This window comes from Providencia sp. PROV141 (genome assembly GCF_028481645.1).
GTDB classification, from domain to species: Bacteria; Pseudomonadota; Gammaproteobacteria; order Enterobacterales; family Enterobacteriaceae; genus Providencia; species Providencia rettgeri.
Genome location: NZ_JAMPPR010000003.1, coordinates 1 through 47,502 on the forward strand (window position 1 = coordinate 1; position 47,502 = coordinate 47,502).

Consider the following 47,502-nt stretch of genomic DNA (forward strand, 5'->3'; position numbering starts at 1 on the left):
CCGGATGTGCAAATATTGATTAACGATTTATATATAGCAAAGCCGCACTACAAGCCAGCCAGCATTTTTGCGATTTGCTTATTTTTGCCTATTTTTATCGATTCCCCTCATTTTTGTGTCACAATTTCGGCACAGCATCTTAAGCTATATCAACTGTAGTCGATGTCACTGACATTTCCCGCCATCTATGTTTTCCATCTTCCATTACTTGCTTATATTGCCACCATTTCGTTGCGTTGCCGCTCGTTGTATCGAAAGCCATTCCGTATATCTCAAAATCCCTAGCAACTGGTGCATAACTTGGCATGACTGGAGCTAAAATATCGACATTCAATGAGCGCTTAAAGTCACCATGGTTTCTAGCAATACTTTGATATTTACCAGTGCCATTAAGCAACTGAACGGCAAATGTTGCGCCCATGATATTGTTATCTTTAATGCTATTCCCTTCCGAACCACTATCAATAACAACGCCCGTTGAGCTAGCCGTCCCACGGCAAATAATGTTATTCCGCTCAATGCGATTATAGTGCGAAGTATTTCCGCTGATTAATACTGCATTATCAGTGCCAATGGCCTGTAGTTTTGGATTATCACTAATATCATTATACTTTGAATTAGCAAGTAGCCAGACAGCCCTATTCGCCTGCGTTACTGTGTTCCCCTTGAACTGACTGTGCGACATACTTCCAGAGAGTGCAGCACAAAAGTTACCAAAGACTGGGTTAACCCATGTGAATGTATTATTGTTTATTTGCGTGTCATGCACCCCATTAACATACACTCCCCCTTGGCTTTGAGATAAGTACGGGTTTGTATTAGTCGATAGGCCGCAATCTAAGAATGTATTACCAGTAACTGTATTGCTCCTAGTGTCAACAAGTCGGACGCCAGAAACTTCACAAAGCTGAAATGTATTACCCGTCACGCTATTACTAAACGAGCCCATTTCTAACCTAACACCACAGGGATATCCATTGACTTGATTTGATGTGAATGAGCAATTATTCACTTTCGCATCAACTTGAATTGCTGAAATTAACGGCCTTGCATAATCCCAATGTGCTGTTTCAAAGCTATTGCCGTGAACAGTAATATTGTAATTATGTGCTTCTATGAATATTGATGAATCATTGCCACGCTGATTAAAAAACTTACCACCAATTAGTTTTGAGTTTGGGCAGTCTTGGCGAAGGAATAGACATAAAGAAATACTGTCATGAAACTCTGTATCAGCAATGCTATCAACGCGTCCTACTGTGACATAAATCCCTGAGCTTTCATTATTTAAGTAGAATTTAGACCCTGAAATATCAAGACCGTACATCGCGTGCAATGACATAAACGGGTCATTGAGTGACACTTTCACCCCAATTGCGTTTCTGAAGTTAGCTTTAATCTTAGCGTTCTTAACTAAGTTATCTAATCGGGATATCTTTGCTGTCGTATCAAAATCGTATGTTAGCTTAGCGGATTGACTCACGGTGATAACATTGCCTCCGTCCTTAGATAAGACAATTGGCGTTTGAACTTGATAAATCCAATCGTTTAAGTCATTCGGTTTTTCAACAAAATCTAAAATAAAGTCTACATTTTTAGGCTCTTTATTTTTAATATAAAGCGTATCACCAACACCGATTTTCTCATAACTCGCTGGCGCAAGAGTAATCGTTCTCTTACCGATTGACCACTGACCCATTGCTGCCAAGCTAGTGACATCACCATTATTTCCCGCCCTGAATTTTGCGACTGATTTCCGTACAAACTCGGCGCCTTGTTCAAATTCAATATTCAGACCGTTTGATAGTGTAAAGTCACTATCAATCAGAAACGAACCGCCAGATTGGACAATTTTCACGCCCAGTTTTTTTGCGGAATTTAAAATAGGCGTTACATCACTCTCGCCGCGCTTATCGGCACCAAGTTGGTCTAAGCTAACTTGACCTTTGGTTATGATTGTTGCTGATAATCCATTTTGAAGCAGAATGATTGAGTGACCATCCGGCTCATCATTTGTGATTAAGTACTCCGCACCCCCTATTGGTCTAGGGTCTAGTTCTACATATGAATAGGGGAAAAATGATAACGTACTGACAATATCACCAAGCTTTGGCGCGGCATCAAGCTTCATTTCGCTAACACTTCTGTATGTTTTTACTATCCTCCCTAACTCACTCCGCAAGCTCGCATCACCAACACTAACCCATGCGCCTTTGCCGATACCTCCAGTTGATTCAGGAGTTGAGCCCGCTGGAACTTGTTTTGGTAATTCTCCATCCCATCGGTAGTATTCTCCTGTGGTTTCATCACGCAGTATATGATTGCGTTGAGTTAGTTCATTATTCGGTAAATTTGCTCCCTGTTGGAAGCTATCGATAGTAATATACCCAGCAGCGACAATAGCGGTATTCATGTCGACTTTAAATTTCTCGACTAACTCTTTGAATAACCACTCCATTCCCGCCGCTGTTAAATGACAATTGCCAAAGCGGTCAATGTATTTATGTTCTAGTGATGTTGCCCATATATCTAATAATCCTGAGTTAAAGAAAAGGTCTTTGATATCACTGCTTGGAACTGGCTTTTGTGTTGGTTTAACTTCTCTCATGCTTATTTTTTCCAATAAAAAAGCCAGCTCTGATGGCTGGCTTGTTGGTTAATGATTGCTGTTATGCGTTATAGTCTGGTTTTGCGTCGAAATATTCGGTTGCAGTTATTGTGTAACGCTCACCACCGAGTGGGCGTTTATCTGTAATTACCCACTTGATGTTTTCTAATTCAACCGATGTTGCTATCACATATCTAGAGGGTGATTGTTTCTGATATCCGTCGTATAGATTGAGTTCTATATCTTCTGGCACACTTGCGATAAAGCCGAACTCAGTATCTTGCCTAGGCGTCGCTTTAAATTTCTGCGTTGTATAGCCCATCGAGTCAGTGAGATACACCCACATTTCATCATCAAATTTGATTTTCTCGCTTGTTGTGAATATCTCTCCTTTTCGTTCAGTGATATATCCTGCTTGCTGATTTGAATCGTAGGTATCAGCAATCAGCACCATATCGCTAGGGTACACATTTCCACCATCCGCAAGCGTTGTCAGGCTGATACTTGTTCGCTGGTGAATAAGTCGATTGGCTTCTAACAGCGCTCTGTCCATGGCTTGATATCGGTTACGGCAACCCTGTAAAACAATCTTATTCGGCGTACGCGACAGCCCTTCCGTAATGCCGTTTTTATCAACTCGAAAGCGGATATAGTCTTTCTTATTGCGAACTGGCTCGACATACTCCAACTCAATCCCGTCATACCCGCTTGGCATAGACATGTCATACGATATCTTCATGTCGTTACCTGTGATGTTTGAGCGATTGAAGGTGGTCATTGGGAATTCGCTGGACTGTTCGCGGGAAAAAGTAAGGACTGCATTATCGAAATAAGCGGTTACTCTCGCAGCATTACAGATAGTTTCGATGCGCTGGCCAAGGGAAATATCTTCGTCGTCGAATGTGTAATCGAAATATCCCAATCTCTCATCAGGTAAGCTATCGTAAATTCGATACAATCCGTCAATGTCGATATTCTTCTCGCTTTCTCCTGCGGTAATTAGCCAAGTGTGCAACACGGCATCAGCAAAACTTCGTGAGGGCCTGAGCGTATAATCCACCTGCTTTGATACTCGGTCATACGAAATGTGCATGCGTGTGGCCAACAAGTTATACTTCCTCTCTCTTGCCCCCGTTGGTGCTTCTGTTGCCCTCACAGACACATTAACAATCGTGTCATTCTCAAAAACGACATTCTCACGAACTCGGACAATGTGAGCGTTTTCGACTTTCATTATACTTCTGTCGCTACTGTTATTTACGCGAGTTAACTGAACCGCATAGCGACTATATCCATCAACTAAGTCAATTTTGTCTGTTCTGTAGTAGTTTCTCGCTCCATTGTTTGCATGTATTGATATGTTTTTACTCTTCCTAGTTCCAACCGCCTCTTCATTATTAACATCAACTTTCCAGTAATCTATCCGCGCATTGGCAGTGCTTCCACCGTCCAGTTGCCCTTGAGTATGCACCCATAACTGATCGCCATCGACAGGAGAAAAGAATGGTCCAACTGTTAGAAACTGGTTGTCATACATAACAAACTTAGTTGTGTTTATTCTTGTGTTTGAAGGTAATTGAGAAAACTCACTACCAGATAATTCATCAAAAAAGAACGTGTAGTACTCAACAGGGAGAATGACTGATTCATCATCAGTTTCCGCATAGGATGTCAGCCTCGCATCAACCGTGATGTTTTTTGTTATCGTTATTTGCTCCATCTGGCCTGTTTCATTGTTGTAGGCCATAATTTCATAGCTAACGCTTATTAGCATTGATATGTAGCGAGGGAATACAACCTGAGTGAAGTAATCGAAGTCATCCTGCTTAACTATCTTCGCGTATGCATTTCCGCCAAGTAATTTAATTTCAACAACTTCGCTTGCCTCTGCTGTGTATCTAGGGATGTCCTTACTTTCGTTAGGTCCCGGTAATTCTTGCCCGTCAATATCAGGGAACTCAAAACCTTCGTTAATCAGCGGGATAACTTCTTTTGGCCTATATATCTTGTAGCTAGCGCCAGCCATTGCCGTGAAATCAGATTCGGCAAACCGGATGCTTTCCGTTTTATATTCGCCAATGCCGATGTTCAGCCACTCAGTTACAGTCTTAAGGTTGTTGTTATACTCAAACATCGATTGCTGAATGAGGTCAGGAAACGCCCTTACTTGCCCGTGAATCTCTGGCCTTGCCTGATATGCTCGAGCAACGTTCGTTTGTCCTGTGAGTCGGTTATTTGGGCTATCTTTAACATTCGACTCCGCAGCAGAAAATGACGGTGTTTTTGGTGCGAGGAACGAGAATACCTTTGTAACCAAGTTAAACACTGGATTCAGGATATCGCCGATAACGCCCTTCGGCTGGTCAAACACTTGAATAAAGTGAGTTGGTGTTATCTCGAAATCTAACTCGTCATCTAGGTCAAGCTCCACGCCGTTCACTGTCACCAGAACATCCCTTGATATATCCTTTCGATGTACTAGGAAATCGCTATAAAAAAAAGAGCCAACTGTTAAATCGACTCTTTCCTTTTTGGTGCCAGCTACTTTTTGAATTTCAACTATCGGCATATTTCATAAACTCCAATTTCGTGAATTTCTTCTCAAGCACAATGAGCCTGTCCATGCGCACAGCACCATTTTCGCCTCGGCTATGAAATGCATTACCATCGATGATTAAGCCAATGTGGGCAGGCTGAGAGCCGCGATATCCAATGAATATCCCGTCATCAAATGGATGCTCTGTGCGCTGCCAGAATTCGACTTCATTCTCATAGCAAGTTACAAAATCATGCTCCGATTCGTAGCCAGCGTCATGATGAATTTCCGTACCTAGTACGTACCTAAAATATAAGACCACTAAGCCCCAGCAGTCACACGCCTCAAACGTACACGCACGATTCTTCCATGGCTTGCCTATCATCAGATTAATAAACTCTAATTTCGTCATTAAACCGTCTCCAGTCCTGTGAATTCTTCCATCGTGTAAATGCGCCCAACGTTCTTATTTAACGGGTTATTCATCGACAGCGTAACAGTGACAGACTCCGCATCGAGTGAGCAGTCTTTCACGTACAGCGACCATTCACTTATCGGGCTATCTTTGTCAGCTGAATCAAATAGCCTGAATGTTGCGATAATTGGCTTCATTCGAGTATTTGACCGCCATAGCTTGAGCTGCTGCTTAAAGTCCTGCGCGACTCGGCTAAACTTAACCGAAGCATCGATAATCGGAGTTTTGCTTTGCTGGCTTTCAGCAAGTTCAAAGTTACACGGCTGATACTCAACACCGCCCAATACCTTAGGATCTATCTGTAAGCTGACTAAATGAATATTTCCGAATGATGGGTGATAGAACTGGATGGTTTCGTAGAATGTGCGCATTGGTCGTTGCGCTCTGTACTCTCTTAACTTCATTCGCCCCCCTTGCACCTAGGCAATCGCTCAGTGACGACAATATCTAGTAGACCCCAATCTCTCGGCGGTATCTCAACGATTAAATCGCCAAACTCGTCGTCTTCATTAAATAGCTTGCGGCAGATAACCGAGCCCGTCCAAGTTACTACGCTGCCATTAATCGACGTTTGCACCGGATAACTAACAAAGTGAAGCTCCTGTGGTTGCAGTCCAGAACCACCAAGATTAATCGGCATCCTGAACCACTTGGTGCAGTTGTCCAAATAATTAGGGCTTCTCAACCATTGCTGAAAAGCCCTCTCTTCACCTAGCTGGAATATCCACTTAACATTCCAAACCGTTTTAATGTCATCCGTTAGCTTCTGGAATATCGGCGCTCCAACTTGAGGCTGATCCGTTCGAAACCCAGTATCAAACGTCATGTTCTTATCCGCTTTTTGTGGTAACGGGAACCATTCAGGGTAGTCGATTATTTCCATGTGATATCCATTAAAAAACCCGCCGTAGCGGGTTATTCAAATATTTGCCTTTGCATTTGCCTATAATCTTCAAACTCAGCCAATTTATAGTATGTGGCTTTCCCATCCGTCAAATGGATAGCAAATACCTCCCCACCAATATAAATTCTCTTTGATTCTGGCATAGACATTTGGATGCTTCGTTGCTGCTGCATCATTGTTGGTATTAGGTCAAATAGATTCCCTTCCAATATATCGCATTCAGGCTTTGCAGCTGTTCCATACGGCAATCTTTCGCACTGAAATTTATTTGTTGATCTAAATGCATATGCAGCATACCCACCTTCTTTTTGCGAGTATCCAATATGATAAATGGTCGCACTTTCACTATCATCAAGCCCATATTTATCTTGCTGCTCTTTATACATGTCCAGCAAGTGCTTTGATGCGTATTCATTTAAGTGATCCATATCCATATATATAAGGCCGTGAGATACCATATTTTGCCAATCTGAACTTAGTGTTCCCATCCCAAGCCCTGAGACAACCATGTTTAGTGTGGGAACATATGTTGCTTTGTTGACAAAAAAATATGGCTTACCTTCCATTGTTACAGCTAAGGTGTCTGTGGCTATAATAGCTTGCTCATTATCCGTATAAAATATTAATGAAGACATTTGTTGTCCTTAAAGTCTAGGGGTTGCAGTTGTATTAGCTATTATAGACTGAAGTGCTGGCCCTTTCTCATTTGCATCCCTCATTATTATCCTTAGTACGTCATCTTCATTTAAGCCCTTCTCCATTCTCTGATCCACGACTGTTGTCGGTGAACCATGGTTTTCTATGATGACCGTGAGATTGTTAATACTATCTTTGCCGCCACTGCTTACTAGATTGTTTCCTTTCGCCTTTGATGGAGTTGGGCCAGTAGAAGCTTTTGGAATAACTGCTGACCCTGTCACATCATCATAGCTAAATACTCTTCCGTTGTTGCCGGGGATTGCGATTAACTTATTCCCTATTTGCATTAACTCAGGCAGATTCTCCTCACCAACCTCGTAGGCAGCTCCACCTTTCACATTACCGCCATTCTTCCGTTTTCCTGCAATAGCCCCAATACCAAGAACCGCCACTGCTGCCATACCAATTTTAGCTGCAGTACCCATTGATGCAATAGAGGCCATGATAGCCGCTGGAGTCCATGCTGCCGTAGTTGTTGCCGCGGCAGCCGTGCTAACTGCGGTTTGAGTTCCAACGGCTGCTGTCTGAGCCGCCGTGGTTGCCGCCAGTGCTGCTTGCTCTTGTCCTGCCCCAAACCATGCCGCTTTTGCTTGCTCTATACCAGCTTGCACGTAAGAGTTGATTAAACTATTCAGGACGGTTCGACCTAATGACCTTGCCGCATCCGCTGCTGTCATTGATTGAGTTATGATACCTGTAAGGGCGTTAGATGCATTACCAGCCAACGAATCAAAGGCCGCTGCTGCTGCCTCATTTCCTAATGATTGATTGCGCCATAAGTCATACATCGCGTTAACTCTATTTTGCTCATATTCCTTGTTGGCTAAATCCATCATCGCTAGGCCTTCTTGTTCAGTGAGTATTTTCTGGTTCATATACTCTTTGATTAAGGCTAGCTTTTGAGTATTCTCATTTTGAAGAGCTTGAATTGGATCAACCTTGGCTCTAGCCTCATCTAAAGCGCTTACAGATGCATTAACCTTAATGTCAGCCATGCCGCTTTCAAAAGCTTCTGTAGCTTCTTTACCCAGTCGAACAAAAGTTTCTTTATCGATGAATCCTTCATCAAACATACGTCGAATAGTTTTAGCTTCTTCTCCGAATTCGCGGGCCAGCTTTAACTCTGGAGTAGCTTCTTGCGCTCGATTGAAATCGCTGATTTTTTGAGTGAGATTATAAATTTCTTCGGCTTCTTTAGCGGCAGCTTCTTTTTGCTTGTCTGTTGCTTTAGAACCTAGTTTCTGCGCCGCTTCAAACGCTGCCATTTCTTTATTAACATCCTCAACGCCACTACTTAGCAATTCGTATCGTTTTTTTAGTGCTTCGACCTCGTTTTGTTGGCGCTTTAACCCTTCCTCTGCTTTATCCTTTTTAGTTCCTGTCCTCCCGTTCTTTTTACCGTCGGATATTTGTTTAGTTAACTTAGCTGCCATTTCGCTTAGTCTGATATACTCCTTTGCGTCCTCGCTATTTTCATCCCAACCAGAGTTTTTAATCATCATCTGAGCATTAAATCTAATGGCAGCCTCTTCCCCTTTGTTCAGTCGAATAGTTAGTTCTTCGACTTTTTCTTTCATTTTATCAACGGCAACCCCTAGCGTTAGGTCTTTGTTGAATTGTAGAGCTGAAGAAAAAGCATCTATAGCATCAGTAGCTGTATCTCCAGTTATGCCAAGTTTTTCTAATTTCTCCCTAAACTCATTGATTGCCATGGTATCTCTAGCCGCTGCTTCACCATCAAGCAATGACCTTGCCAATAATTCATTCTGCTTGGTTAGTGATTGAGTTTCATTATTTAATGCAACCTGAGCTGTCCATTGTTCTACTGTTTGTCCTGCAGTCCTTTTCGCTTGCTCTCCAGAGCGACTAACAGCGCCAGTTAATTTAATTATTTGCTGTGTTGTGTCATCAGCTAATGCTTTGTATTTATTAAGTTCCTCGGTTAGTTCTTTATTGAACATTCCCGTTTTTTCTGAGGTTTTTAACGCAGCATTAAGGTGGTTTATTTCTTTTTCATACTCTTTTAGTTTATCAATCTTACTTTCTAAATCTTTGCCAAATTTATCTGCTGCATAATTAGCTTGAGCATTATTTAACTCCTCTAATTTATCTATTGAATCATCTATTTTTTTATTGAATTCATCGATTTTATCTGTATCGCTCATCGCTTGGTAAAGCGCATACACTCCAGCAGCTACTAGCAAGATAATTCCAGTTGGGCCACCAAGTAAGGCCATAACACTTCTTAAGCCGTTCATTGCTACCACTTGGGCTTTTGCTGCTAAAGTGGCTTTTTCCTTTGCAATTGTAGATGCTTCATCAGCAGCAATAACTGTCGCAGTTGCTTGAGCTTCCAGCCCTTTAGCTTTATTTAGTTCAATGGTTGTATTGTGAAGATTTTCTTTTGCTGACTTTACTTTGTCCTCGGCCTTCCAAACCTCTTGCGCTATTTCTGTTGATTGTTTTTCTATTTGATTTTGCGTTCTTTGAACTGTTGATCGTGCTTTTGTTACTTCTGCTAATGTTTTTTCATTGCCGACTGTTTGATGCGCTAGTTCAGCTTGCTTTAATTGGTATTCTTGTTCTTTTTTCAACACTTCAAGATTTTGAATGCTAGCAGTTTTGCGATCAGCTAAAGCCTCTGCGACTTGCAACTCTGATTCCGCTAGCTTTACAGCCTCTTCCGCTGACTTTCTTTTTTCTTGGGTAGATAAAACTAGTTGAGATGCCTCCGCTTGATACGCTTCGGCTTGTTTTTTCATCACCTCCGCATTTTTAATCTCTTCTGCTGTGGCGTTAATGGCTGCTTGCGTGTGCTTAATTAGCGATTCTGTAGCACTTCCAATATTGCCAACATAACCAGCCCCCAATGAACCGGAAACTGTACTTAACACACCAGTAAACCTACTATGTGTCTGGGCTGCTTTTTCTGTCGCTGCTGAATTGGCTCCAATTTTCCCAGACAATTGAGCCATGTCACGAGATAGCTTATTTATTTCTGGCATCTTCATAGCTGCAGCCACTTGAGATGCAGTTTTATCTAGTCTATTTAAAGAGTCAGTGGCTTTGTCTGTACTTTTCTCAACGTTATCCATTACCTTGTTGACTTGCTTCTCACCGACAAGCAACTCTTTAATGTCCATGCTTACATCGTAGTGGATACCACCGGCTGATTGGCTTTCTGACATAATTATTTTCCTCTAGAAAAAAGAAAGCCCCGTCAACTTGACAGGGCCTATGCATAAAATCTTAGGTTAATTTATAATGAGCTTTTCTTTGCGGCTTCAGCTTCACTTAAGCATTCTTTTCCGTTGCTAAAAGTGTACTGTAGAAATAAAAAACCATTTGAGCGGCTATCAGCTCTAACTTCAACGCCAATATCACTAATATCATTATCTTTCATTGGTTCACTTTGGTTCTTCCAGTTAGCAGTTAAAAATCTTTCTTCCTTATAAACTGCAGTCATCCAATCTTGAGGCTCCTTCCATATAGAGCCTGATATTAATATGTCTGTTTGTTTAGGTTTTCCGTAAATAGATTCTAATGATTTTACTAAGCTATTAAATTCATCCCGTATTGGATATCCGTGAGAATTATTTTTAATATCCTTTCCAATCGCTCTTATTTGGCATAAACCAACTGTAGGGGAAATAACCAATCCAAAAGAATCGAAGCTTGAATTGCTTTTTGGCGACTTGGTGACTATATATAAATTTTCTTCTTCACGAACAAGCTTTACATCAGCGCCTGTCATATCTTCGATATTTTGCTTCGTCAGACCCATTTTGAACCCAAATGGACCACTTTCAGGTGGTAACATGGCGGTGTTTTTCTCGCCATTATTACTTTTCGCGCCAATTTCCTTACTCTCTTGTTCGGACTCTTTGCTTAAATCAGCTTCTCCAGTATTGCTTTGGATCATTAATCCATACTTCGCAGATAGATATTTTTGCTGCAGCATAGCTAAAGTTTGCTCTTGCGTAGCAATTGTAGCTAACTTCATTGATAAAATTAGCCCTCCAGAATATTGCTCAGCCTCTTTTTTTTCAGCTTTTATCTCTTCTTCCGCTTTAGCTATCTCTAATTCTAACTGTTTAGCTAATTCTGGATTTTCTTGGGAGCCTTGAATGACAATATCTATTTTTGCCCCTGACTCTATGGCATTAATACGCTGCTGAAGTAAAGCTTTATTTGTTTCTAAAACTTCAGCTCTGGCATGGATTAAAGATTTAATCAGCCCGCCTGTATATTTTTCTTGGTCTACTTTTGCACTTGATAAACTTTGTTCTGTTGCTGCTAATTCAGTTTTTAAGCTGCTAACCTGTTCAATTTCCAATGGGCTTAATTCTTTTTGCCCGCAACCAACAACAATAAATGCACCAATGACAACTGCTAGTACAGTCCTTTTCATCCCATCACCTATTTGTATTATTAATTTCCCTTATGATATCCCGAGGTTGGCGCAAAACAAAGCAAAAGACCTCAGTTAAGAGGCATAATGTGTGATCTGGATTACAAGCCCATCCTTGGGCTATGTGGGGGTTAGGCTGCGGCCTTTAATTCTTTATCGTGAGTAAATAATCCATCCCAATTCTTTTTCATCGGTAACTCACCTGCGAGATAAAGGTCATAAATGCGTTTAGCGCCTTTCTTCAATAACACGGGCTGATATTTAATGAATGGCTCGTAACCGTGAGGGTTAATTTCACTCTGATTTTCAGTCATATACTTATCACGAGCATATGAAGCAACACGCCAGCGAACATTTTTTCCTGACTTACTTTCGTTATATAGCCAATTGCGTTCTGCTAACCACATTTGAACCTGTTGAGTATTTACGCCATTAAGCATTTTGCAAAACTGTGTTGGAGTCATACCTTCTTTGAATAGGTTTGACATGCATTCAACTTTGTTGCTCAATTCTTTATTGCTGTGTTCGAGTGCAATAACTTTTTCTGAATAAGTCAGTAATGTTGAGCGCAAGAATTCAGGATCATTCAGCGCTGCCATAGGAGTTACCTTACCAGTTTCAAGCTCTCTCCAGCGTCTTGATACTTTATGGCGCAACGGTACACTGTACCCAGTCATTAACGTCATAGTAAGGTCTTGGTCTAAACCTATTTCATCAATAACAGAACGACCTTTATATTTTTTACGTTTAATAAAAAACTCTTTAGAAACATAATTATCCGTGTTTGGATAATTAAAATCTAGCTCACTTAACATTTTCTCGATGTCACGAACCACATGATGATGAGCCTTTCCTGTCAACTCCGCAATCTCGCGGCTCGACATAGTGACATTTGTTTCATTTGATGCTAATGTTAATTCGTTCATTTAAATCTTCCTTTATGGATTGATTTGGGAAATAGCCAACAGTTCGCACCTGCTGGCTTTTCTGTTTTAATGACACCCGATATTTCTTTTTTTGTTACCACTAATCATCACTCCTTTGTCTTTACCTTCAAATACTACGTTTGCACCTCCCAGTCTTGAGCCAATATCAAAGTTATCTTTCAATCGGTGTAGCATTTTCTTTGTGTCCACAAGCAGTTCTTCAATCTGTACTGCTTGTTTAGCACTGTTATGTAATGCATGAATACGAACCTTTGCGCCAGTTACATCAAAGCCATCACGCTCTAATTGCTCTATCAAATCAAGCTCTGGTGCAGGGTTTCTGTTATCAATCAGACTGCTAGGTGTTAGCCATGCATTATCAAACTTACGGTTATGAACATCAGCAGATTCAATTGGGTAGTGATAATTAAATACTGGCGAATGATTACCTAACTCAACCTCGCGATCTAAAATATCCAATACCCATTTACGAAATTGCTTTGCTACTGGTGTATTAGAAAACATTGCGATCAGGTGAGCGCCGCGAAGAGAATAAACTCTGACCGATTTGTTACGTAAGCTATTGTTTATCCCGTTGAACGTCATATTGACGGTCATTGTCATGGAGTCTGTAAACTCATCTGCATTACGTGCATAAAGCTTACTTACGTTATCTGTACGGCTATACCCTAATACCTGTGCAATTTCAGTTGATGTTAACCACACTTGACCATCTTCAACGATTGGGTTGAATGTGAAGTTCTGGAAAGTTAAATCAGTTTTCGCTACAATGTTCATGTCATTTATTCCTGTCTAAGGGTTTATCTGGCAACTGGCCTCAATTGTTCGCGCAATTGGGGCTTCTATTTTTATAGGCATTCTTTTATTACCTTCTCTACTCTCTCATCAAATGACATTTCCAGACGTAATAACATTTCTTGGTTTTCAGTCCGCTTACTACGCGCTGCTGCTTCTTTGATCTTCCAGAACAGGCTTTCTGGTGTCCTCAGTAGCTTCTGTTTTGTTATTTCCTTTTGCACTCATGACCTCCTGCTATTATTTGCTATCAATTGCTAACATTGATAGCATGTCAACAGTTTAAACTTTTGGTGCTAAAAATTATGGGAAAGAAAGACGTTCAGTTAAATATTAGAATGACCCAAGAGTTGAAAAAAAGAATTGAGGACTCGGCTAGGTCAAACAACAGAACAATAAATACCGAGGCAATAACTCTCATTGAGAAAGCACTTTCAGATGAGATGTCTGAGTTTGGGTATAGAGTCAGGGATGCTTCAATTGAGCTAAGCGATCAAATAAACCTTCCATCAGCGGAGATAGAGAGAATCATAAACACGACATTGATTGAAGAAGTAATTAAGGCTTTATCAATTTCTTTAGAAGATATACTTGATAACGCAAAAAAATCAGTCGTGGCTGAGATGGATAAACATAAAAAATAACCACCCAGCCCAAGGACGGGCAATAAAAAACCCACCGGAGTGGGTGGGTTGTTATGATAGCTTGTATTTGGCAGACTAATTTGGAGCCTCTTCACTATCAGAGCTGTCTTGGTTCTTATTTCCCTTTCTACCTGCGGCAAACACAGCAGCTAATGCCACTAGGTTTCCTGTAATGAGAGTTCCTGCAAACCAATACGCACCATCTTTAGCAAAATAAGTTGCAATAATTAATACGCTTATTGAGAGAAAAAAACCCATCCATTGCCCGCGACTATCTTTTTTTATAGCTCCCTTAAGGGCCGTTTTATGCGTATCATGCCTAAAGCTTTGCTCTTTTTCTGTTAGGCAGAAAATTCTTTCCGCTCCTCCAGGAAGGATTTCTTCATACCTCTGCAAAAAGTCAGGCGGTGGCAAAGGCCCTCTAAAAGACTCTTTTTTCTGAACGATAGCCATGACTCTAGGATTATCCAATATTCTTTCAAGTATTATTGGATTATCAATCACTGTACTTTCTATTTTCGCTATCGCACCATCAACATCTGAGCCCTGATCGGGATTATCATCGTCAATGGTCACAATTTCATCTTTAGGCTTTAAATCCATGAGCTATTTCTTTTCTGTTACGCAATAAGACTCTAGACCAGCAGCAACCTTGGTCATGTCTTTCCCCACATATTCGATATCTTTTTTTAGGCGATCTTGGTCTCGCCCTTGCGCTGCCATTTTTCTGTAATTTGTAGCAGGAGCCAAGTCCATTATGCTCCCCATAGCTATGAGATATCTGCGCATTGTTGCTGTCATGTGACACCTCCGCTTAGTTAAAAACCACAATTCATAGTTTGTGGTTACATCAAATTGCTAAATATACCTTGGAGTATATTAGAATTAAGTTAACTTAACTGCAAGCTCTACTTGTATCTTGAATATCGAGGTGTATAATGCCGCGCCTCGATAATACCTACCATTTATAGTAGGTATTACCACCATAATATCCATCACGGCTGGTAATAAATAATTACCAATAAAAATACCCATAAACACTCAAAAACACTGTATACATATACAATGATACCTACTTGGTACGCATTGATACCTAAAAAACACCTATCTAGAATGAGAGTTTTTGAGGATAGGTGGCATGGAAAGAAAATATAAGCATCCGCAGGTTAACCTCAGATTACCGACTGATTTAAAAGATAGAATTCAAGAATTAGCTGAATTTAATAATCGGTCAGCCAACCAGGAAATGGTCGCAGCTATCGAATATTGGATACTGCGTAATTCTCATGTTGAAGTTTTAACGATTTCTGATGCGGCTGAGCGCATATTCCAGCTTGAACGAGAGATGGAAGTCGTTAAGGAAAAATTAGGGATTAAGAAGTAGCCGCAAAGCTACTTCCGACTCACAAGTCTACGCTTACCTGTTGCCAGCTCTTCATTGCGCTGGTCATCGGCTTTCATGATCTCGTCGTATTCTTCACGAGTGAAGCCTTTCTCGTCTGGATACTTGGCTTTTAACATCATGACGAACTCGGTCATTGTTAATTGTTCAGCTTCCTCGCGATTCACACCGAAATGAGCACGAGCAGCGGTAATATATTCGATGGCATTAAAGCTATCTGTAAATTCATTTTTACCTTCGTTACGCTGAAGCTTCCTAACTTTGGCCTTACCGATAATGCCGTGGGTCATTAACTCCCGAGCAAACACGATGATATCTGTAATTGGCACCTTACCCAGCTTATAGATGACGCCATTTTTACTGGGCTTCCACTCACCTATAAGTTCATCGCAATCATCATTACAGCAAGCTTGCATCACCATCATTGAAGTTGATAAGATACTACGCCCATACGTTGGCTTTTTTAATGCTTTAAATAGCCACTCAGGAACAACTCCATAAGCCTGTATAGCACGAGCAATTAACGCTTGAACTTCTGCACCACTTAGCAAAGTAAATGCGTTAACAATCTGCTCTGGCGTCCCTATTCTAGTCATTGCGTCAAATGATGGCCTAAACAAATAATCTTTATCAGGCGTTGATATTGTGAATTCGCCATATTCCTTTCTTGCTGTCATATTTCCCCCTGAATATTATCAAGGGCACTCGTAGGCACCCTTTGTAATATTAAGCAGCTGTGACAGTGACTACGCACTTAGCAGTTTTTGCACCATCTTCAGATGTGACTGTTACGTTTGCTGTTCCTGCCGCTACGCCTGTGACAGTGACAACATTCACCAACTTACTAACCGTTGCAAAGTTGGTCTTATCACTTACAACCGTGTAGTTCTTATTGGTTGCGTCTGTTGGCGTGAAGTTAACTGTAAACGTGCCTGTTTCACCTTCTTTTACGCTTAGCGTTGTTGGTGTAACCGCTACGCTAGTCACTGGAACTTCTTCAACTAGCCATTCGACCGTATCAGCATCTGAAACTTTAACCTCGCCTGAGTAAGTGGCAATTTCTGACGCTGGGAATTCAGATGACCAAGAAGTGAAAACGAAATAGCCTTGCAGCACAATCGCATCTTCACCAGTGAAATCCATCTGCACCCAATATGACGGTTGGCGACCTGCTTGAACTTCTTTAGGGATTTCTTGAAGCAATAACAATGGGCCAAAATCGTCATCTTTATCACGTTTGCGATATTCACCATCAAATGAAATGGTCATATCTAAGTTAGTGACTACGTTTTCAACTAAACCTTTGGTGTCATCTGCTTCTGATGTGATGGAGTTTGGCGACAAGTCAAATGACTTAGTGGTCAATGCCCCAATGCGTTTAAATGCTGATTGGTCTGGAACCTGATCGGGACAACCTTTCGCAATACGAATAATCGCATTACGCCCAATCAGCTTATTGGTTTGTACTGGGCAATCTGCCATGTGTTTACCTCTTTCTATAGAAAATAAAAAAGGTCGCACATTGGCGACCTAGTTTGAGATTTATTTGTTTATGATAAGCAGCGGAATGAGAGCCTGAATATCGTTCGGTTTTCCGTGGTTACAATTCCTGACGGCAACCCGCCCATGTTAAAAACTGAGTTGAGATTACAGTCGCTAGGATTTGCCGCGACATATTTGAGTATTTCATCAGCACGAGTTAATGCAGGGATTGGGTTGCTTTGCTCTGATACTAGAATTACATCCACATAGTCATCAGCGCTTAACTCACCAAATCGCCCAGAGCCATCATTAGGTTGAATGACTAAATACTGTTGAGTTTTGGTATTAGCCTTCTCTTCCCACTGCAACCGCTGCACAGTAAAGTCATTTGTTAAGCCACCTCGCTCTAAGTAATCAAGGAAATCATCAATAATCACAATCTCATTTCCTCCATTATCGCTGCGTCAATCATTTCTCTTGTTTCTTCAAAACCTGAATCAAGGAAAAGCTTCTTGGCTGTTGGGCGCTTAAACTTTTGTACAACTCTAGGATCATGAACATAAACAGCATAACTAGCGCTATAACCAACACGCCCAGTCAATATCGTTCCATTCACCTTAACCGACCTATAACTTGAATTGATTAACGTCTTTGTATCGATTGGTGTATAGACAGCAGCTTGTCTGCCTCCAATATCTAGCGCTCTATGCATAGCCCTTGTCGCTTTATTAGCTGTAATATCACCAACTATCCTAGATAAGGCTGCCTTAGCCTCATTAATGCCTCTAACTCTCGTTGCCATATCAAGTCCTTATTTTGTAATCCGGGTCTTGTCTAAACATCCGAGTATCAAAGTCATCACGAGCTTTAATTTTTGAACTTCCCCCCTCGACTTTCCTCGGATCCAGAATTGTTCGAGTGTCATTCTGAGCGATATAATCACCGACTTCTGGCAACCTTACAGGCTTACCTTTGTGAAATGATTCGGTGTTGAATACCAAGCGTGAAATAAACTCACCACCGTTAGCGTCCATCGCCTTTTCGTTCGTTGCTACCCAGTTGCAGTCAATGAGGTATGGAGTACCGAAAATAATTTCATCACCCCACTTCCCTCCCATGCTTACTGGATACACAGTCGCAACACTCTTATATGACCAACGTGACATTTTAGCCATATCAACCCCTGAACACGTCGAATTGCACTATTGATAGCGGTTTGCTTATGGGTAGCGCATCAGTGCAACCAGCCGTATCTAAACTTGATAAGAGGTTAGCAAGCTGTTTCCTTCCATCATCAAAGTATTGATATGAGCGAGAAGCGCCAGACGGTGCGTGCTCTGATGTTGTTTTCCTCACATCGGCAGATGACAGCATCAAAACAACAGCATAAAGCTTGATGAGCCTAGCCGTACTTTCTGGATAGTTTGAAGCGTCAAGACAGTCATCTATTCCATTTGCAATAGTGATAAACGACTCAATAATAAAATCAGGAGCCTCAAAGCCCATTGAATCAAGCAACTCCTGAACCTGTTCGATTGTTATGTCTACAGCCATGAGACCGCCTGAATATTAAAGGGACCGAAGCCCCTATGATAATTAACCGCCAGTTGAGTCTTTACCGAACGACACCATGACACCCGCAGTATCTTTGATATCTGTCGCAATCTGTTTCCAGTTAGCTACAGTTTCAATTTGCGCGTTTGTTGGTGATTTAATGCTGTCCTTACTCCACTGGTAGCCGCGCAGACCAATCGTAAAGTCATACTCGCCTTGCATTAATGCCTTGATATTCTCTTGGCCTAATACATCTTGAGCCTTCATGATAAGCGGTGATGTTTGAATAGCCGCTGCACCAGTAACCAAGCCTAATGAATGCTGTTTGTCTGCATCAGATAAAGCAGGAATATCAGAGATGACAAATCGACGACCTAAGTTATCCTGCTTGATCGCAACATTACCAATCTGGAACAGGTTGTTAGCATTGGTGAGAGTTTCGTCCATAAAGTCATTGAACGTCGCACCGTCCATCAGCCAAGCAACAATTCGTGAATATGCATCACCAAATGGGCGAGTTGCTTTGTTTAAGCCGCGCAATGATGGTGTATCACCACCAACAGTGATTGCATTCGTATTACCAGAGATAGCTGCTTTCAATGCCGCACCAGCAGTATTTAAGTAATCTTGAAGCATTGCCTCAGCTGATTGTGCAGCCACTACAGCAGACGCCTCGGTAACATCTTTACCTAAACGCTTCATCATGGTTGGAGTAACAGATACTGGGCCAATACGACCATCGACTTTAATCATACGATCAAGAATTTGACCTAACTCTTGCGGAGTCAAATTACCTGAACCGTAAGCGTTACGGCGTTGAGCCAGTCCGCCAAGTAATTGCCATGATGTTTGTTCAATATAGTCACCAATATGGTCACCATCACCGAGAACTAAAGCACCGCCAGATGCTTCATTAAACTGACGAACCGCCTGAGCGACTAGCTCGGTAGCTGCCAGTGATACTTGTTTTTGAAAAATGTATAAAGACATATAAATTAATCCTCTTGGATATTAGCAATGATTTCACGTGCGCTATCAACTAATGGATTAGCGCTTTTGGGCTTATCACTGCCTCCGGCTGGTGACTTCCCTTTACCGCCTTCACCTCCGGTTCCGGTGGCTTTGCTACCGATAATTACTGGTGCAAATAACTGGTTACTACGAAACTCTTTTTCTAGATCATCAATAGTGAATGCAGAAGGATGACCAGCCGAATCAACGACTCGCGTTTTACCTTCTTCTACTGATAAGCGAGATTTAATGTGTGGCATGATTAACGGAGCAGCATCACCAGCCAATTTTGTGGCCAATGTCTGTGCAACGTTATCAACCAAAAGCGTGTGTAGACTTGTGTCTTTTTCCTGCAATTGTGCTAACAGCTCGCTTTCACGTGCTTTTAACTTTTCAGCCCAACTTTTTTCTAATGATTCGATGTCGCCATTTTTACGAGCCTGTTCTTCCGCTGCCTTCTTTGCAGCTTCTTCAGCTTGTCGGCGTTTCTCTTGCTCTGATTTTTTCTCAGAAAGCAACTCATCAACTTTTTTCTGAAGCCCTGACACATCAGGAATATCAGGCATACCTTCAATTTGAAGCTGGTAATTTCCACCAGACTCTTTGTAAAAAGCCTTTTGCTCATCGGTTAATGCGTCAAATTCTTCTTTCGATAATAAATATTTAAACATCGTCAAACCTCTGGTTTAGATGGCGCGGCCTCTGACCGCAGATAATAAAAAACCCGCTCAGTGGCGGGTCTGTGTTATTTCAATTCAATTCCGGCTCGCTCAAATGCTTCAGGTGCAAGCTTTTGCATATCCTTGAGTGTCATCGGTTTAAAGTTTTTGTGTAGCTGTAATTGTGCAAATCGCTCAGGCGACAGACCACCATCACGAAATAGCTTTCCTCTCGTTGGCCCAAGTATTAAATCTTGGCGCTTTGCAGGCTGGCGAGTTAACCACTCATAATAATTTTCTTCCCCCCATTCAGACCTGCCAACTGGCCTAGTGATTATCAAATCCGCAAACCTATCATTAAGAATTGGTAATCGCTGACTTCGGCAGTTAGGATGCAATGGCGGCATTGGACCAACACCAACCGGATATCTACTACCAGATAAAGCCCTACACGTAGATGAGGTTTTATTGTCCAGTATGGCGCTAAACTCTTCCTCTTTGATTAAATCGTCATTCTCCTTATAAAACTCCTGAGCTGCGCAAGTATGCGCATGTTGAATAGCCGTATTTGCAATTGTTCGGTAGTTATAAGTGATGCGAGATATTGTTGATGTTGTAACCTGCGACCTATCAATTGCAGCCCCGTTAATAGTCGCCTGTAGAGTTTGAATATTACTTTGTGCAGCCATAGCCAAAACGGCCTGATTTTCTACTTGTTGGACTGAACTATTCACCCAAGATGATACAAATTTCTTGAGAAACAAAGAGCCACCCCAAGCGGTTAATATCAGCGGCACATTTAAGATGGCTTTTTCAACTTTTTCAGGGCTAGGCTTGCTTACTTCATTTGTCACTATCTGCGATAAGCTATCAACTTCAAGCTGACTTGATTCGACACCAATATCGATAACCGATTGCAGTAAATATTCAGAATAGCTGGTAAGAACTGGTGATAACTCTCGCTTTAACTCAGCAATGATGGCATTTAGTTTTGATCTCGATGTTATCTGACCTGAGAAATTAGCTAACGCCTTAGCAACAGCCGCCCTTAACTCTCTTTGCATTGCCTCACTATCAACAATGCCAGCTTTGAGGCGTTCTAGGAGAATTTGGATCATCATTGAGTTATCTAACATCAATTGTGATTGCATATTCACCTCTACATCATTGAGTTAGCTCGCGATAATTCTATCTCTTCGATAACATCCTCAGCTTTTTCATCTTGCGGGATGATATTGATGCTTTGCAGGTACTTCACAAAATCAATCATTCGCATAGCACCAGATTGCAGAGCAGCAAGTAAGGCTGTAATTGCTTGAGAGTCTAATTGTGCAATATCGTAAACTTTGTTCAATTCGATAGTCGCCTCACCGCTTCCTGCAAACTGAATGCAGAAACCAAGCGCTCGGTTAAATGCCTGCTCCACATTACCAGCACACAATGAAAGCACAGAATTATCTGTTTGCGCCTCATCCTGCGCCTGTGTAGCTGTTCTAGCCGATGTACCGCGCTCAACCAACTTAGCCCCTAGCATTGCCATTTGCTTCTCTCTGCGCTCCGCTAGCGTGATTTGGATATTCCTATCTTCTGGTTGGGCGAACTTCATATCACCACCGACAGGAAGTAATACACCTTTACGTGAGCCTACATTAAAACCATCTTTGAGATGATCTTGCACCCAAGTATTATCTAGACCAGTTAAAGCAATCATTGGCTGACCAACCGTGTGAGCTGACTCTGCAATATCTGCTTCGGCTTGGTAATGCTTGATATTTAAGTAAGCTATATCAGCAAGCGGTGGGGCGTCAGGGGTATGGTCATTGTTCATAGAACCAATCCATGACCACGGTAATTCACTCAAGGGCCCCCCAGAAGCATCACTCAATACAATCCATTCCGTAACCTTTATATCACCGTCTTCATACCAACGGCGTGAATGAGCCACATCATCAATAAGCCGTAATTCAATCCAATTCTTCTGCATTTTCAGCTCAAAATCTTCGGTATCAACGGGCTCTTGATATTGAAGAACAACAAGTGATGTTTTCCCGTTAGTCACTCGCCAGTTAATGATTTCTTTTGCTGTAAACAATCGAATGTATGGGCGGCCTTTATTAGCTTCAGATTGAATACCTGAACCGCTAAAGTCGCTTAATAATCCTGCACGTCCACGCTGTAAGTTTTGCGATAAAGCATCTCTTATCATTTGCGTTAATGGCTGGCCTTGACCATCGATGTCAGTTTCTAAATATTCAACGCCTCCGCTTACGCTAATCTTTACTGGCTTGCCAAATGCTATACCGAGTAGGCCACTTAACGTTCTACCCGTAGCATTAAGGAATGAAGCTCTCGCCAGATAACTCTTGTAACGTGAGTTATCTTTGTCATCGGCTTCTTTTTTATCCGCTGGATGTGGTAAGTATTTTTCTTTTTTACTTTTTACAACTCGTTCGCCATCAACACAATCGCCGATCATGTCCCACTCAGGCAAAAACTCGCTGTACGCTGGATGTTTATAATCAACGTTTGTATTCATATTAGTTCCAGTTGAATTCTAGTTTCTCGGTTAGTCGTTTAACGTTCCGTCTACTTACAGCAAAGTAACGGAATCCATCAGCATCATGTGATGTATAGTCATGAAGCGGCTTATCTTTCCAGCATCCCTTTTTGTCATCCCACTCTTTACGATAGGCTTCAAGGTGTGCGATTCCCTCGCTGCATTTATGCTCATCAAAAGCACAGTAAGGGAGAATTTCACGTACAGCCTCAATACCCTCATCAATAGACACTCTCGGCACGACATTAAATCGAATTGAGTAAACCTGCCCGTCAATTTCATACCCTTCACGGGCTAATTCTTTCCGTGATTTAGCATCAGAGCCAAATTCCCTATTCTCAATATCGTGGGGTCCATTGTGACTCTCGTATGTGTAGCCTTTATCTTTCAGCACTTTCATATAGTGACGAAGACCTTCACCACTGTTTGAGTAATGGTCGATAACGTGAAATTCCTCACCAACTTCACGAATAAACCAGATTGATGTTGAGTCACCTACGCCGATATCCCAATACGTATGCACAGGTAAGTGTGAATTATCAGGGAGTGCGCCAATGCGTTTATTTTCATATAGGAATCGGAATTGCTTAGCGTAATAAGCACCTTCAACCGATTGCTGAAATGCCTCAGACGGTATTGACGGATATTCCCGCTTCATATCGTCGCCGAGTGTTTTCTCTTTGGCGTAATACCATGCTTTCTGGCGCTCGTTTAATTGAACACCATACTTACTAGACATTTCATCGAAGTAGTCAACTAATCGCTGCGGTAATTGCTCGACAGGGTTAATGGCATATTCAGGATTCTTCCACCATGAGAAGAAAAAGAATTTCCAGTCTAAGTTAGAGAGAGTCTTGCTCTGAATTTGCGCTTTCTCAGCAGACTGGCAATAATCATAGAAATAACCCGCTCGACCTTCCGCTGTACTTTCAATCGTCGTAAAACAATCGCTTGATACTGCCTCAAACGCACCAGTGACAATCTCACGGGCTTTCTCTGGATACTTAGCGCATATCTTGCCGAACTCAGATACATGTAAATATCGGAGTGTACCGCCACGAAATGACGTGCTGATATAAAGCGACCCACCTTTACTAAAAACCAATTCACCAGCCGCGTCATTGCTTGCTGGATTTGCTGCTTTAATTTCATCAGGTAGTTTTTCATAGGCATACTTTATCTTTTCCCTGAATAGCCGCTTAGCATCATTTAGCGTATGAGCTATCAGTGCGCATTTAGCCGCTTCAAATAGTGCAGCGTCTAATTGGATGATGCAGACCTCAGTCGTAAAACCAAGCTGACGAGCCTTTAAGATAATGTTTCGCGTGTGCATCCCTTCAAAATATTCAAGCTGCTCAGGCGTCATTTTAAATCGAACTGGCTTACCTTCTTTGTTGGTGATCCAGTAAAGATGATTCAATCGCCAGAGCTTATCTCTCAATAATGCAAGATGTTCTGGCTTCATGGTTATTCCTTAGATAAGTCGTCCATTAGTTCTGATAGCTGGCTAGCTGTCTTATTCGGCTGTACGTCATCTAGCCCATAAGCTTGACGCTCAAGGCCAACTAGATTTTTAAGTGTTTCGCTTAATGCTTTGACTGACTTAACGCGCTCAGGGAGAGAAATAATTGAGTTGTAAATTTCATTTAGCTTATCGCGCCCGTTATCATCAGGACTAAACATTAGCTCGCCCAATTTACTTAAAGCTGGCACATCGGCACATTCAGCCGATAGCTCATCAAATAAATTATTGGTCAACTCTCTTGCCCTGCGAATATCTCCCCTGTGCTCCATGCGAACATTGGCAATAACCTCGGCATTGGCCTCAATCAGTTGCCGCTCAGAAATAGCCTTTTCGCTGGAAACCTGCTTGGAAACCTCACGTTTGGAAACCAAGGAATCCGCCTTGGACTTTATTTTTGCGTTAAGGTCTCTTTCCCACCCCTCTACATTGGCTTTCTTCCTTATTGCAGTATGCGATACGCCATGCTGTGAAGCTATTTCTCGGAGTGACATCACGCCAGCTCGGTAAGCCGACTCGATGGCCTCCCAATCTGGTCTTTTAGCCATAATGTTTCCTTATAGAGAGAATTCTTGAATCTCACCGCCACTATAAACATCTAGCGATATTGCTACCTCCACAGCTTCTTTTGCTGTCTTCCCGCTTTTCATTGCAGCCATTGCGTATACGTCACCAGAGCCAATGGCAAACATATCCCCAACTCTAAATATTGATGGGAGTATATCGCCCTTATCTTTGCTTAGTCCGTATGCTGCCCCTTTGTTTGTTACTGCAATCAAGCAAAAATCTACAATAGATGCGAACTCAGATTCGTAAGTGATGCCGTCATGAAGCTTGGATATAACCTCATCAACGCATGATGTGTCACCAGTAATACCGATGGCTTTAATTTCACTATTATTTATTACCCACTTACCATGTTGAGGCTGATGTATCTTCTGGTTGTTTAAGCTTGTTATCATGCTGCCAACTTGAGATTGGCTATCTGCTGCTAGAGTTTCGCCATCCCATGCTATTGTTGTCATACACACCTCAATCAGAACAATTAACTGGTTATGTTTATATACACTCGGCAACCAGTGATACCTTTGCCGTCATAAACTTATATAAAGCTCTATTAACGCCACTCCATGAATGACGTTTGTAGAATTTTATAAAATGGTTATTCTGCTACTTCATCGTTGAATAACGTTTTCTTTGTTTCCTGCACTCGTTGATAGACAGAGTCAACTTTCGTTAGCGTGTCTACGCTGCCGTTATCAAAGTTGCCGTTGTTGCTATTCCACAGCTGGACAAATAACTCATATTCAAGTTGGTCGTCGTTGATTAGTTTAATTGCCTTTGCGGTTGCTGCGGTGTTATTGCCTGTTAGCTTAAGTAAACCTAAGCGGATTTTCTCTTTTGCTGTTAGTTCAGTAGTCATAAATTGCCTTTCTTTAGGTAATAAAAAACCCGCACTAGGCGGGTCATTGTGAATTCTTGTTGTCTATTTAATATCCAGCGGCTTATCGCGCATCGACTTAGGTATTTCTCTTTCACCATACTCCTCGGCTATTGCCATTATCTCTCTGTATGGCCTAGCGAATGGGCCAACTACAACAGTGATGTTTTGGCTATCAGCTTCTTCTGGCGTTAGTTTCATGGTTTCGGCTGTCATTACCAGTGCAACTTTTAATGCAGCACCAGTCCAAGGTAAGTGCTTAATTAAATCGTCTGGCTTATCCATCACTCATACCTCATTGATTGAATTAATTAGCGCCATTTCACCATAAAAAAGGCCGCTGAGCGACCTATTGAATTTGATTTGAAAACTCCATTTCCGCGAAGTCTTCAAGCAAGCCCGATATTTTATGTATTGCCTCATTGGTTAGCTCTTCACTCATGCACCAAGAAACTAGCACTGTCGGATCTGGTAGGTATTCTCTTTTCAGCATATTGAAGAACAGCATACTTAATTCAAGGTCGCTTTTATAATCTTCCCGATAGTATGATGTTAAGAAGTTGGCCAACGACTCAACGCTAAACTTAATATCCCCTAGCGATGAACGAAAAACAGGCCGCTTATGCATGGCGACCTGCCTAATCAAAAATAACTCGCTGACTACTAATGAAACGATTTCTACTTGCTTACTGTAATCTTGCTGCATGTTGCTCTCCATGCGCTGAAGGGTAAAGCAATTGCATTTGCCCTTTAACATCAAAAGCAGCCATACAACGAGCATCAAAGTCTTTGTAGTCAACAGAGCTATTAGCAATGTTTGTCACTGCAACCATTTGCTGTTCTACCGCATGCAAGGCATCACCTTTCAGGTACTGATGGATTTTTTCTCTGTCGCCTTTATTTTCTTTGACAGATTCATAGACATAATCAGGCAATGCAACGCCATAAACCCATTTAGCTGTGATACCAGCGAACAATAACGGACAACCGCCAACATGACCAAAATAAGGAGTCCCTGACATCTTTGATAGCGCTCTGTAATAGGGTTCTTGAAATCGCTTTTCCCATTCAGTGGCCTCTTTATATGTTAGTAACCCAATAACCTGATCTTCGGTCAATGTCATACTCTGTGACATCAACATGTTTTTAATGTGCCGGTCACAAGCGCGAGCAAATTTTGGTGATAACCATCTTGCGAACTCAATTACTAATTCAGGATGGATCCAAGTACCGCCATGTCGTCCTTTTTCTACTCGAACTAAAAGGGGAGAAATCTCCTCTTTAGAATTATACGCTTCAATATCAAGCTCTTTGCCAACCTCATAGATATACTCTTTAGTTGATGAGACCCTTAACCAGTCTTTGGTTAGTTTTCCAAAGTGCCTAGCTGCTGCTGTGGCATTAACCCAACAATCGCCATTAAACGGGATCAGAGTTTCGTCATACTTCATGGGTACGATTTTAATCATTACGTTTCTTCCTATAGAAAGTGAACCTGTTAGCACAGAAAAGCCGCCCCAAGAGAGCTCGCCAGCTATAACGGCAGTTCTCAGGATCACTTTCTGTAGGCTCTTGGTGTTTTAGATGTGCGTGCTATGCACAGAGTGAAATGCGTACTACTGATTACAAAACTTGAATAAATGTAACTTTCTTTTAACTTTACTTTCGTAACGTAACATTAAGAGGGGTATGGTTATTACATCGCTAAGTTATTAACTTCATATATATTCCTACACTTTTAAGCCTCAACACCAGGGGCTATTTTTTTGCCATTAAAAAACCCCCTAATTGGAGGCTCATATTTGTAATATCCGTTTGAGATTACTACCTTTTTAAGGTTGTGGTCATTCATGATTAACGTATAGTTGCGTTACATTCATGAACTGTTATTCTCGCTTCGCCCCGATATTTGGGGCATTTCTTTGTTGTTCAATTTCCCGTATTGCTTTCTTGTCCAAGTTGCACTTTGCTATTGAGTTCATGGAATCAACCAGCAACTGTGGCATGTCACCCCAATCAACATTTTCAGGAATATCAGGCTGAGGACAGTCAGCGGTTAGATGCGCTGGTATCGGTACCGGTTGAACGGGAATCAATACCTCTTTTGTATTTCCGCAGCTCACTAACAACATCATCGGGCACAGCAGTATTAGCGCACTCATTGTCTTTGAGCACTGTTTTGATAACAGTCTTAACTTTGACATGTTCTGAGTCCTCTAATTGCTTTGCTTTGACGTTGGCTTGTGAAATTCGGTCAAATATAGAAAGCGTCCGGTAGGCATTAAAAACTATCAGGTTACTCTCTATAATCTTTTGGTCTTTCTGGTCGCTTAGTTCTTTCTCATGAGCTAATGCAGATAGAATCCAGAGTGAGAAAAACAGAAACGCAGCAAGCCAACCAGTGATTGGGCTAGTTATCCATTTCATGCTGGAATCTCAACATGAGGCGCATCAATGAACTTAGTTTCAATCGGTAGTGATGGGTCATTCTTCCAGTTGATGCCAAAGCGCAATTTAACGCCTAACTCATCAGCGGCTTGCTTAACTGCTTTCAATAGCGGTTTAAACTCATCAACCTGCCATTTAGTATTCACAGGGATGATATCTACTGCATGACCTGTTAAGTGGCGGCTATTCATCGTTTGTGATTTACCCGTAGCGACTAACTCTTTTTGTCTTGCTTGAGTTCGCATGCCTTCAATGACAATGAAATCGACAGGTGTTATTTCCAGAGTGCGACGAATGACTTTCACTAAATCAGGATTGACGCCCTTGAGATTGCTTTCGCTTCTCTGGCTGAATTTGAAATTACTCATCGCCTAGTTTCCTTTTAAATTTACGCTCAATTGTTTTTACGAACTCCGCACCAGACCAGCCAGCAATGCCAGCTATACCGCCTGCATATTCAGGAGCCCATTGAAAATATGACGCAGCAAGAAAAACGAATGAGCCAGCAAACACGGATACCAGAGCCTGAGCAATGAACATCCAGAGACTAAATTTCTCACCATTAATGATTTTGTATGCATAACTGGCAATAGAGCCTAATAGCGTCATGATTACGATTAATAACTCTCTCGCCCAGCTATAACTGAAGGGGTCTTTATAAGGCATTTTCTTCATACCTCCCCCTTAGCTTGGGGCTGATTAAAGTTAATAGATAGCCGCGCACAATCTCTATGCGTCAATTAAGTGTGTGTGATTAGAATTCTGTGGCGGCGTATACGAAAAAAGCCGCACTAGGCGACCCCTTGAATTTGAACTTGTAAGGATTACTTACAGGTTGGAATTTTGGCAATAAAAAACCCACGCTGTATCGAGCAACGTGGGCTATACACGGGAGTACTTTATGTGGTTAAGCCAACCTAAGAACAGTTAAGGCAGCTTACCTGATAAGTATTGTCCATTTGGTCATTGCAGTCAATAGCAAAGTTCAGTTATTTTTCTAACTTTAGCTACACGTTTACGACTGTTCATTGCATTTCGTAGAGGTTCGTACAATAACCACTGGCAAGCTTTCAGTTTTTCATCAACTTCCCTTCGGCATGTTCGCAATGATGGAACCTTTACTTTTCCTCCTGACCTTGTGTTCATTTTGCGGGGATTTGCAACCTTATGGTAGTAAGATGCTATCGAAAGCTTGGATGCCCCATGAGCGTAATAGCTGAGCAATATTTTATAAGCCTGCTCGTCAGTGGCGATGATTGAATCTACGACCTGAGAAATCAACATTCCTTCATCGTCACTGCACATTGGTCTGGATGGTGTACTGTTTGGCTCGACTGTTCGCATGAATTTATAAATCATATTTATCATACGTACATTCAATCGCCCTGAGTGAACCCAAGCGCCCCACAATTCAAGCCATCCGTTAAGCCAGTCGAACTGATCCTTAGTTAACTCTTTCTCTCCGATGTAGCTCATTTAGCCTCCTGAGATTCTTTATCTTTCCATCTGTCGCCGCCTCTATGCCTGACCATTAATCTACCGTTGATAATAATGTGGCTTTCAGCGCTAGCATCACGAACATACTTTCTGATAGTTCCTCTATTCGCTCCGATTACCCGCCCCACCTCAGTCATATTCCCGTAATACTTAATCAGCAATTCAGGAATGGTCGTAATCTCAGCCTGCATCTTTCAGCTCCTTCAATTTCTTCCTAAAAACCTCTTTGATGGTTTTGCATTCATCAATAGTCCACTTGTGGCGCTCATGGTCGCACTCGATAGACTCAACGGCTTTCTGCCCTATTCGATTAATAAGCTCTACGCGATATGGGACTAGATTTCCCGACTTGTGTTGATTACAAACAACGCATTGCCGATGGATATTGCGTTCATCGAACCTCAGTTGTGGAGCCGCAGCGGTAGTCCGATAATGACCAGCATCCCACTGAGCAGATTGAAACGTTCCGCATGATATGCATGGCAAATCACGGTCTCTTTCTCTGATATATGCGTTGACGGCTTGTTGTGCTTGTTTAATCCAATAACTGCGGGGTTTTACTGCTAACTTGCGGGCTTTGAGTTTATCGCGGTCTTTTACTTCTTTTTGCTTCTGTTCTTTCTTGAGTTTAGCTTCTAGTTTTTCTCTCTCCTTACTTCGTCGTTTGATTGCTAATTCTGCTCCATGCTCCGGACTACACCACTCTATATTTTCGTACTTTGGATAAAACCACTCTCTACATATTTTGCAGCGCCGTCGCCTTGGGTTAGCCATATTTAACAGCCTCCACAAAAATACAAACAGCGGTAACTATTAGGCCAACAATGAGACCAAAGAATAATTGCTTCTTCATGCTCTTACCTCGCTCAATAAAGAATCCATGCGTTTTAGGAGTGCGCTACCCATACCTTGCACATTGGTTTTTTCGACATAGACCATTCCACGCCCTACTATTTCGTCGTCTATTTTCTTAGGTGCTGACTTGAAAACTTCGGTAAACTCACGTTTAACAATCTGCACAGCATCAGGTGATATTTTGTATCTCAATGTACCTTTGCTTTTCCCTACAACCGACACAGCCGCAAATTTACGCATTAGGCTGATAATGTAACTTGCCGTTGAGTAAGGGATTCCTGTTATGTTTTGCGCTTGCTTTGCGGTGAAATATTCAAGCTCTCTAACCGCTTTGATTATTTCAATCGCGTTCTTGCCTTGCTGAGTCATAACTTCTCCTTGTTTAGGTTGTGACGATTTATTAGCTCTCTGCGTGATTCGTTCAGATAATCAATTACCCTGTGTAATTCATCTAAACGTTCATCTAGTTGCTTTAGTTTTTCTTCTGGTGTCATTTTCTCGTCCTTGCTGTTCGGATGTGGCGGCTTTCGTTGATTGATTTCATTGGGTTAAAGGTGATATTGCTTGGCGGTGGCTTGGGTTTGCTTTGATGTGTAACTACGAATATTGATTTAGATTCAATCGAATTTAGCAAGCATTTCACGGTGACTTACCTCCACTTCATCAACAAGTCTATTCATATACCAACGGGCTTTTTTCAAATCTTCGACCGGGTTAATTTTCTTTTCATACCGCCAGATATATTTTTGGATGTTACCCTTGAGATATCCCAAGAATGCCTCGTGTGTCATGCTAGCCTTAATAGCTTCTATGCATTCAATGCCGCCTGATGCGTAGTGAGCTGGGTTATTTACGTTATCTTTCATCTCTCTTGCTGCTCCTTGAGTTTCATGTATTCGCTGTCGTTTGGGATGATGATTGGAATGCCTTTCTCAATGCACCATGCTTCGTGTTTCTCCATCATGTAGAGCATCCGTGCTTTATCCATCTTGCGGGTTTTCTCACGCTCTCCGTTTTCATCACGACCTAGCCAGTGACCAACAAAATACTCGTGTGTTTCTTCGTTAGTGATTGGCTTTGATAGAACAACCTCACCAGCACCATTTTTAATATCAATGACAACGCCACGCGCACGCAGCCAATCGCCTGTGGTTTCTATCCACATACGCCATGTTTTGTTCATTGGTATTGTTCTGAGTTCACGCCATTCGGTGATTTTGATTCGGTAACGTTTACCAGTTTCTGTTACTTCTGAGAGGGTTTTAAAAATGCCTTTGAGATTGGATTTGTGGAGACAGATGTCATCTGTCAATTAGCCTCCTGAAGTGATGCGGGTATTTGTACTTCTTCACCTAGCTGATACAAAACAACAAAGCGACAAATTGCTTCTCTGTAATTAGAGCCATGTCCAATCGGGTAATCACTATCATCCCTTGGTGATGTCGAGGCGCGTGTCGCTGAGTAAAAATCTTCATAGATGCTTAATTCAATGCAGTACTTTTCAAGTAATTCTCCGCAGTGCTCCCATTGTTCTGAGTAATGCTTCCTGTATGCATCTTCCCTGTGAGCTTCTCCATTTGCCTCTATAACAGCCCAGTCTAACGCCTTGCCTCTTAGCTCTCTCGTTCTTACTGTTTTCATCATTCACCCTCTGGCATTGGTGGGAGTGGCATCCAGTGAGTTATTGGATAATCATCATCTTCATAAAACTCATCGTTATCGCTGATATAGTGGCAGTAAGAACGCGACCAGACCCAACTTTCAAAACTTGAATCTGAACGCATGAACACATGCCATACGAACTTGCCATTCCAAAACCATCCAGCGAACACTGGAGTGTCTAGCTCAGGCAATCTCTCACTCACCTTAACCCAATTAGTTCCCTGCATTAGATGCCTCCATCAAATCAATAGCCTCATCAATTCTTGCCTTGAGGACTTTCAAAGATTCTATTGAGCTGGATTTAATCACTACTAATGTGTCCAAATCATCCGTTGTAGTTCCTACTGGAAAATGAAAGGGATCACCACCAATATCTCTCTTCCCGTCATGCCTATTTGAGATTGCTATACCAGTGAAATCCATTTCTTGGTATGTGACTGTCGAAATTACTTTATCGCCAGTTCCTAGTGTTATTTCTAAGTATTTATTGCTCATATCCAACTCTCCCTCTGTTAACGTTGTTCCTTTCATCACTCAACCCTCTTGTTGGTCACACTTGCAACCGCTGTTATCAATGCCCCAAGGGAATAAAGTATCTAGCTCAGTAAACCAACTTTTGCATTTGTCACAATAAAACACTTCCCACGGCATTCCGTACTCAGATAGCCATTCAGTAACTTGTGGTGTGATTTGTATCGGTGGGATGCAAGAAACATCGAAGTTTTTAATTTCAAGCTCTCGCTGTAGTGATTCAATTTCTAATCGTTGGTTTGATAATTTAATTCTTGAGATAACCCTTTCGGTTTTTAGCTCCCGGTTTTCCTCGGTTAGCTGCTTGCACTTGGTGAATAAATTTTCTTTTTCCATCTCATCTAGAAGTCCTTATGATTTGGTGTGTTAGGCTAATTAACCAGTGTGTCACGCATTGCCTTTACTAACTGGCGCTTAAATGGTGATACTAAAAACACCTCGTTTGTGCCGCGCATTCCGATTGCGTACATGGTTTTATTTGCTAAAGCGCTCTTGTTATTTTTAAAATATTCAGACGCCCACTCTGCCGCTGCTGTTACTGGGATGTCACCTCGCTTTAGGCGTCTAACGTATGGCTTACCAATTCTGTGTTTAATCATTTTCAATCCCTTTAAATTATTTGAATCCGTGCTTGCTTTTGAGGTCGGCGATGATTGACAGAGCTTTGTCGCGCTTGGTGGGTATCACTGCGCTTTCTAGCTGCAACATCGGATCGGGTATTTTTTCACCGGATTTAATTCGCTTAGCCATGGCGTTAAGCTCTGATGAGCAAAGCTTTCTAACTTCTGAATCCGATAAGTTTCGGCTTCGCATCTCTGAATAAATTTTAGTGACCATCCAGTAGCATGCGTTAGACTGCCAATTGAATCGTCTCCAACCTCTCACTGAGCAATACTCTTTGAACATATCGAAAAGATCATCATCAGTAGGCAGACCTAGAGCTGTATAGTCACCCTGCTTGCACCATTGAACAAACTGACCAGGAGAAGGTAAAAACGGATTGGTTTGCTGCCTTGCAATTTTCATCCCGATATTTATCTGCTCAAGCGTCCTGATACCATTTTCAATAAATGCGATGGTCCATTGGCGCTTGAATTCGTCAAGGTCGCTTTGTTCTTTGAAGTTGGCTATCGCCGCTGGGAAGGTTGCTTTGAGTTGTCTAAAGAGTTCGTTAAATACTTGGGCTACTTGCTGTTTTACCGCTTGCTTCTGCTGTGGCGGCGCATGTGCTGCCATTGCTTGCAGTGCCGTTGAATCACGCTGCTGGATTGCTGTAACTAGTGATTTCATACATCGATACCCTCCATCCATTCAGTGCTTTCGTAGTCTATTGATTGCCTTGCTGGCTGCTGGCTTCCTGACGCTCTTTGCGTGCGATTTGGCTGCTGACTTTGAATAACCAGTGTTGGCCACTTCTCGCGGAGTTTTGCTGGCGATAAAACATTGCTACACCAGAACGAATCTTTGTTCGCCCATTTAAACATTTTGCAAATGTCTTGGTGGGTGTGCCCGTCTAACTGTCTCATCAGTCGAACATCGTTAGCCCAAGTTGACCAGTTTGGCTCTTTGGTTGTTGGGCTGACTATCAGGACTTGTGAGTAAATCCATTGAGCCGCTTTCAGGTCATCAGCATTTCCCCACTTGTTGCCTTTGGGTGAGCTAACAACCGCATCAGGCTTAACAGCTAAAACTTTTTCAGGTGGTCGGTCAGAGGATTCGTTAGAATTCTCGGACGAAGAGTTATTAATATCTTTTACTGTATTTGAAAGAATGTCTTTGGTGATCCCCTTTTTCGGGGATACCGCTACACGTTTTCGGGGATGGTTACCCCTGTTTTCAGGGATAGTTTTCCTTGTTTTCGTGTATACCCATTCAGAGACGTTTTTATTGATAGAAATATATCGATTTTGGCCTATTCGTCTAACATGAATAATCCCTCTAACTTCAAGTGCTCCGACTGATTCAGATACAGGATTTCTACCTAGTTTAGTTTTCTCTTCAATCAAGATGTTTTGTATTCTGTCTTCTTTCTTTTGCCATCCCCACGTTAAGCGAATAATGGCGTTTAATACCTGCCATTCCCTACCTGCTAGTTGGAGAGCACACAGAGCATCTTGAATTTCATTTGCTACCCGAAGGTAGCCATTATCAAGATCAGCCACCTTAACCTCTGGTTTGTCTGGTATCAGTTGTTTGTTAGCAAAGTCCACATGCTTAACAACATTCATAACGACCTCCATATCGATTTGTTGTGTAATTAATATTCATGTATAATTACTCCTGCAATTATTGATTCCTTAAAGCAGTTCAATTTGAGCCTCATCTTGTGCCAGATTTGAGGCATTTCTTTTTACCTTCCCTTTTCTTTCCAGCGCCTGAATTAACCGTTCTGCATAGTCACCTTCAATCACTACGCTTCTAGACTTCTCAGGCATTGATACAGCTTCAGTAGGTAAGCCATAACGAGCTATAGCCTTACAAGCCAAGCTGAATATGCGACTCTTCTCTCTACTAGCTGAACTCGGGTGAATACCCATTGCTTTAGCGAACCCGTCATTTCCATCCTTAAACATCATTTGAAAGAAATAGGTTTCGAGTGTTTCTGGTTTACATGTGATTTTGATATTTTTTGTTGTGTCCATTTGTTAAATTCCTTTTGACGTAGTTAGTCCGTTGCTCACGATCCTGTGAGTTGTTTGGTTGCTCCAAGAGTGCCTAGAGCGATTTAAGTTGTTTAAAGAGCGGTTGATTCTTATTTTTTACTACTTGGGAATGGTTTAATTTCTATGGCCTTAATTCCATTCTCAGTTTCAGTTAATAAAATATTTCTACCCTCACGAAGGGCTTTACTAATTGCTGTTTGGTGAACCCCAATTAGTGATGCTGCCTTTTCCTGACTGTTCTCTTTTACAAATTCAGATAAAGGAATTCTTTCCATGGTAAATCTCCTTTTTATTCCACACACAAATAATACTGAAAGTATTAATAAAGGTCAATACATATGGTATTAACACTTTTAATAGCTTTGGTATTAGAATTAGCGCTATGAGCAATAAGAACAAATTGACGACAGAACAGCTTGAAGATGCAAATCGACTGAAAGCTTTGTATGAGTCCAAGAAAAAGTCATTGGGAATAACGCAACAGCAGATTGCTGACATGCTAGATATTAGCCAAGGCGGTGTAGGCCATTATCTGAATGGTAGAAACCCGCTTAATGTTCAGATTGCTTCAGTTTTTTCCAATGTGCTTCAAGTCCCTATTGGTGACTTTAGCCCAACTTTGGCTAAAGAAGCTGAGATGATCACTAATGCACTCTCGCCCAACGTGTCTAATCCTAGACCATATAGACCTGCACCTAAATATCCTGTAATTAGCTGGGTGCAAGCTGGGTCATGGAACGAAGCGTGTGAGCCTTACACGCTAGATCAGATTGATGAGTGGTATGAGTCAGAAGTACATGTACAAGGTGCTGCATTTTGGCTGAGAGTTGAAGGCGACTCAATGACAGCTTCATCAGGGCAAAGTGTGCCAGAGGGTTCACTGGTCTTAGTGGACACAGGCAGAGAGCCAATAAACAACAGCTTGGTAATAGCGAAACTGACTGATTCAAACGAAGCCACATTCAAAAAACTAGTTATTGATGGCGGTCAGAAATTCTTAAAGGGCTTAAACCCTGCGTGGCCTATAACGCCAATCAATGGAAACTGTAAGATCATCGGCGTAGCTGTTCAGATGATGATGAAATTAGTTTAGTGGTCTGACGACACGTTTTAATATGAAGAGACTGCTAGAGCTGATATCCAACGCTAACATAATGATACTGCTAGTTGTTATTGCGGTGCTGGATATCATTCTATTGTTGCTGATTGCATTTGATAGTTAGCGAGGGTTCGAAATGAAAAGATTATTAGAACTCATCAGTAAAAATAAACTGCTGATTGTTATGTTAATAATAGCGCTAGCAGTTGGAGCAGTATTACAGCTTGCAGAAGAGCCTTTTGCTTGGATTTCGGTTTTCAATGCAGAGTAGAGTAAATATACGTTTTAGAGGGATGTATGGCATTTAACGATATTGAAGTAGCGAACATTAAGAGATGCATGGAATTTTTCATGGAGAAACGTAGGCCGGCTGAACACCTTAGAGATGAGCTAGATTTAAGCTACAACATTGAAGATGACTCCGTTGTCATATTTGAAGTAAGACGCCTTACTTGGAGTAATGGTCAAGCTCAAGAGCCAATTGCCAAAATTACACATAACAAATCTAAAAGCTCTTGGTCTCTATTTTGGATGGATAAAGATAGTAACTGGCACAACTATGATGAAAAAATGTTAGGTAGTTTCTCTGACGCTATTAAGCTCGTTGAAGATGATGTACAAGGCTGCTTCTTTGGGTGACGACACGCTTTAGGGTGTGGGTATATCGCACAACAAAATACATCTAAATAGCTTAAGGTCGCAGAAATGCGGCCTTTTTTTTAATTAATACAATTGACATCCAATCTATTTTTACTGGGTTCATGTACAGCAATAGTTTTCAGATTACCTAAATCAAAGATTCATTAAGATTAAGTCTTGCAAATCTTCACGAGTCTGGTTAGAATTCGATCTGCATCAATAACTTAGAGAGATTAGCATGAATAACCAAGAATTAAGCGTTCAAGCATTTAAGGATTTCCTTGAATCGCTTATGTCGCTGAACATAATGAAGGAGGCTACTGCTCGTAACTTGAAAAACTCATCTGCTCGCCTCCTAACGGTAGTTAAAGAAGAAGAGATGGGGGATGTAACTAAGCTTGATTTAAATGTTCTAGCAGAGCGCTACATCGAAATAACAGAGCCGAAACCTAACGATACCAGCATTAAAGCTTACAAAAGCCGTATGGAGAGCGCAATTAATAAATTCAAAGCTTTTCAGGCTAATGAGGATATTCCCTACAATCCTATTTCAAATCGCCAAGAAGAGGAAAAAGAATTGGCTAAAGAAGCACCTGAAGTAGAGCCTAAGAATGACCAACCTTCATCTTATTCTCTACCCGTAGTTATTCGCCCTGAATCTGGAACAACAGTTACTATAAGCGGTATTCCGACAGACCTTACAAGCGAAGAAGCCGAACGCATCTCCTCAATTCTGAAGGTTTACGTTCGGCCTCAATAAAAATTTGAGCATAATCCCTTGCCGGGGATAACGCTCAGATCGGAGATGTCAGGACCCCACGACCGTACTTACTTAACACACAAGTACAATAGTGGATCTCCGACATTAAATCAAGTCCTCAGGGAAGCGTCCGCCTGAGGTGAGATGTAAAAATGGAATTAAAAACTATTAGTACCCCTGAATTACCTGCAGGATACCGTTGGTGTAAATGCAGATATAGAAAGACAAGAGCAAAGGCAGGAACACCTGATTCCGAGAGAAAAGTGTTAGATGCTCACGCCTATGGCTATAAGTGCTGGTCTTTTCCTGTCAGAACTAAAAAATAAATAATCTCCCAGCCCTCCCCGCGAGGGCTTTTTTGTGCCTGCAATTCCCCGCCAGTGTGATTTTCCTCGCAAGATAAATAATTTTTGAAAATAAATTCCGTTTAAATTCAATCAAATAATACTTTTGGTATTTATTTTAATATCATTAGTATTGACCATGATTAATACCTTTAGTATTATTAATCACATCAAAGGCAAGCGGGATTAATCAGCAAGCCATGCTCTTTAAAAAACAGAAAAACATGATTCAGGCATTCTTGAATCACCACTGAGTGGTTTTTGGGGTGATGGTCGAAAAGACAAGCAGTCGCCTTGTTGGCGAAAGACAGCTACCGGAGGCATCCGGCATCACCACCAAAGATCACTTAGGAGGCAAATATGGCAACGATAAAAGTCATTGAAAGAAGTAATTACTCTCAACGTAGATATGAGCGCAGAGCTGCATTTCTAGCTAGTAAACGTGAAGAGGTAAAAACTCCAAGCCGCTCAGTGGAAGAAATATGGGATTCGATATTTAAACCAGTAGACGAAACCGATGTACTGGCAAACTTACTTATCGGGATAAAAGACATACCCGATGTACAACTCAAGCAACCACGGCTACGCAAGCCGATTATGAGTGATGGAAGTGTTACGGCGAGATAAATAGGAGATAGAAAATGAATATCGAACAGGTAGAAAAAGAAACAATCTCAGCAATGAAAGGTCTTGCTGATGTACTAAAGGTAAAAACGGAAGAAATTAGAGCGCTGGATGCTGCTAAATTGGCAACGGATAGCATCTTTAATCCAACATTCCCCAACCTAACCGAAGAATCGCAACGGGCAGCTCGTGAGGTTTTATCTACCATGCTGATAGATAGCTATCGACACAACTTTAAACTGACTCGTGATGAAATTTTAGAATTAGGTCACAGAGTTAGAAAAGCATTTGTGACCTTGGAAAGTGAAGAACCTAAACCTGAACTATGTGGAAGTGGTCAGGTTGGCATAAGCCCTACTGATAATTCGGGTCACTTAATCGGTGCAGATTAGCAGCCCAGTTACTAACTTGAGCAACGAACACGGATGGTTCCTTAGAGGAAAAAACTCTAGCTATTGTCACAACTGTATTGCGAATATCTTCAGTGGTAAGAGCTGAGGAACCAAAATAACACCCATCAGGAAGCGCTCTTGCATCAAGTATACTTGAGCCATTTACGTACTTAAGCATATTTAGCGTTTGCATTGATTCATGAAGCCCTTCGTATTGCTCAATTCCTGCATCATAAATTTCAATTCTTATGAAGTAATTTGCCATTAAAAACATTCCTTATTTTGACTGTGGAATAACCAATATATCAATTTTCCTTGACTGTGGAAAGGAAGGAAACCACCTCGCCTGAAGTGGTTAAAAGCAGGCACAGTTAACTAATTACAGTCCATCAAGGTGGGCTGTGGTGAGTTGATTAATAGATAGGAGATAGAGTGGCTATTTCCAAAATGGAAACTGTTGAAAGAAGAGGATATGAAAATGACAGATAAAACAGGTGGAGCAGCTTTTCCTGCAAGTGGACATCCAGATATGCAGTTTATAGCGCAGGAAGGCATGGAATTGCGAGACTACTTCGCTGCTAAATGCATGCAGGGTGATTTCGCAGCTCAGGATGCAGAAATGGGATATTACACAAATGATACTTCTGATGAGTTTCTGGTCAAAAGAGCTGAGTTCTGCTACCGCATGGCAGATGCAATGTTAAAGGCGCGGGGGTGATATGGAGTTTAAAGGAACCAAAGGCAAATTTAACGCTCACACGGAAGTTGCTAATTGGTACAGCTTTGAAAATCGATTCTTTGAAGTTACTGATGAAAATAACCAGATAGTCGCATTTGTAAAAGATTGGAATGGCGCAGGTGAGCAACCAAAACATGATGCAAGATTATTAGCAGCAGCACCAGAGTTATTAGAGGCTTTGATTGAGCTAACTGAAAGCGCTAAAGAGGCCATTGATGGTCTAGGTGATTTAGCAGACGCAATAGACACAGCCAAAGCAGCAATCGCAAAAGCCCTCGGTCAGCAGTAACCCACCGCACCAACACCAGAACCTAAATAACAATCGCTATCAATCGATAAGTGAGAGTTTCACACATCCAGAGGTAAGCATGAATATTGATAAATACAAACTTTGTTTAGCTCAATCACAAGCTGGAATTGCACGTTATCTCAAGGATGAGAACGGATGGAGCGAAGCAAACGAAACATTAAAAACAGCATACGGAGTACAACATGAACGCAAAGCAGAAACACGCAAAGCAGCAGATATTCACCCTACTACGTGAGTCTGAAATGACAAATGAGCAAATCGACGACTTAGTTTTCCAGTGGAAAATGAAAGCATCGATGGAGCGTACAAATCTCATTCAGCATGAAATTAATAACCGTGGAGCAAAAGCATTCACGTAAGGACGCAGCATGAACGCATACGCAACACAAGATGCTATTGAGGAAACTCGGCTAGAAAATGTCGCTTGGCAGGATGCACAAAGCGCATACATAGCAGAACAGGCTCACGAACTTATGGAAATGCTAGGAAGCACACTCACTGATAAATGGACTGACAGTGAATATGATGAAGCTCAGGATCGAGCAAGTGAGTTTATTAAATCACTAATGAAAGAGGCTCGAATGATGTGAAAGAGGGAATTTATTACAACATATCAAATGAGGACTACCACAATGGATTAGGTATCAGTAAATCACAGTTGGACCTTATAAACGAAATGCCAGCTGAATATATTTGGAGCAAGGAAGCTCCTGTTGACGAAGAAAAAATAAAACCGCTGGAAATTGGAACCGCGCTTCATTGCTTATTGCTTGAGCCTGACGAGTACCACAAACGATACAAAATAGGTCCTGACGTAAACAGACGGACCAACGCAGGGAAAGAGAAAGAAAAGGAGTTCTTTGATATGTGCGAAAAGGAAGGGATAACCCCTATCACTCATGACGATAACAGGAAGTTAATGATTATGAGAGATAGCGCACTAGCTCACCCGATAGCTAAATGGTGCTTGGAAGCTGATGGGGTATCAGAAAGTAGCATTTACTGGACTGACAAAGAAACGGATGTTCTTTGCAGGTGCAGACCTGACCGGATCATAACAGCACATAATTATATCGTTGACGTAAAAAGCTCTGGCGACATAGAAAAATTTGATTACGAATATTACAACTACCGCTATCACGTTCAGGACGCCTTCTATTCTGATGGTTACAAGGAAGTAACTGGAATAACACCAACATTTCTGTTTTTAGTGGTCAGTACGAAAATTGACTGCGGAAAATACCCAGTAAGAACGTATGTTATGAGTGAAGAGGCTAAATCAGCAGGTCGCACTGCATATAAACATAATTTACTAACGTATGCCGAATGCCTAAAAACGGATGAGTGGGCAGGCATACGCACACTATCACTGCCCCGTTGGGCTAAGGAATTAAGGAATGAGTAACCCACCGCTAGCTCAATCTGATTTGCAAAAAACTCAAGGAACAGAGGTTAAAGTTAAAACTAAGGACCAGCAACTAATTCAGTTCATTAATCAGCCAAGCATGAAAGCCCAATTAGCTGCCGCCCTGCCTCGCCACATGACACCTGACCGCATGATTCGCATTGTAACAACAGAGATTCGCAAAACACCTGCACTAGCCACTTGTGATATGCAAAGCTTTGTTGGTGCTGTTGTTCAGTGCTCACAATTAGGGTTAGAACCTGGCAACGCTTTGGGTCATGCCTACCTGCTCCCTTTTGGTAACGGGAAAGCTAAATCAGGGCAATCAAACGTGCAGTTAATTATTGGTTATCGAGGGATGATTGATTTAGCCCGTCGCTCAAACCAAATAATCAGCATTTCAGCTAGAACAGTAAGACAAGGTGATAACTTTCACTTTGAGTACGGGCTTAATGAGGACTTAACTCACACGCCTAGTGAAAATGAAGATTCACCAATTACGCACGTGTACGCAGTGGCGAGATTAAAAGATGGTGGTGTTCAGTTTGAAGTAATGACGTATAACCAAGTTGAGAAAGTCAGAGCATCTAGCAAGGCTGGACAAAACGGCCCATGGGTTTCTCACTGGGAAGAGATGGCTAAGAAAACCGTTATTCGTCGTTTATTTAAGTATCTCCCCGTCTCTATTGAGATGCAAAAAGCCGTCGTTCTGGATGAAAAGGCAGAGGCTAATGTGGACCAAGAAAATGCCACTATTTTTGAGGGAGAGTATGAGGAGGTAGGAACCGATGGCTAGTCGCGGAGTAAATAAGGTAATTCTCATTGGTCACTTAGGTAATGATCCTGAAATTCGGTACATGCCAGCAGGTGGCGCAGTAGCAAATCTCACACTAGCCACATCGGAATCGTGGCGTGATAAACAATCGGGTGAAATGCGCGAGAAGACCGAGTGGCATCGGGTGTGTATCTTCGGCAAGTTAGCTGAAGTTGCAGGTGAATACCTGAAAAAAGGCTCACAGGTCTATATCGAAGGCTCTTTGCAAATGCGTAAATGGCAAGACCAAAGCGGTCAAGACCGATACACAACAGAAGTGGTGGTAAATATCGGCGGCTCTATGCAAATGCTGGGTGGCAATGGCGGCAACAATCAGGCAGGAAGCCAGAACTTGCGAAAACCTCAGCAACCACAGCAACAAGCGCCGCAGAATGAGCCGCCAATGAATTGGGATGATCAAGAAATCCCCTTCTGACCCTTCCCTATGTGATTTAACCAAAGGATATAACCATGAAAACTCTACACGGACGCTGCATCCAACAATGGAAGCGGCGATTCAAGCGTGTTTGTGATTCGAAGGTTTCACCCTATTTCAGAAAGCGCGACTTAAAGGGATTTTGTCGCGAATCTGGTGTTATTACCGCCGATGGAATGATTGAAGATATGGCTTTTAATAATGCCAAGTTTGATTTTGATGGAGAATACCACGGATGGTCACCTGAATTTTCGAAGTTCTTTGATGATAACCGAGAAAAGTATATTACCGAGGCTCGTTTGTTTCTCAATGAAGAAGCTACTAATGGCGAAATAGACGATTTAATCGAAGAAGAAATATCAAACTGGAATTAGTTCATGGATATATTTGCAAGGATGCAAACAGGAGATAGATATGACCATAAAATACACATGTCATGATTGCGGGGATGAAACAAAAATAATCCAATCTCATGATCAAACGTCAAATACATATGGCTTCATAATTCAATGCCTTAATTGTGGTTATGAAGCAGGTCTATTCAGCACCATTGAAGATGCAGAGATGGTGATTAAGTGTAATTTGCAGGGATGCAATGAAGAGGAATGAATGCCAATCCTTGGCATATGCAGATTTAGATAAAACTTGCTATGAACATACCCATAGCGGACCTAGTCAATAAAGCTCTTCTATTAATACCGTCGGGCATCTTTATATCAAGAATCAATTCATTCACATCCCACTTACTAAAGTTAGGAAATTTAGAATTATCCTCTAAATAAAACGTCAAACAGGAATCTCTGGAATCTCTAGCTACAAGCCTGTAATGAATACCAAATACTTCTATTTCATAATATCGATTGCTCATTTTTCTTCTTCCTCACTAGTGGTTGAAAATTGATCATACCACCAAGGGGAAAATAAATAAATCATTTAAAACAATGCTTTACAGATTATTAATTTCCGTGAAAGCATATCAATTGAGGTGACAATGAAAGACAGAATAAAGTTTAACGATGCAATGTTATCAGCTGTCATGGATGGCAGAAAAACGCAGACACGTAGACCGATTGATCCACAGCCTAAAGTAACCGAGGAAGAGTTACGCAAGTTAGGTGCATGGCAAGATGGCTACACACTATCAGAGCAAGTATGTGCAGCATGGCGGCATGGATTTGTTGATGTTGATTGCCCGTATGGTGAAGTTGGCAACATCATCAAAGTTGCAGATAAAGACGGTAATATCAAAGGGAAAATTGAAATTACTGATGTTTGGTTGCAGCAAATAAATGATATCAGTGAAAGCGACGCTAAAGCTGAAGGGTTCGATGGATATGAAAACGCTTACTCATCTGAGTTTGCTTTGATGTGGAATGCAATATACGGAAAAGATAGCTGGATTAATAACGAATGGGTATGGGTGATTGAGTTTCGCAGAATTGATTAGGCATCACCACTTAACTAAATTTTAGATGGTATAGTAAACTCTCAATTATAAGGAGAGTAAAATGGTCTGTTATTTATTGATCTACGCAGATGGTTGTACCACTCAGCACAAGAAAGATACATTTGAGAAAAGCGGTTTTTTAATGCCGCCAAAAAATAAAATATCCTCCACTGCCACCCCCCGCATGAATAATGAATGTGCGAAGTTCTTCCTAACAGAGCAAATAAGAAGTAAAGATAACAAATTTTACGCTATTGCTTATGAGAGCGGAATGACTCGCCCTTGTGATGAAGATATTTTAAATCTTATAACTAAGCATCAGATACCATATCTTTAATGATAAATATCTTACCCTGCACTAGCAGGGTTTTTTATACCTAAAATTCAGAGTAACAATTCATGCAAATAATCGGATATGTATTACTCATGCTAATACAGGGTTCTGCTGTACCTGTTACAGAGCAAATATACACACAGCAAGAATGCGAGAGTCGTGCTATGCAGATAATGATGGTGCGGGATGTTGAGATTAAGTGCGGAGAAATATGAAATGAAAGATAAATATTATGCTGGATTAGAAAATTATAGAGATTGCATTGAAATAGAACCAATAATAAAAGATTGTTTTATTTTAAATGCTCCGTCTTGGAATATGGATGTAACAAAACAAGACTTAATTGATATTAGAGATACAATTAATGAAATCTTAGAGGATGATAATGAAATTTAAAGTCGGCGATAAAGTTAGACTGAAGCAATCAAGTAAGCATATTAACAATAAAGACAAAATATTTACTGTAACCTTTGTTCATTCTCTTTATGTTTTCTGTGAATTAGAAGGTGCTGAGCATGCGTTTAAACCATACGTTTTGGAGTTAATCAATGAATAAATACACCAAACTATCTGACTTCGAGATTAATAAAAAGGTATTCATTCTTAATTGTAAGGATGATTGCATTCAGTATAAAGATATCAAGCAGCGCACTGGAAGTTTAAAGTTATTCCAACGTCAACTAAAAGCCAGCATAAAATATGATAATGAAGAAACGTGGGAAGAAACAGAATGGATTGATTTCTTTAGCCACACAATGGCAATGAGCTTGGTGGAGACAAATAAAATTGCCATTAGCTATGTAGATGAAATTTGGCAATGTGGCTCTGGTTGGAATGTGGCAGAAGATAAAAAGCTAACTCGTGCAATATGCCTAGCATATTTATTAATGAAGGATGCGGAGAATGAGAATAACAACAACGGTTAAAAATAAAGATGACAATGAATTAATTCGATTCACTGGTAATTGTCTATCTGATTTTTTAATGCGAGATGGAAAAGAATGTGCATATATGATTAGGAATATGCAAGTATGGATAGTCAGAAAGATAAACGGAAATATATCAGTCAAAGGTTATCGAACTTAATTAAATATCATATTAAACGGAGCGGATAATGAAACTCATCATTCGCGGCGAAGTCACGCCCACTGAAAGGATTGCTATTAATGCGGCATTGGAAGCCCACAAAAAGAATCACAGTCGAACAGGAATAATCGTTAATCACAAAATAAAGATAGGAAAGAATATCTATCCTGTCGAAATTCAAAACTGTCAAAAGTCTTATATGGTAACAATGAGAAATAAAAGGCAGAGGATATGAATGAGCAGATATTAGAAAATGGACGCAGAAAGATAGCAAGGGAATGCAGAGATAAATTAAAGCAACTCAAAAAACTCAGCGATAAACAAAGCACGGCAATACTCAAAGATTACCTTCCTAAGTTTCAATTAACACTCAGCGAAAAACACAAGAAATTCCCACCTATTATGTGGTTGACTTGGTACGTCAACTCTATCGATAAGGAGATTAATAGTGGATGACTCTCTTTATACAATAAAAGAATACGCATCGATGATCCGACTGTCATCTTCAACGGTATACCGCAACCCTGCAAGATATTACATGTTCAGGGTCGGCAGCTCATGGAGAGCAAACAAGGAAAGCCTAAAAAAGTTTGAACAGGCGCAGTTTAACGACAATAATGTCTATCGGCTGGCTTTGGTCGGTAGTAAGAGGAAAACCAAATGCCAATATACAAAAGAGGCAGCAAGTATTGGGTCGATGTATCCACCCCAACTGGCGAGAGAATTAGACGCTCTACTGGCACCTCAGACAAAATAAAAGCACAAGAATATCACGACAAACTAAAGCATGACCTGTGGCAGCAGGATAAGCTTGAGAAGCAACCAGATCGGATATTTGAGGATGCAATCATTTTGGCTCTTAAAGATGCCAAGGGGCAAACAAGCTTTAAAACTAAGCAAGCTTACTCTAAGTATTTTATCGCTATTTTAGGTGGAAAAAAGCTATCATCAATCACTAGTGATGATATTGCAAATGCAATACCGGATTATAGCCCCATTACTAAGCGTAAGTTAACAAGTGCAACAAAGAATAGATATCGCTCTTTTGTTTTAAGAGCTTTTTCCCTAGCACACAAAATGGGATGGCTAACCAAGTCATCCTATATACCAAGAATGAAAGAGCCCACCGTTAGGGTTCGATGGCTAGAAAAGTGGGAAGCCGAACTGCTTCTATCTAACATCAAAGTTAAGTGGATGAAGGATTTTGTTTCCATTGCTATTTTAACAGGCATGAGAAAAAGCGAGATATTATCGCTTAAATGGAAAAGTGTAGACCTAGTTAGAAGAGTTGCTCATGTAACTGCAGATAATGCAAAGTCAGGACGAGCTAGACCGGTTCCTCTAAATGATGTGGCCATTGAAATTCTAAATGGGATTGAAAAGGATGGTGACTATGTGTTTTCCAACGAAGGAAAGCGAAGGAGTAACTATTATCGTGAATGCTATTACCAAGCATTGACTGATTCTGGCATAACGGATTTCACTTTTCACGACCTCAGACATACATGGGCAAGTTGGCACGCACAAAGCGGAACTCCGCTCATGGTATTAAAAGAAATGGGTGGATGGGAAACGTTAGAAATGGTTCAAAAATACGCACACTTTAGCGGTCAACATTTAACCAAATATAGTGAGCACGTCACAATTTCGACACAGTCGAAGAATGAAGCCAGTCAAAAGCCACATCTAACACTTTTAACTGGCTGATGTACAACGATTAATTTTACACATCCAAAATTCCAAATCACTTCGACTTTAGATTACGAGTCA

At 41.3% G+C, this 47,502-nt stretch carries 73 protein-coding genes; 23 read left to right on the plus strand and 50 right to left on the minus strand.

Annotated elements, in window-relative coordinates; genetic code table 11:
- Positions 1-139: 139 nt before the first annotated feature.
- The 11 genes from PSF09_RS02415 to PSF09_RS02465 form a co-directional block, all read right to left on the minus strand.
- On the minus strand, positions 140-2,608 hold the full coding sequence (locus PSF09_RS02415; RefSeq protein ID WP_272683422.1) for a NosD domain-containing protein: 2,469 nt from the start codon (positions 2,606-2,608) through the stop codon (positions 140-142).
- A gap of 61 nt (positions 2,609-2,669) precedes the next feature.
- Positions 2,670-5,177 carry a host specificity factor TipJ family phage tail protein gene (locus PSF09_RS02420; protein ID WP_272683423.1) on the minus strand — a complete coding sequence of 836 codons (2,508 nt, stop codon included), beginning with the start codon at positions 5,175-5,177 and terminating at the stop codon, positions 2,670-2,672.
- The gene (locus PSF09_RS02425) at positions 5,164-5,556 is read right to left on the minus strand and encodes an NlpC/P60 family protein (RefSeq protein ID WP_272683424.1); all 393 of its coding nucleotides are present in this window, start codon (positions 5,554-5,556) and stop codon (positions 5,164-5,166) included. The genes PSF09_RS02420 and PSF09_RS02425 overlap by 14 nt, the downstream gene beginning before the upstream one ends.
- On the minus strand, positions 5,556-6,023 hold the full coding sequence (locus PSF09_RS02430; RefSeq protein ID WP_272683425.1) for a DUF1833 family protein: 468 nt from the start codon (positions 6,021-6,023) through the stop codon (positions 5,556-5,558). Before PSF09_RS02430 ends, PSF09_RS02425 begins: the two co-directional genes overlap by 1 nt.
- Positions 6,020-6,502, minus strand: a complete 483-nt coding sequence (locus PSF09_RS02435; protein WP_006661951.1) for a hypothetical protein — start codon at positions 6,500-6,502, stop codon at positions 6,020-6,022. Before PSF09_RS02435 ends, PSF09_RS02430 begins: the two co-directional genes overlap by 4 nt.
- 32 nt (positions 6,503-6,534) lie before the next feature.
- Positions 6,535-7,158, minus strand: a complete 624-nt coding sequence (locus tag PSF09_RS02440) for a hypothetical protein (RefSeq protein ID WP_210845349.1) — start codon at positions 7,156-7,158, stop codon at positions 6,535-6,537.
- A gap of 9 nt (positions 7,159-7,167) precedes the next feature.
- Complete coding sequence (locus PSF09_RS02445) at positions 7,168-10,410, minus strand: hypothetical protein (protein ID WP_272683426.1); 3,243 nt, start codon at positions 10,408-10,410, stop codon at positions 7,168-7,170.
- Between the two features lie 71 nt (positions 10,411-10,481).
- Entirely contained in the window at positions 10,482-11,633 is a 1,152-nt protein-coding gene (locus tag PSF09_RS02450; protein WP_222960603.1) for a hypothetical protein, read from the minus strand.
- A 131-nt stretch (positions 11,634-11,764) separates the two neighbouring features.
- Positions 11,765-12,559, minus strand: coding sequence for a Rha family transcriptional regulator (locus PSF09_RS02455; protein ID WP_262960998.1), 795 nt, complete (start codon positions 12,557-12,559; stop codon positions 11,765-11,767).
- Between the two features lie 66 nt (positions 12,560-12,625).
- A complete protein-coding gene (locus PSF09_RS02460; protein WP_272683427.1) occupies positions 12,626-13,357 on the minus strand; it encodes a BRO-N domain-containing protein in 732 nt (243 codons plus the stop codon).
- Positions 13,358-13,428: 71 nt separating this feature from the next.
- The gene (locus PSF09_RS02465) at positions 13,429-13,599 is read right to left on the minus strand and encodes a hypothetical protein (RefSeq protein ID WP_168697696.1); all 171 of its coding nucleotides are present in this window, start codon (positions 13,597-13,599) and stop codon (positions 13,429-13,431) included.
- A gap of 81 nt (positions 13,600-13,680) precedes the next feature.
- Here PSF09_RS02465 and PSF09_RS02470 point away from each other — a divergent pair, with 81 nt between their 5' ends.
- Entirely contained in the window at positions 13,681-14,019 is a 339-nt protein-coding gene (locus PSF09_RS02470; RefSeq protein ID WP_136135556.1) for an Arc family DNA-binding protein, read from the plus strand.
- Between the two features lie 75 nt (positions 14,020-14,094).
- On the opposite strand, the gene PSF09_RS02475 is transcribed toward PSF09_RS02470, so the two are convergent.
- Together PSF09_RS02475 and PSF09_RS02480 are read right to left on the minus strand one after the other, a co-directional pair.
- A complete protein-coding gene (locus tag PSF09_RS02475) occupies positions 14,095-14,622 on the minus strand; it encodes a DUF2335 domain-containing protein (RefSeq protein ID WP_096864246.1) in 528 nt (175 codons plus the stop codon).
- A gap of 3 nt (positions 14,623-14,625) precedes the next feature.
- Complete coding sequence (locus PSF09_RS02480; protein ID WP_171831162.1) at positions 14,626-14,775, minus strand: hypothetical protein; 150 nt, start codon at positions 14,773-14,775, stop codon at positions 14,626-14,628.
- 382 nt (positions 14,776-15,157) lie between these two features.
- On the opposite strand from PSF09_RS02480, the gene PSF09_RS02485 reads away from it, so the two are divergent.
- Positions 15,158-15,403, plus strand: coding sequence for an Arc family DNA-binding protein (locus tag PSF09_RS02485; RefSeq protein ID WP_006661960.1), 246 nt, complete (start codon positions 15,158-15,160; stop codon positions 15,401-15,403).
- A gap of 8 nt (positions 15,404-15,411) precedes the next feature.
- On the opposite strand, the gene PSF09_RS02490 is transcribed toward PSF09_RS02485, so the two are convergent.
- From PSF09_RS02490 to PSF09_RS02660, 36 genes are all read right to left on the minus strand, one after another.
- Entirely contained in the window at positions 15,412-16,098 is a 687-nt protein-coding gene (locus PSF09_RS02490) for a DUF6246 family protein (RefSeq protein ID WP_272683428.1), read from the minus strand.
- A 49-nt stretch (positions 16,099-16,147) separates the two neighbouring features.
- Positions 16,148-16,903 carry a phage tail tube protein gene (locus PSF09_RS02495; RefSeq protein ID WP_210845359.1) on the minus strand — a complete coding sequence of 252 codons (756 nt, stop codon included), beginning with the start codon at positions 16,901-16,903 and terminating at the stop codon, positions 16,148-16,150.
- Positions 16,904-16,971: 68 nt separating this feature from the next.
- Positions 16,972-17,340: a phage tail termination protein gene (locus PSF09_RS02500; protein ID WP_070929145.1), complete on the minus strand. Its 369-nt coding sequence runs from the start codon at positions 17,338-17,340 to the stop codon at positions 16,972-16,974.
- Positions 17,337-17,705, minus strand: a complete 369-nt coding sequence (locus PSF09_RS02505) for an HK97 gp10 family phage protein (protein WP_129467066.1) — start codon at positions 17,703-17,705, stop codon at positions 17,337-17,339. The genes PSF09_RS02500 and PSF09_RS02505 overlap by 4 nt, the downstream gene beginning before the upstream one ends.
- 1 nt (position 17,706) lies before the next feature.
- Complete coding sequence (locus PSF09_RS02510; RefSeq protein WP_272683429.1) at positions 17,707-18,078, minus strand: hypothetical protein; 372 nt, start codon at positions 18,076-18,078, stop codon at positions 17,707-17,709.
- 1 nt (position 18,079) lies between these two features.
- Entirely contained in the window at positions 18,080-18,457 is a 378-nt protein-coding gene (locus tag PSF09_RS02515; protein ID WP_105881123.1) for a DUF7370 family protein, read from the minus strand.
- 42 nt (positions 18,458-18,499) lie between these two features.
- Entirely contained in the window at positions 18,500-19,447 is a 948-nt protein-coding gene (locus PSF09_RS02520) for a major capsid protein (RefSeq protein WP_105881124.1), read from the minus strand.
- A gap of 5 nt (positions 19,448-19,452) precedes the next feature.
- Positions 19,453-20,139, minus strand: coding sequence for a hypothetical protein (locus PSF09_RS02525; RefSeq protein WP_221078487.1), 687 nt, complete (start codon positions 20,137-20,139; stop codon positions 19,453-19,455).
- Between the two features lie 74 nt (positions 20,140-20,213).
- Entirely contained in the window at positions 20,214-21,278 is a 1,065-nt protein-coding gene (locus tag PSF09_RS02530) for a minor capsid protein (RefSeq protein ID WP_272683430.1), read from the minus strand.
- Between the two features lie 8 nt (positions 21,279-21,286).
- Positions 21,287-22,663: a DUF4055 domain-containing protein gene (locus PSF09_RS02535; protein ID WP_272683431.1), complete on the minus strand. Its 1,377-nt coding sequence runs from the start codon at positions 22,661-22,663 to the stop codon at positions 21,287-21,289.
- A 1-nt stretch (position 22,664) separates the two neighbouring features.
- Positions 22,665-24,149 carry a terminase gene (locus tag PSF09_RS02540; protein WP_272683432.1) on the minus strand — a complete coding sequence of 495 codons (1,485 nt, stop codon included), beginning with the start codon at positions 24,147-24,149 and terminating at the stop codon, positions 22,665-22,667.
- Positions 24,150-24,151: 2 nt separating this feature from the next.
- Complete coding sequence (locus PSF09_RS02545; RefSeq protein WP_211889568.1) at positions 24,152-24,754, minus strand: hypothetical protein; 603 nt, start codon at positions 24,752-24,754, stop codon at positions 24,152-24,154.
- A 9-nt stretch (positions 24,755-24,763) separates the two neighbouring features.
- Positions 24,764-25,231, minus strand: coding sequence for a hypothetical protein (locus PSF09_RS02550; protein ID WP_272683433.1), 468 nt, complete (start codon positions 25,229-25,231; stop codon positions 24,764-24,766).
- Positions 25,232-25,368: 137 nt separating this feature from the next.
- A complete protein-coding gene (locus PSF09_RS02555) occupies positions 25,369-25,629 on the minus strand; it encodes a DUF2560 family protein (protein WP_036983118.1) in 261 nt (86 codons plus the stop codon).
- A gap of 63 nt (positions 25,630-25,692) precedes the next feature.
- Positions 25,693-25,932: a hypothetical protein gene (locus PSF09_RS02560; protein ID WP_272683434.1), complete on the minus strand. Its 240-nt coding sequence runs from the start codon at positions 25,930-25,932 to the stop codon at positions 25,693-25,695.
- 64 nt (positions 25,933-25,996) lie between these two features.
- Entirely contained in the window at positions 25,997-26,353 is a 357-nt protein-coding gene (locus PSF09_RS02565) for a hypothetical protein (protein ID WP_272683435.1), read from the minus strand.
- On the minus strand, positions 26,334-27,116 hold the full coding sequence (locus PSF09_RS02570; RefSeq protein ID WP_230233083.1) for a KilA-N domain-containing protein: 783 nt from the start codon (positions 27,114-27,116) through the stop codon (positions 26,334-26,336). The genes PSF09_RS02565 and PSF09_RS02570 overlap by 20 nt, the downstream gene beginning before the upstream one ends.
- 417 nt (positions 27,117-27,533) lie before the next feature.
- Entirely contained in the window at positions 27,534-27,809 is a 276-nt protein-coding gene (gene lysC / locus PSF09_RS20410) for an Rz1-like lysis system protein LysC (protein WP_442959951.1), read from the minus strand.
- Positions 27,697-28,074 (minus strand): hypothetical protein, encoded by a 378-nt coding sequence (locus PSF09_RS02575; protein ID WP_272683436.1) that lies wholly within the window; start codon positions 28,072-28,074, stop codon positions 27,697-27,699. The genes lysC and PSF09_RS02575 overlap by 113 nt, the downstream gene beginning before the upstream one ends.
- Positions 28,071-28,463: a M15 family metallopeptidase gene (locus PSF09_RS02580; RefSeq protein WP_272683437.1), complete on the minus strand. Its 393-nt coding sequence runs from the start codon at positions 28,461-28,463 to the stop codon at positions 28,071-28,073. The genes PSF09_RS02575 and PSF09_RS02580 overlap by 4 nt, the downstream gene beginning before the upstream one ends.
- Positions 28,456-28,770, minus strand: a complete 315-nt coding sequence (locus PSF09_RS02585) for a phage holin family protein (protein ID WP_226619035.1) — start codon at positions 28,768-28,770, stop codon at positions 28,456-28,458. Before PSF09_RS02585 ends, PSF09_RS02580 begins: the two co-directional genes overlap by 8 nt.
- 297 nt (positions 28,771-29,067) lie before the next feature.
- Entirely contained in the window at positions 29,068-29,571 is a 504-nt protein-coding gene (locus tag PSF09_RS02590; RefSeq protein WP_272683438.1) for an antiterminator Q family protein, read from the minus strand.
- Positions 29,568-29,783, minus strand: a complete 216-nt coding sequence (locus tag PSF09_RS02595) for a hypothetical protein (RefSeq protein ID WP_048606447.1) — start codon at positions 29,781-29,783, stop codon at positions 29,568-29,570. Before PSF09_RS02595 ends, PSF09_RS02590 begins: the two co-directional genes overlap by 4 nt.
- Entirely contained in the window at positions 29,773-30,366 is a 594-nt protein-coding gene (locus tag PSF09_RS02600; RefSeq protein ID WP_272683439.1) for a recombination protein NinG, read from the minus strand. Before PSF09_RS02600 ends, PSF09_RS02595 begins: the two co-directional genes overlap by 11 nt.
- Positions 30,367-30,441: 75 nt before the next feature.
- A complete protein-coding gene (locus PSF09_RS02605; RefSeq protein ID WP_272683440.1) occupies positions 30,442-30,816 on the minus strand; it encodes a hypothetical protein in 375 nt (124 codons plus the stop codon).
- Between the two features lie 248 nt (positions 30,817-31,064).
- Entirely contained in the window at positions 31,065-31,313 is a 249-nt protein-coding gene (locus PSF09_RS02610; protein ID WP_272683441.1) for a DUF3310 domain-containing protein, read from the minus strand.
- The gene (locus PSF09_RS02615; protein ID WP_036963872.1) at positions 31,310-31,759 is read right to left on the minus strand and encodes a hypothetical protein; all 450 of its coding nucleotides are present in this window, start codon (positions 31,757-31,759) and stop codon (positions 31,310-31,312) included. Before PSF09_RS02615 ends, PSF09_RS02610 begins: the two co-directional genes overlap by 4 nt.
- Positions 31,756-32,088: a phage protein NinX family protein gene (locus PSF09_RS02620; protein WP_272683442.1), complete on the minus strand. Its 333-nt coding sequence runs from the start codon at positions 32,086-32,088 to the stop codon at positions 31,756-31,758. The genes PSF09_RS02615 and PSF09_RS02620 overlap by 4 nt, the downstream gene beginning before the upstream one ends.
- Positions 32,088-32,336: a DUF551 domain-containing protein gene (locus PSF09_RS02625; protein WP_109911128.1), complete on the minus strand. Its 249-nt coding sequence runs from the start codon at positions 32,334-32,336 to the stop codon at positions 32,088-32,090. Before PSF09_RS02625 ends, PSF09_RS02620 begins: the two co-directional genes overlap by 1 nt.
- Positions 32,323-32,640, minus strand: a complete 318-nt coding sequence (locus tag PSF09_RS02630) for a hypothetical protein (RefSeq protein WP_272683443.1) — start codon at positions 32,638-32,640, stop codon at positions 32,323-32,325. The genes PSF09_RS02625 and PSF09_RS02630 overlap by 14 nt, the downstream gene beginning before the upstream one ends.
- A 3-nt stretch (positions 32,641-32,643) precedes the next feature.
- Positions 32,644-32,976 carry a hypothetical protein gene (locus PSF09_RS02635; protein WP_206086961.1) on the minus strand — a complete coding sequence of 111 codons (333 nt, stop codon included), beginning with the start codon at positions 32,974-32,976 and terminating at the stop codon, positions 32,644-32,646.
- Positions 32,977-33,011: 35 nt separating this feature from the next.
- Entirely contained in the window at positions 33,012-33,239 is a 228-nt protein-coding gene (locus PSF09_RS02640; protein ID WP_272683444.1) for a hypothetical protein, read from the minus strand.
- Between the two features lie 16 nt (positions 33,240-33,255).
- On the minus strand, positions 33,256-33,930 hold the full coding sequence (locus tag PSF09_RS02645; RefSeq protein WP_272683445.1) for a replication protein P: 675 nt from the start codon (positions 33,928-33,930) through the stop codon (positions 33,256-33,258).
- Positions 33,927-34,868 carry a replication protein gene (locus PSF09_RS02650; protein WP_272656384.1) on the minus strand — a complete coding sequence of 314 codons (942 nt, stop codon included), beginning with the start codon at positions 34,866-34,868 and terminating at the stop codon, positions 33,927-33,929. The genes PSF09_RS02645 and PSF09_RS02650 overlap by 4 nt, the downstream gene beginning before the upstream one ends.
- 69 nt (positions 34,869-34,937) lie before the next feature.
- Positions 34,938-35,282 carry a hypothetical protein gene (locus PSF09_RS02655; RefSeq protein WP_272683446.1) on the minus strand — a complete coding sequence of 115 codons (345 nt, stop codon included), beginning with the start codon at positions 35,280-35,282 and terminating at the stop codon, positions 34,938-34,940.
- A 110-nt stretch (positions 35,283-35,392) separates the two neighbouring features.
- Positions 35,393-35,578 carry a Cro/CI family transcriptional regulator gene (locus tag PSF09_RS02660; protein ID WP_042847907.1) on the minus strand — a complete coding sequence of 62 codons (186 nt, stop codon included), beginning with the start codon at positions 35,576-35,578 and terminating at the stop codon, positions 35,393-35,395.
- A gap of 107 nt (positions 35,579-35,685) precedes the next feature.
- Between PSF09_RS02660 and PSF09_RS02665 the strand changes: the two genes are divergently transcribed.
- The 6 genes from PSF09_RS02665 (at position 35,686) to PSF09_RS02690 (ending at position 39,161) form a co-directional block, all read left to right on the plus strand.
- On the plus strand, positions 35,686-36,396 hold the full coding sequence (locus tag PSF09_RS02665) for a LexA family protein (protein ID WP_272683447.1): 711 nt from the start codon (positions 35,686-35,688) through the stop codon (positions 36,394-36,396).
- 142 nt (positions 36,397-36,538) lie between these two features.
- Positions 36,539-36,673, plus strand: coding sequence for a hypothetical protein (locus PSF09_RS02670; protein ID WP_258922512.1), 135 nt, complete (start codon positions 36,539-36,541; stop codon positions 36,671-36,673).
- A gap of 26 nt (positions 36,674-36,699) precedes the next feature.
- Positions 36,700-37,041: a DUF3024 domain-containing protein gene (locus PSF09_RS02675; RefSeq protein WP_110732181.1), complete on the plus strand. Its 342-nt coding sequence runs from the start codon at positions 36,700-36,702 to the stop codon at positions 37,039-37,041.
- Positions 37,042-37,279: 238 nt separating this feature from the next.
- Positions 37,280-37,801: a hypothetical protein gene (locus PSF09_RS02680; protein ID WP_004245992.1), complete on the plus strand. Its 522-nt coding sequence runs from the start codon at positions 37,280-37,282 to the stop codon at positions 37,799-37,801.
- Positions 37,802-38,505: 704 nt separating this feature from the next.
- Complete coding sequence (locus PSF09_RS02685; protein WP_272683448.1) at positions 38,506-38,772, plus strand: hypothetical protein; 267 nt, start codon at positions 38,506-38,508, stop codon at positions 38,770-38,772.
- 14 nt (positions 38,773-38,786) lie between these two features.
- Entirely contained in the window at positions 38,787-39,161 is a 375-nt protein-coding gene (locus PSF09_RS02690) for a hypothetical protein (RefSeq protein WP_272683449.1), read from the plus strand.
- Here the strand turns inward: PSF09_RS02690 and PSF09_RS02695 are convergent.
- A complete protein-coding gene (locus PSF09_RS02695) occupies positions 39,124-39,426 on the minus strand; it encodes a hypothetical protein (protein ID WP_272683450.1) in 303 nt (100 codons plus the stop codon). The two genes, PSF09_RS02690 and PSF09_RS02695, sit on opposite strands and share 38 nt — an antisense overlap.
- Before the next feature lie 213 nt (positions 39,427-39,639).
- On the opposite strand from PSF09_RS02695, the gene PSF09_RS02700 reads away from it, so the two are divergent.
- The 15 genes from PSF09_RS02700 (at position 39,640) to PSF09_RS02770 (ending at position 47,439) form a co-directional block, all read left to right on the plus strand.
- Positions 39,640-39,879, plus strand: a complete 240-nt coding sequence (locus PSF09_RS02700; protein ID WP_272683451.1) for a hypothetical protein — start codon at positions 39,640-39,642, stop codon at positions 39,877-39,879.
- A 1-nt stretch (position 39,880) separates the two neighbouring features.
- Positions 39,881-40,189 (plus strand): hypothetical protein, encoded by a 309-nt coding sequence (locus PSF09_RS02705; protein ID WP_272683452.1) that lies wholly within the window; start codon positions 39,881-39,883, stop codon positions 40,187-40,189.
- A gap of 79 nt (positions 40,190-40,268) precedes the next feature.
- Positions 40,269-40,445 (plus strand): hypothetical protein, encoded by a 177-nt coding sequence (locus PSF09_RS02710; protein ID WP_272683453.1) that lies wholly within the window; start codon positions 40,269-40,271, stop codon positions 40,443-40,445.
- A gap of 133 nt (positions 40,446-40,578) precedes the next feature.
- Positions 40,579-40,800, plus strand: a complete 222-nt coding sequence (locus PSF09_RS02715) for a hypothetical protein (RefSeq protein WP_238563000.1) — start codon at positions 40,579-40,581, stop codon at positions 40,798-40,800.
- A complete protein-coding gene (locus tag PSF09_RS02720; protein WP_272683454.1) occupies positions 40,797-41,615 on the plus strand; it encodes a PD-(D/E)XK nuclease-like domain-containing protein in 819 nt (272 codons plus the stop codon). Before PSF09_RS02715 ends, PSF09_RS02720 begins: the two co-directional genes overlap by 4 nt.
- Positions 41,608-42,411, plus strand: coding sequence for a recombination protein RecT (recT, locus tag PSF09_RS02725; RefSeq protein ID WP_131681033.1), 804 nt, complete (start codon positions 41,608-41,610; stop codon positions 42,409-42,411). The genes PSF09_RS02720 and recT overlap by 8 nt, the downstream gene beginning before the upstream one ends.
- A complete protein-coding gene (gene ssb, locus PSF09_RS02730; RefSeq protein WP_272683455.1) occupies positions 42,404-42,865 on the plus strand; it encodes a single-stranded DNA-binding protein in 462 nt (153 codons plus the stop codon). The genes recT and ssb overlap by 8 nt, the downstream gene beginning before the upstream one ends.
- A 35-nt stretch (positions 42,866-42,900) precedes the next feature.
- A complete protein-coding gene (locus tag PSF09_RS02735; protein WP_272683456.1) occupies positions 42,901-43,239 on the plus strand; it encodes a hypothetical protein in 339 nt (112 codons plus the stop codon).
- Between the two features lie 617 nt (positions 43,240-43,856).
- Complete coding sequence (locus PSF09_RS02740) at positions 43,857-44,312, plus strand: ASCH domain-containing protein (protein WP_272683457.1); 456 nt, start codon at positions 43,857-43,859, stop codon at positions 44,310-44,312.
- 61 nt (positions 44,313-44,373) lie between these two features.
- A complete protein-coding gene (locus PSF09_RS02745) occupies positions 44,374-44,649 on the plus strand; it encodes a hypothetical protein (protein WP_272683458.1) in 276 nt (91 codons plus the stop codon).
- Between the two features lie 213 nt (positions 44,650-44,862).
- On the plus strand, positions 44,863-45,042 hold the full coding sequence (locus PSF09_RS02750; RefSeq protein ID WP_272683459.1) for a hypothetical protein: 180 nt from the start codon (positions 44,863-44,865) through the stop codon (positions 45,040-45,042).
- 152 nt (positions 45,043-45,194) lie between these two features.
- A complete protein-coding gene (locus tag PSF09_RS02755) occupies positions 45,195-45,572 on the plus strand; it encodes a hypothetical protein (RefSeq protein WP_272683460.1) in 378 nt (125 codons plus the stop codon).
- A 188-nt stretch (positions 45,573-45,760) separates the two neighbouring features.
- Positions 45,761-45,967, plus strand: a complete 207-nt coding sequence (locus tag PSF09_RS02760) for a DUF4060 family protein (RefSeq protein WP_154633740.1) — start codon at positions 45,761-45,763, stop codon at positions 45,965-45,967.
- On the plus strand, positions 45,964-46,188 hold the full coding sequence (locus tag PSF09_RS02765) for a hypothetical protein (protein WP_117162146.1): 225 nt from the start codon (positions 45,964-45,966) through the stop codon (positions 46,186-46,188). Before PSF09_RS02760 ends, PSF09_RS02765 begins: the two co-directional genes overlap by 4 nt.
- A gap of 204 nt (positions 46,189-46,392) precedes the next feature.
- Positions 46,393-47,439 carry a tyrosine-type recombinase/integrase gene (locus PSF09_RS02770; RefSeq protein WP_272683461.1) on the plus strand — a complete coding sequence of 349 codons (1,047 nt, stop codon included), beginning with the start codon at positions 46,393-46,395 and terminating at the stop codon, positions 47,437-47,439.
- Positions 47,440-47,502 lie beyond the last annotated feature (63 nt).

What these genes read in the sequence shown, in the direction of transcription:
- PSF09_RS02415 (WP_272683422.1), bottom strand. Translation starts at nt 2,608, where the DNA reads ATGAGAGAAGTTAAACCAACACAAAAGCCAGTTCCAAGCAGTGATATC.
- PSF09_RS02420 (WP_272683423.1), bottom strand. Translation starts at nt 5,177, where the DNA reads ATGCCGATAGTTGAAATTCAAAAAGTAGCTGGCACCAAAAAGGAAAGA.
- PSF09_RS02425 (WP_272683424.1), bottom strand. Translation starts at nt 5,556, where the DNA reads ATGACGAAATTAGAGTTTATTAATCTGATGATAGGCAAGCCATGGAAG.
- PSF09_RS02430 (WP_272683425.1), bottom strand. Translation starts at nt 6,023, where the DNA reads ATGAAGTTAAGAGAGTACAGAGCGCAACGACCAATGCGCACATTCTAC.
- PSF09_RS02435 (WP_006661951.1), bottom strand. Translation starts at nt 6,502, where the DNA reads ATGGAAATAATCGACTACCCTGAATGGTTCCCGTTACCACAAAAAGCG.
- PSF09_RS02440 (WP_210845349.1), bottom strand. Translation starts at nt 7,158, where the DNA reads ATGTCTTCATTAATATTTTATACGGATAATGAGCAAGCTATTATAGCC.
- PSF09_RS02445 (WP_272683426.1), bottom strand. Translation starts at nt 10,410, where the DNA reads ATGTCAGAAAGCCAATCAGCCGGTGGTATCCACTACGATGTAAGCATG.
- PSF09_RS02450 (WP_222960603.1), bottom strand. Translation starts at nt 11,633, where the DNA reads ATGAAAAGGACTGTACTAGCAGTTGTCATTGGTGCATTTATTGTTGTT.
- PSF09_RS02455 (WP_262960998.1), bottom strand. Translation starts at nt 12,559, where the DNA reads ATGAACGAATTAACATTAGCATCAAATGAAACAAATGTCACTATGTCG.
- PSF09_RS02460 (WP_272683427.1), bottom strand. Translation starts at nt 13,357, where the DNA reads ATGAACATTGTAGCGAAAACTGATTTAACTTTCCAGAACTTCACATTC.
- PSF09_RS02470 (WP_136135556.1), top strand. Translation starts at nt 13,681, where the DNA reads ATGGGAAAGAAAGACGTTCAGTTAAATATTAGAATGACCCAAGAGTTG.
- PSF09_RS02475 (WP_096864246.1), bottom strand. Translation starts at nt 14,622, where the DNA reads ATGGATTTAAAGCCTAAAGATGAAATTGTGACCATTGACGATGATAAT.
- PSF09_RS02480 (WP_171831162.1), bottom strand. Translation starts at nt 14,775, where the DNA reads ATGGACTTGGCTCCTGCTACAAATTACAGAAAAATGGCAGCGCAAGGG.
- PSF09_RS02485 (WP_006661960.1), top strand. Translation starts at nt 15,158, where the DNA reads ATGGAAAGAAAATATAAGCATCCGCAGGTTAACCTCAGATTACCGACT.
- PSF09_RS02490 (WP_272683428.1), bottom strand. Translation starts at nt 16,098, where the DNA reads ATGACAGCAAGAAAGGAATATGGCGAATTCACAATATCAACGCCTGAT.
- PSF09_RS02495 (WP_210845359.1), bottom strand. Translation starts at nt 16,903, where the DNA reads ATGGCAGATTGCCCAGTACAAACCAATAAGCTGATTGGGCGTAATGCG.
- PSF09_RS02505 (WP_129467066.1), bottom strand. Translation starts at nt 17,705, where the DNA reads ATGGCAACGAGAGTTAGAGGCATTAATGAGGCTAAGGCAGCCTTATCT.
- PSF09_RS02510 (WP_272683429.1), bottom strand. Translation starts at nt 18,078, where the DNA reads ATGGCTAAAATGTCACGTTGGTCATATAAGAGTGTTGCGACTGTGTAT.
- PSF09_RS02515 (WP_105881123.1), bottom strand. Translation starts at nt 18,457, where the DNA reads ATGGCTGTAGACATAACAATCGAACAGGTTCAGGAGTTGCTTGATTCA.
- PSF09_RS02520 (WP_105881124.1), bottom strand. Translation starts at nt 19,447, where the DNA reads ATGTCTTTATACATTTTTCAAAAACAAGTATCACTGGCAGCTACCGAG.
- PSF09_RS02525 (WP_221078487.1), bottom strand. Translation starts at nt 20,139, where the DNA reads ATGTTTAAATATTTATTATCGAAAGAAGAATTTGACGCATTAACCGAT.
- PSF09_RS02530 (WP_272683430.1), bottom strand. Translation starts at nt 21,278, where the DNA reads ATGCAATCACAATTGATGTTAGATAACTCAATGATGATCCAAATTCTC.
- PSF09_RS02535 (WP_272683431.1), bottom strand. Translation starts at nt 22,663, where the DNA reads ATGAATACAAACGTTGATTATAAACATCCAGCGTACAGCGAGTTTTTG.
- PSF09_RS02540 (WP_272683432.1), bottom strand. Translation starts at nt 24,149, where the DNA reads ATGAAGCCAGAACATCTTGCATTATTGAGAGATAAGCTCTGGCGATTG.
- PSF09_RS02545 (WP_211889568.1), bottom strand. Translation starts at nt 24,754, where the DNA reads ATGGCTAAAAGACCAGATTGGGAGGCCATCGAGTCGGCTTACCGAGCT.
- PSF09_RS02550 (WP_272683433.1), bottom strand. Translation starts at nt 25,231, where the DNA reads ATGACAACAATAGCATGGGATGGCGAAACTCTAGCAGCAGATAGCCAA.
- PSF09_RS02555 (WP_036983118.1), bottom strand. Translation starts at nt 25,629, where the DNA reads ATGACTACTGAACTAACAGCAAAAGAGAAAATCCGCTTAGGTTTACTT.
- PSF09_RS02560 (WP_272683434.1), bottom strand. Translation starts at nt 25,932, where the DNA reads ATGGATAAGCCAGACGATTTAATTAAGCACTTACCTTGGACTGGTGCT.
- PSF09_RS02565 (WP_272683435.1), bottom strand. Translation starts at nt 26,353, where the DNA reads ATGCAGCAAGATTACAGTAAGCAAGTAGAAATCGTTTCATTAGTAGTC.
- PSF09_RS02570 (WP_230233083.1), bottom strand. Translation starts at nt 27,116, where the DNA reads ATGATTAAAATCGTACCCATGAAGTATGACGAAACTCTGATCCCGTTT.
- lysC (WP_442959951.1), bottom strand. Translation starts at nt 27,809, where the DNA reads ATGAGTGCGCTAATACTGCTGTGCCCGATGATGTTGTTAGTGAGCTGC.
- PSF09_RS02575 (WP_272683436.1), bottom strand. Translation starts at nt 28,074, where the DNA reads ATGAAATGGATAACTAGCCCAATCACTGGTTGGCTTGCTGCGTTTCTG.
- PSF09_RS02580 (WP_272683437.1), bottom strand. Translation starts at nt 28,463, where the DNA reads ATGAGTAATTTCAAATTCAGCCAGAGAAGCGAAAGCAATCTCAAGGGC.
- PSF09_RS02585 (WP_226619035.1), bottom strand. Translation starts at nt 28,770, where the DNA reads ATGAAGAAAATGCCTTATAAAGACCCCTTCAGTTATAGCTGGGCGAGA.
- PSF09_RS02590 (WP_272683438.1), bottom strand. Translation starts at nt 29,571, where the DNA reads ATGAGCTACATCGGAGAGAAAGAGTTAACTAAGGATCAGTTCGACTGG.
- PSF09_RS02595 (WP_048606447.1), bottom strand. Translation starts at nt 29,783, where the DNA reads ATGCAGGCTGAGATTACGACCATTCCTGAATTGCTGATTAAGTATTAC.
- PSF09_RS02600 (WP_272683439.1), bottom strand. Translation starts at nt 30,366, where the DNA reads ATGGCTAACCCAAGGCGACGGCGCTGCAAAATATGTAGAGAGTGGTTT.
- PSF09_RS02605 (WP_272683440.1), bottom strand. Translation starts at nt 30,816, where the DNA reads ATGACTCAGCAAGGCAAGAACGCGATTGAAATAATCAAAGCGGTTAGA.
- PSF09_RS02610 (WP_272683441.1), bottom strand. Translation starts at nt 31,313, where the DNA reads ATGAAAGATAACGTAAATAACCCAGCTCACTACGCATCAGGCGGCATT.
- PSF09_RS02620 (WP_272683442.1), bottom strand. Translation starts at nt 32,088, where the DNA reads ATGAAAACAGTAAGAACGAGAGAGCTAAGAGGCAAGGCGTTAGACTGG.
- PSF09_RS02625 (WP_109911128.1), bottom strand. Translation starts at nt 32,336, where the DNA reads ATGCAGGGAACTAATTGGGTTAAGGTGAGTGAGAGATTGCCTGAGCTA.
- PSF09_RS02630 (WP_272683443.1), bottom strand. Translation starts at nt 32,640, where the DNA reads ATGAAAGGAACAACGTTAACAGAGGGAGAGTTGGATATGAGCAATAAA.
- PSF09_RS02635 (WP_206086961.1), bottom strand. Translation starts at nt 32,976, where the DNA reads ATGGAAAAAGAAAATTTATTCACCAAGTGCAAGCAGCTAACCGAGGAA.
- PSF09_RS02640 (WP_272683444.1), bottom strand. Translation starts at nt 33,239, where the DNA reads ATGATTAAACACAGAATTGGTAAGCCATACGTTAGACGCCTAAAGCGA.
- PSF09_RS02645 (WP_272683445.1), bottom strand. Translation starts at nt 33,930, where the DNA reads ATGAAATCACTAGTTACAGCAATCCAGCAGCGTGATTCAACGGCACTG.
- PSF09_RS02650 (WP_272656384.1), bottom strand. Translation starts at nt 34,868, where the DNA reads ATGAATGTTGTTAAGCATGTGGACTTTGCTAACAAACAACTGATACCA.
- PSF09_RS02655 (WP_272683446.1), bottom strand. Translation starts at nt 35,282, where the DNA reads ATGGACACAACAAAAAATATCAAAATCACATGTAAACCAGAAACACTC.
- PSF09_RS02660 (WP_042847907.1), bottom strand. Translation starts at nt 35,578, where the DNA reads ATGGAAAGAATTCCTTTATCTGAATTTGTAAAAGAGAACAGTCAGGAA.
- PSF09_RS02665 (WP_272683447.1), top strand. Translation starts at nt 35,686, where the DNA reads ATGAGCAATAAGAACAAATTGACGACAGAACAGCTTGAAGATGCAAAT.
- PSF09_RS02670 (WP_258922512.1), top strand. Translation starts at nt 36,539, where the DNA reads ATGAAAAGATTATTAGAACTCATCAGTAAAAATAAACTGCTGATTGTT.
- PSF09_RS02675 (WP_110732181.1), top strand. Translation starts at nt 36,700, where the DNA reads ATGGCATTTAACGATATTGAAGTAGCGAACATTAAGAGATGCATGGAA.
- PSF09_RS02680 (WP_004245992.1), top strand. Translation starts at nt 37,280, where the DNA reads ATGAATAACCAAGAATTAAGCGTTCAAGCATTTAAGGATTTCCTTGAA.
- PSF09_RS02685 (WP_272683448.1), top strand. Translation starts at nt 38,506, where the DNA reads ATGGCAACGATAAAAGTCATTGAAAGAAGTAATTACTCTCAACGTAGA.
- PSF09_RS02690 (WP_272683449.1), top strand. Translation starts at nt 38,787, where the DNA reads ATGAATATCGAACAGGTAGAAAAAGAAACAATCTCAGCAATGAAAGGT.
- PSF09_RS02695 (WP_272683450.1), bottom strand. Translation starts at nt 39,426, where the DNA reads ATGGCAAATTACTTCATAAGAATTGAAATTTATGATGCAGGAATTGAG.
- PSF09_RS02700 (WP_272683451.1), top strand. Translation starts at nt 39,640, where the DNA reads ATGACAGATAAAACAGGTGGAGCAGCTTTTCCTGCAAGTGGACATCCA.
- PSF09_RS02705 (WP_272683452.1), top strand. Translation starts at nt 39,881, where the DNA reads ATGGAGTTTAAAGGAACCAAAGGCAAATTTAACGCTCACACGGAAGTT.
- PSF09_RS02710 (WP_272683453.1), top strand. Translation starts at nt 40,269, where the DNA reads ATGAATATTGATAAATACAAACTTTGTTTAGCTCAATCACAAGCTGGA.
- PSF09_RS02715 (WP_238563000.1), top strand. Translation starts at nt 40,579, where the DNA reads ATGAACGCATACGCAACACAAGATGCTATTGAGGAAACTCGGCTAGAA.
- recT (WP_131681033.1), top strand. Translation starts at nt 41,608, where the DNA reads ATGAGTAACCCACCGCTAGCTCAATCTGATTTGCAAAAAACTCAAGGA.
- ssb (WP_272683455.1), top strand. Translation starts at nt 42,404, where the DNA reads ATGGCTAGTCGCGGAGTAAATAAGGTAATTCTCATTGGTCACTTAGGT.
- PSF09_RS02735 (WP_272683456.1), top strand. Translation starts at nt 42,901, where the DNA reads ATGAAAACTCTACACGGACGCTGCATCCAACAATGGAAGCGGCGATTC.
- PSF09_RS02740 (WP_272683457.1), top strand. Translation starts at nt 43,857, where the DNA reads ATGAAAGACAGAATAAAGTTTAACGATGCAATGTTATCAGCTGTCATG.
- PSF09_RS02745 (WP_272683458.1), top strand. Translation starts at nt 44,374, where the DNA reads ATGGTCTGTTATTTATTGATCTACGCAGATGGTTGTACCACTCAGCAC.
- PSF09_RS02750 (WP_272683459.1), top strand. Translation starts at nt 44,863, where the DNA reads ATGAAAGATAAATATTATGCTGGATTAGAAAATTATAGAGATTGCATT.
- PSF09_RS02755 (WP_272683460.1), top strand. Translation starts at nt 45,195, where the DNA reads ATGAATAAATACACCAAACTATCTGACTTCGAGATTAATAAAAAGGTA.
- PSF09_RS02760 (WP_154633740.1), top strand. Translation starts at nt 45,761, where the DNA reads ATGAAACTCATCATTCGCGGCGAAGTCACGCCCACTGAAAGGATTGCT.
- PSF09_RS02765 (WP_117162146.1), top strand. Translation starts at nt 45,964, where the DNA reads ATGAATGAGCAGATATTAGAAAATGGACGCAGAAAGATAGCAAGGGAA.
- PSF09_RS02770 (WP_272683461.1), top strand. Translation starts at nt 46,393, where the DNA reads ATGCCAATATACAAAAGAGGCAGCAAGTATTGGGTCGATGTATCCACC.